Source organism: Chryseobacterium viscerum, from assembly GCF_002899945.2.
Classification (GTDB): domain Bacteria; phylum Bacteroidota; class Bacteroidia; order Flavobacteriales; family Weeksellaceae; genus Chryseobacterium; species Chryseobacterium viscerum.
The window spans coordinates 173,015-230,685 of the sequence record NZ_PPEG02000006.1; the positions used below are offsets into that span (position 1 = coordinate 173,015).

The following is a 57,671-nucleotide window of genomic DNA, read 5'->3' on the forward strand; positions in this document are numbered from 1 at the left end:
AAGCATAATCTGAACAATTCTGACATCTCATCTGTGCAAGTTTCAGTTTTCAAAAACTAAGCCATTTTTGTTGATTTAAGGAAATTTTAATTTTAAATCTGTTGCGTTTTTGAACATTTTAAAAGCAAAAAACCTCTATTGCAAAGCCCTTTTTTGTCTGAATTAAAATAACTTAACCTAACTTTTATCATGATTTCATATAATTAATATTAACTTATTGTTTGTCTCTCTTTTTTGAATTACTTTTGCCGAAAATTAACACAAAAACTAAATGAAAAATGAAAAAAAATTACAATATCTTACTGAAAATAAGACGCTTAAAAACCCTTTACTAGCCTCTATTTCCTTGATTTTTCTACAATAATTATTATTTCCCGTATCCTAAAAAAATGATTCAAAAAACAGTGAGATAAATCCACTTTGATTTATATTTCCTGTTAGTTTATGAAAAATTAACACATATTTATTAAAAATATTTGTAAATTTATAAGGTATTAACACCACAATTCATGAAACACTTTAAAATCACTTATCACTATGAAAAAATTATTACTACCAATCCTTTTTGGATTGACCGTTCTTTCCCTAACAGCGTGTAAGCATCCCGGAAAAGAAGCTGAAACGATTGCCACTGCTACACCCGAAAATACAGACAATATTTCCAAAGATGTGTATGTTGACAGCTATGGAGAAAAGATAGAAGTCACGATCAACAGCACTAAAAATACAGCAACAATACATTTAAACGGTAAAACTTTTGATCTTAAAAAAAGTGATGCTTTACCTGAGTATACTGCCTCCAATGAAGAGTACCAATACTCTGATATTAAAGGTAATATAACTTTTTTGAAAAAGAATGTAGATATGGTTCTTTTCCATCTTAAACAGGCAAAAAAAGAGTCCGGCCCAACTAAAATGGCATCGTATTAGCATAGGGATTAGCATTCATCTAAAGAAAACATTATGAAAAATTTATATTACTATTTATCAGCCCTTATTATCGCAGCATTTTTAGTTGTTTCTTGTAAAACACAAAATGCAGAAAAAACAACTAACGATATTACAGGAAAAACTTGGAAACTTACAGAGCTTAACGGGAAACCTATTGAACTAAAGAATCCTAAAAACAATCCTTATTTCAAGCTTGATATGAAAGAGATGAGATATCAGGGACATGCAGGATGCAACGGATTGGGAGGAACTTTTGAGATCAAGCCTGATATCATGAGAATTAAATTCAATCAGGGAATGTCTACAATGATGGCTTGTGAAGATTTGGATATTGAAAACCAGTTTACAAAAGCAATTCTTGCAGCAGATAACTATTCTGTGAATGGAAATACTCTTACTTTAAATAAGGCAAGAATGGCTCCTTTAGCCAAATTTGTTCTTCAATAATATTATTTCACTTCAATAAAAATACAAAGACGCCTCATTTACAAGGCGTCTTTTTTATGTCGTTTTATCAACTATTTTTTATTGTATTTTATATAACAGATTAAAAGGCTTGTATTCACCAAAACGGCAAATGAGTTTGATAAAATAATAGGCAGCTCATCTTTTTCAAAACCATACCATACCCATAATGAAAGCCCTGAAATAAGGACTAAAAGCATAAGTAAAGAAATATCTTCCACATTCTTTTCTCTGATTACTTTTACAAGCTGTGGGATCATAGAAACAGAAGTAAGAACTCCGGCAATTATACCTAATATATTTTCATTCATAGACGTACGCTTTGGATCTGTACACTAAGGTACACTATTTAAATCTGTTCAATGAGACTTCTTCATGCAGTGGAATATCTTCTTCAATAAAACGGAATAAATCTCTTGAAAAATAGCATCCATTGAGGATTCCACGAGCTCCTAGCCCATTAAAAACATACAGATTACTGAATGTTTCATGCCTGCCAATAATCGGTCTTCGGTCCTTTACCGTAGGGCGGAAGCCAAAATGTACTTCTTCCACTTCAAAATCGTAGGGATAAAATTCAGAAAGTCCCTTCACCAATTGTGCAACCGCTGATTCATCGATATGATGATGAAGCTGCTCTCTGTCGTAAGTTCCACCATAAAAATAAAGCCCGGTTCCGGTTGGAAATAAAAAGTGTTTCTTTTTGATGGTTATATTTTCAGGAATCGGTTGGGAAAGTTTCACTTTTATATGATGCCCTTTATTAGGAACCACTGCTATTTCTGAAAAGTATGGATTGTCTTTCACTCTCATTCCTTCACAAAAAATAATATTTTTGAATGTAAAATCTTTGTAGGTCGATTCGGAAGGGTTCAATCTTGTATAATCGAATTTTTCTTTTACCCAATGATCATTTTTTTCAAAATAATTGAATAAACCACTGAAAAACCCATTAACCTTAAGCCTGGCAGATTGATTCACCTTTCCGGTCTGAAAATCGTTTTTTACCACCTCTAAACGATCAAAATTTTCGTCAAGAAAAGCAGATAATTCTTCATTGCCTGATTTTTTCAACCATAAGTTCTGCTCATTCTCATCATGAAAGATTCTGTGAATGGAAGCATTGATCAGATAATTTTCTCCTGTATAGGATTCTATTTCTTTAAGGCTGTCCTTAAGAAAATCTATTTGTTCCTGTGCTTTCCAGAATGTTGTGAACTTCTTTAGAACAACAGGATTGATAATTCCTGCTGAAACCTGGGAAGCACTTTTTCTTTCTTCAGAAAAGACCACGAAAGACTTTTTATTTTTAATGAGCTGATGAGCCAGAAAAAGCCCTGCATACCCGTCTCCTACAATAATATAATCTACATTTTTCATATGAGAAATTTCATTTATTTAAAGGTCATATGCAATCGCCTATATCATTGATTATTGATTAGCAATAAACAAAGGGCGATTTCATAATAAAAAAAACCTGAGTAAAAATACTCAGGTTTTCTATAAATATCAAGTGAAATCTAGTAATTCCACATATCATTTTCCATGTCAAGAATCTGTGCCTTGATTCTGTCACTTTCTTCCAGTTGCTCATCAGCATTTTTAGGAATATAGTCCTTAATAGTACCATCTCCTAAACCAGCTGAAGACTTATAAATGATAGAAGAGAATCTTCTTGCATTGATAACATCATCGAAAGATAGATCAGCAGACGAATTTTTTCTGTTGAAGACAAAATTGTTTGCTAAAACATCACGAGCGCTTGGATAATAAATCCAGAACAGGTCAATAAGCTCATCATTACTTGCAATAGGCTTACCATCTGGACCAATAACTCCTTGTACTGCAGGATCTGGTCCCATTGCAGCAATACCAAGAGGTCTGTATTTCATTTGTCCGTCTCTCTTATCAATAAACCACATACCCATGATCTTAAGAACTTTTACTTTATCAGTAGTTGTCTTAAATACGTCAGTATATTGTTTTTTCTCTGCTTCTGTAAGCTGTCTTCCTGAGTTTAAGATATCAATAGCAGCATCATTGATGATTACTTTTTCTAATCTTTTCTGAATTCCTTCCGGAGAAAGTTTTACGGTAAAGTTTTCATCATCATATACCTGCTCGATCTTACCAGTTAAAGCTGCATCCAGCAATAATTGGTACAAAGATCTTGTAGGAGTAGCAAGAAGACCATCTGGATTGTCATAGTAGAATGGCTGGTTGATCTTATCATTCATATCGATGATCTCCCATACAAACATACTTTTAAGGATATCCTTGTCTTCTACAAAACCATACTCAAGAGGCTTTACTGTTTTATCTACAATAGTATCACCAACTTTTTGTTTATTTTCCGCTCTCATCTGTCTGAACTCTTCCGGAGAAGCTGCGTTCAGAATAGTCTGGGAAAAAGCAAATCCCGAAACTAATACTAAAAGGGTGCTAATATATTTTTTCATAATAAATTACAATTTTAGTCCTATGGAATGTTAATAATTATAGGAGTAATGTTTTTAATAACCTGTCCATCTAAACCTTGAGCAGTAACTTTAATATCAAAGATAGAAACTACATCTCCGGATCTAAGGTTCTTCACTAATCCAGCAGCGTCATTCAATGAATTTCCATGAACTAACAGCGCTGCTCTACCTGGTACTCTCACCATAAATTGCGTTACAGTAAATGAAACCGGGAAGTCGAAGTCAGGAATTGCTGCCTGTACCGTTTGGTTCTGGATAGAAGTTGCCGGCATAGATACTATACTACTTCCTCTGATCTGACCTTGTGGTGGTGGTACATTTTTAATTCTGTATTCAAATACCTGAGATACTGATTTTCCGTAAGGATCTGTTCCTGATAATGTTAACTTAACTGTATTACCCGAAGTTGGTTTTATACTCCATTTTCCTGGGCCTGTGCTTTTCACAGATGCACCCGGAGCAGATAATGAAAGCTTAGAATTGTCAGCCCCTAAGATTGATCCTGAAACAGGGTTCTCAAGTCCTCTATACATTACATTCATTTTATCTGCAGAAAGTAATAATCCTTTTTCAAGTTTTACTTCTCTAGGTCCTGCAATTACATTATACGTATGCGTCCAAGGGAAAGATTGTGGCTTACCTGTAGCATCTGTCAATGTAATAGTACCTCCTAATTTATGTTCACCAATTCCAGAACCTGAAATTTGTGTAATACCTTTACCGTTTTCTACTCTGCTTACTCCAGAGATACTGATCTTATTGCTATTAGAATAAGTACCCAGCATTACTTTTACTTCTGCCTGTTTTCCTGCCTGGATATCTACCGGACCAGAAACAATAGGCTCATAGCTTGAGAATTTAATATTCGCATCTACTTTTTCCTGAAGTAATAGTGCCAATGCATCAGACTGTACGTTTCTGGCATCATTTTGGATAATCTCCAAGTTAGATATTGCAGCAATTAACGGCTGATGATAAAATTTATTTTGGAACCAAGTCTTTTCGTTTGGAGAAGTTCCCTTAGGATATTCTGCAATAAGAGACTTGTTAGCTCTTTCAACTAAATCTTTAAGCTGAGCATTATTTCCAAAAGTAGCATTGATATAGTTTCTTACGTCATCAATTTTAGCTTTTAGATCTAATGCATTCTTTGATGGAGAATTTTCATCTCCTTCTTTAAAGAAATATTCAGTAGTTGCTTCGTTATTGTTAAGTGCAGCAAAGTTCTCACTTACATCAATATCTTTTCCTGTTTTAGGATCCTTATCATGAAACTCAGATTGTTTTTTCAACAGATCTTTGATATCCTGAGAAGATTTTACCAATACATCAATCTTAGATTTGAGTACTTTGTACTGAGCCCAAGGCTGTGCGTAAGTATCAGGAACCTGCTGAGCTTTAGCTTCCAGCGTTCTTTCAAATATCTTTTCGTTCTTTTTTTCTGTTAAAGTTCTGGTTTCATTCAATGCTCTGGTAGAGTCATAGTATGATCTGATGATTTCTGCATCAATATTTAGGGCCATCATCGCGATGAACACCAAATACATCAGGTTGATCATCTTCTGACGAGGGGTCTGTTTTCCTTGTGCCATTCTCTTTTCTTTGTTTTTTGATTAAGTAGTTAAATTTAGAAATGGTTTAGGAATTAAGACTTCATAGCAGTTAGCATACCACCATAAACTCTATTTAAATTATTAAGATTAGAAGTTAAACCTTGTAGTTCTTGATTGAATTTCTCAGACTGCTCTGCAGATTTCTGCATGTCAGCTACATATTTATTAGCAAACTCAGATTGTTTTTTACCGCTTTCCAATTGCATTGTATAAAGAGCATTCATACTTTCCATATGCTGAGCTGCTTTATTTAATTGGTCATTATATTTATGAGTAGAAGCAGAAACATCAACAGTTTGGTTGATCTGATCTACAGAGTTTGAAAATTTATCAATTCCTGTTCTTAATCTTTCAAATAATTGAACATCTAATCTAGCATCTTCAAGCATTTTGTCCAATTTAGTAGAAAGAGAGTTTTCTAATTCAGCAAATTGAGCTGCAGCATTATTATTTCTAGAAGAAACATTAGAGTGTAAAGGATTTGGGTTAGCATGTTTATCTAATAACTCAGGGTAAACATTTTCCCAAGCATAAGACTCTTCAGATTTTGGAGGGTCAAATGCAAAAATGATAAAGATAATAGCCTCAGTAATAAGCCCTACAGTAAGAGCGATATTACCATTAATTGGTCCCAAGGTAATGTGAGTAATTTTAAGCCAAGCTCCAAGAATTACAATTGCAGCACCGAATGAATAAAAGAAATTCATCCAAGCATCTTTAGTCTTAAACATATTGAGTTAGTTTTTTTAATGTTAAATAAAATTGTTATTGAAAAATTGTCTGATTAATTTCTGTTAACTCTTCTTGGCTTAACAGCTGCTTCAGGAATATCCTGTACAGTTCTGAATCCGATATAGCTTCTTGCGGAATCTTTTCTTTCCCAATCTCTAGCACCTGTCATTAGGGCATATCCTATATCTTTCCAAGATCCACCTCTTACCGATTTCTTCGTATCCTTTTTATCTTTAGTAGAAGGATTTAATGTAGAAGAGAATCCAGCTGAAGAGTTGTTAAATGAAGATAATGTCCACTCAGAAACGTTTCCAGCCATATCAAATAACCCAAACCCATTTTTCTTAAATTTCTTAACTGGAGCTGTATATGTATAAGTACCTTTTTTCTCGTCTTCCATGTAGTTACCTCTCTTCGGTTTGAAGTTAGCAAGGTAACAACCTCTGTCATCCATTAAATATGGACCACCCCAAGGGTAAGTAGCATTTTGCATTCCACCTCTTGCAGCATATTCCCATTCTGTTTCTGTTGGAAGACGGAACATTAATGGTTTTTGTTTTTTTCTTTTTAAACTTTCGTTATAATCAGATTTCAATTTAGATCTGAAGTTACAATAAGCTCTTGCCTGATCCCAAGTTACTCCAACTACAGGATAGTCTTTGTAAGCTTTGTGCCAGAAATACTGTTCAAACAAAGGCTCATTGTAAGCAAAGTGGAAATCTTTTACCCAAACGGTAGTATCAGGATAGATCGCGATACTTTCGCTTTTCAGATAATTAGCTCCTCTTTCGTTATCAGCAACTGCAGCATCCATATCTCCCCAACGGTAAGTATATTTAAGCTTGCTTACATCTAAAATTCTTTCGTTTCCAATTCTGGAAGAAGAAGGTAGATACAGAGATTCTAAAACTTCTGCGTATTCTACATCCGGGTATTTTGTTGTGCTCCAATGCAAAGGAATTTTCCAATCCAATCTTTTGCTGGCATCATAACTTCCGTCTTCTCGGCCCCCCTGGCCTTCCATATATTCTTGATAAGGTGTTAAGTTTTCTTCTTTTTTAGCAAGATATGCATAATCCCCTATGCTCGCTCCTTTACGTCCGCCTTCATCACCACCTTCTCCGGCAGCTTCAGCTAGTAAAGTTCTCGCAATAGAGTCTCTTACATAATTGATAAATACTCTGTACTCCGAGTTGGTAGTTTCTGCTTCATCCATGAAGAAAGAAGAAACAGTAACAGTCTTCAATGCTGACTTTTCAGGAGTATTTGTTGGATCCTGGTCTGCTAAACCAGCAACAAATGAACCTGCTGGAATTGCGACCATTCCGTATGGTCTTTCCGCAACAAATGATTTAGTTTTTTCTCTTGGTATCAATTCTCCTTTTGTTCCTGGCTTCCCTACAGAAGAGCTGCCACCACCTGAACAAGATACCGATGCTACCGACGCAGACAATAATAAAAGAAATATCCTTTTCATGTTAATTTTTATAATTAAGCCGTAAATATATAATTTTTTTAAGAAACTTTTAAGATTTTTTTTAAAATAACGGAGGAAATCTAAATTTATTTTATTTACAACAACTTTTTACTCTACGGTTACAGATTTTGCAAGGTTTCTCGGTTGGTCTACGTTGGCTCCTCTATATACTGCAATGTAATAAGCAAGCAGTTGCAGAGGTACGGAAGCAACAATAGGAGAGAAACATTCTGAAGTTTCAGGGATTTCAATAACATAATCTGCCATTTCACTCACCTGACGGTCTCCTTTATTCACTACAGCGATAATTTTTCCTTTTCTCGCTTTAATTTCCTGAACATTACTTACAATCTTATCATAGTGACCTTTTTTAGGCGCTATAATTACAATTGGCATGTTTTCATCGATCAGGGCAATTGGACCGTGCTTCATTTCTGCAGCCGGGTATCCTTCTGCATGGATGTAAGAAATTTCTTTTAGTTTTAATGCTCCCTCTAAGGCAGCAGGATAATTGTATCCTCTTCCTAAATAAAGGAAGTTGGTCGCTTTTATAAAATCTTTTGCAATATCCTGAGTCAGCTCATGGGTCGTATTCAACACTTCTTCAATTTTCTTAGGAAGAGCATCAAGCTCAGCAATTAAGCTCATAAATTCAGCATTTCCTAAGTTTCCGTTGTGTTTTCCTAATTTAAATGCAATTAAAGTAAGAATAGTAAGCTGTGCTGTAAATGCTTTTGTAGAAGCTACGCCAATTTCAGGGCCAGCGTGTGTATATGAACCTGCATCCGTAATTCTTGCAATGGAAGAATCTACAACATTACATATACCATATATAAATGCACCTTTTTCTTTTGCCAGCTTCAAAGCAGCCATTGTATCAGCTGTTTCTCCAGACTGAGAAATTGCAATCACCACATCTTTATCTGTAATGATAGGGTTTCTGTATCTGAATTCTGATGCATACTCTACTTCAACAGGAATTCTTGCGTATTCTTCAATAAGGTATTCTCCGATAAGACCGGCATGCCATGAAGTTCCACAAGCAATGATGATAATTCTGTTAGCGTTTTTGAATCTCTCAAGGTGATCCCAGATCCCAGCCATTTTGATTACTCCTTCATCAACAAGAAGTCTACCTCTCATTGTATCGTGTACAGATTTAGGCTGTTCAAAGATCTCTTTAAGCATAAAATGCTCATATCCACCTTTTTCAATTTGTTCAAGGCTCATTTTAAGCTCCTGAATTTCCGGCTCAATTTTAGAGTTATCATTGATGGTTCTGATATCTACTCCATTTTCAAGAGAGATCGTTGCCATATGTCCTTCTTCAAGATAAATAGCTTCTTTCGTAAATTCTACGAAAGGTGAAGCATCAGATGCAATAAAATATTCTTTATCTCCGATTCCTATGGCAAGAGGAGAACCTAATCTTCCTACTACCAATATCCCAGGATAATCTTCATGAAGTACAGTAATTGCGTATGCTCCATATACTTCATTCAACGCATATCTTACAGCGGTAGGGAAATCTATTTCTGGATTAAGATCCATAAAATATTGAATAAGGTTTACCAAAACTTCAGTGTCTGTTTCCGACTTGAAGGTAAATCCTTTTTCAGTAAGCATTGTTTTAATAGTATCATAGTTTTCGATAATACCATTATGTACAATTGCTATTTTTCCGTTGTTTGACAAATGCGGGTGGGAGTTTCTGTCACTTGGAACTCCATGGGTAGCCCAACGGGTATGCCCCATTCCAATTTTATACTTCCCTTTTAATTCTTTCGAAATATTCACCAAATCCTCAACCTTACCTTTTGTTTTTTCAACTTCCAGTTTATTATCTGGACCTTCTAAAACAATCCCGGCACTGTCATACCCTCTATATTCCAATCTTCTAAGACCATTGATTACAATTTCGTAAGCGTCTTGAAAACCTGTATATCCTACTATTCCGCACATATTATTTTGTCTAGTGTTTTTTTATTGTATTCTATTTTTTTGTAGCGTAAGTCACTTTCAGCTGGACTCTGTTCGCATTCGTTTTATCGGATGAACCTGTAAGAATCATTCTATTCATATCAAATGCTCTTGTCGTATTACGAACTCCTAAAAGGTTTCCTGTAGCATTTGCAGCAAATGTTCCGGCACTGATCCAAAGTGGTTTATTAGTTACCGGCTGTTCAACTCCATCAATTGTTTCTTTTTTCCCTTCAACAAGATCCTTGATTGTTTTTGTCACTACAAAATCGTAATAACCTTTACTCTCATTATAACTATATAAACCAAGCCCAGCTAACAAATCTGATGTAAAAGCTAGTTTTGAGAAATCAACAGTACCATCAGCCTTCATTGGATTCACTGCAAATCTGCGGTCTTCCGTTGAATTGGTATTTTTCCAGCTTGCCGGATCTAAATATACTCTGATCTTAGCACTTAGAATTCCTGCTTTGTCTTTGTTATAGATGTCTCTAAGAGCTGCAATGGTAGCATCAGGAATTTTCACTACTGCAGAAGGACCTCCCATTCCCTGAATGTAAAGTTTCGCGTCTCCAATATCAGTATTAATTGATGCCAATGCGTTTGCTGAAGGAGTTCCACCTCTATTGTATTCATACTGCCCGATATGAGCATTAATACCTCCTACATTGAAAGCAAGTGTTGTTTGCGGTCTTGTAGTTGTTCCGTTATCTACTTTATCATATTTATAATACATGATAAGCTGCAAGTCATTAGGAGAGAACTGGTAAAGGTATTTATCAGTTTCATCCACAGAAATTCTTATCCCTTTAAAATATCTGATAAAGTTAGAAGCATCCTGAAGTTCAGGTTTTCCTTTTTTATCAAGAATATGAGTTTGGAAAAAGTCTGTATTGCTCAGTTTCATTCTGTATCCAAGGTTCCCTGTAAATACAACAGAATTATCAGATTTTTTGGTAATAGATACAGAGCTTATGTTTCCGTTAAATACTCCTGAACCTAACAGTTCACCAGTACTTACACTCACATTGGAACGTTTAAAAATATCGTTGTTTGAATCTAGGAACGTAGTAACTTCATGTACATTGATTTTCATTGATTTTGAAGCCCCTCCTATTTTACCGTATTTACGAACAGGATATGTTTTCTTCTCGATCGAAACTGCTGTAGCCACTCCATCTACCGGGAAATCGCTTTTATCGAATGTATTAGTCTTTAATGAATCACTTTCAAAGAAATAAGTATTGGAAATCGTATTGGCTGGAGGTCTTACTACCAAAACAACAGAATCTACCTTTGGATTGGTACCATTAAAGTCAAAATTATCTACCGGCATTCTTAGCTGAGTAATGTAAGAAGCTTTCTGCATTCCAAAGTTACCTTCTGTAAAAGCACCAAGCACACCCACTGTAAGGGCACCACCACTTTCATTTAATCCGTTGATCAATCTGGCAGCATCACTTCTGATAGAATCATTATTATTGTAGTTGTATGCAACAACGTCATATGAAATTTCATTCCCTTGTGCTGCATCATTATTGAATAACTGTTCTCCAAGAGAATCCGGATCAGGTTCGCAGTTATAAAGGATTGTACTTCCGAAAATCGCCAGTAAAAGTACGGCGAATGTCTTTTTAAGATTATGAGTCATTAAAAATGTGTTTTTAATAAAGTTGATTTATAGAATCTATATCCAGATATTCCGACTTTTGGATAGTGGTTTCGTTGAAAGCCTTATCCAGGTCTTCATCCAGAAACTCGTCACCTTTCACAACGGCATCTACATAGTTCATACTTTCGATAACGAAGCTTTTAATCGTTGGGTTATCTAACGCTTTTAATCCTGAAATATTATCGAACTTTAGTTTTTCGTCGATCTTTTTATCCAGGTCAGCATCTTTCTCATTGTAAAGAGAAAGTACAATTTTTGCGTCTTTGAAATAAGTATCTGATTCGTAGTAAGTTTTAAGATAAATTGGAACAAAAGAGGACATCCATCCGTTCAAATGAATAACATCTGGTACCCAGTTTAGCTTCTTGATGGTTTCAATAACCCCTCTGGCAAAGAAAATAGCTCTTTCGTCATTATCATCGAAAGGGTTTCCTTCATCGTCGAAATAATATTGCTTTCTTTTGAAGTATTCTTCATTATCAATAAAGTAAACCTGAAGTCTTTCCCCCGGAAGAGACGCTACTTTAATGATCAGAGGCTGATCCAGATCGTTGATGATGATATTCATCCCTGAAAGACGGATTACCTCATGAAGCTGGAACTTTCTCTCACTTATTTGTCCAAATCTTGGCATAAAAACTCTTACATCATTGCCTTCATTGTGCATCTTAAGTGCCATTTTGTTTACCACTGCAGCCATATTAGTATCTTCCTGATATGGATACATCTCTGTAGTAATGTACAGTATTTTTTGATTCGGCATAAACTTTCTATCTAATTTTTGTAAAAATGCTTTAATGTGCAAAATTACAAAAAAACATCCAACATTATTTTAATTAACATTTTTTTACGAAAATTCCCTTTTCCAAATTATTAAAACTGCATATTATTATGCGATATTTTTACTATTTTTGAAATAGCATTAAAATAAACTATGGAAGTTATAAAAAACAGGAAAGTCCTTCAGGATTTCATTGAAAGACAGAAAGAAATGGGAAAAAGAATTGGCTTTGCTCCTACTATGGGCGCTTTACATAAAGGCCATCTTTCTCTGTATGAAGAGGCAAGAAAAGAAAATGACCTTGTTATTTCTTCAATTTTTGTAAATCCAACCCAGTTCAACAATCCTGAAGATCTTGAAAAGTACCCAAGAGATATCAACAGAGACATTCTGATTCTTCAGAATTCAGGTCTTGTAGATGCTGTTTATATCCCTGAAGTTACAGATATTTACCCTGAAAAAGCTGAAAGCCAGCGTTATGATTTTGATGGATTGGAAAATGAAATGGAAGGGAAATCAAGACCAGGACATTTTGATGGAGTAGGAACCGTCGTAGAGGAACTTTTCAGACAAATAAAGCCTGATAATGCTTACTTTGGAGAAAAAGATTTCCAGCAGCTTGCTATTATTAAAAAAATGGTAGAAAAAAAGCACATTCCTGTTAAAATAATGGGAGTTCCCATTTACAGAGCAGAAAACGGATTGGCATTAAGCTCAAGAAACCAAAGGCTTCATGAAGATCGAAAAGAAGCTTCTAAAGTGATTTATGAGACGTTAAAAAAAGTAAACGACTGGTTCAGAACCGTTACGATACCTGAAATCAAAGAAAGAGTTGCTGATATTTTTGACAACCAGCAAGGAATGAAACTAGAATATTTTCTGATTGCTGACGAAAACACATTACAGGAAACAGATTTCTTCTACAAGGACAGAAATTTCAGAGCTTTTATTGTAGTGGTTGTAGACGGAGTGAGACTTATTGATAATATGCATTTAGATTAAAATATAAAGGAAAAATCAAAAGATTATTCTTTTAATACAATAAAAAAAAAGCAGCTCTGATCACATATCTGATCAGAGTTTTTTATTTTTCATCCCTTAAAGTAAAGATTAAAACGGAGATATCGGCTTAATGCTGAGTATAATTTTATTTAAATACAAAAGAATGCATGTACAGTTTGATGAATGCAAAAAATCAAAGGCCTCCTGAGGGAAGCCTTTGAAACACCAAATCACAAAATATTAATATGAAAAAAATTTACTTTTCAGTAAACTTGTGACCCGGCTGGGATTCGAACCCAGGACCCATACATTAAAAGTGTATTGCTCTACCAGCTGAGCTACCGAGTCGGCCACAATTAAAATGAAATAAATTTCAATATTAATTATAAAATTTTCTTTGCAGTGCCTGCGACTGGACTCGAACCAGCACATCCTTAGGAAACCACCCCCTCAAGATGGCGTGTCTACCAATTTCACCACGCAGGCAATAAAATTACAAAATTTAGTAATTTTTATTGCTAGTGACCCGGCTGGGATTCGAACCCAGGACCCATACATTAAAAGTGTATTGCTCTACCAGCTGAGCTACCGAGTCGGTCACCTATTTAACAAGTTTTCATTAGAGTAATGTCCCTTGTTTTAAGTGGTGCAAAGATATGACTTTTTTCTTTATCTCAAAACTTTTTCGCAAATTTGTTTAAAAAAAATTCATGGTAATTTCATTGATCGGATACATGGGAAGTGGCAAATCTCACATTTCCAAAATATTAAGCGAAAAAATCAATTTTAAACTCATTGATCTGGATAAAGAGATTTCCAGAAGAAATAAATTAACCATTCCTGAAATATTTGAAAAGAAGGGGGAAATTTACTTTAGAAAGCTGGAAAGAGAGGCCCTGGAAGAGATATTGGCATCGGAAGAAAATTTAGTTTTAAGTCTAGGTGGGGGAACTCCTGTTTATTATAACAACATGGAGATCATCAATCATAATTCTAAAAGTATTTTTCTAAGAACTTCTGTAGGTACATTGGTTGAAAGACTTTCAAAACAGAAGGAAAAAAGGCCGCTAATTGCTAATATTTCTGATGAAGACCTTCCGGAATTCATCGCTAAGCACTTATTTGAAAGAAATCAATTTTACAGTAAGGCTCAGTTTAGCATAGGAACGGATTCCAGGGAACCGGAAGATATTGTTAACGAAATAGTAGAAAAGCTCTATCTCTAGAGCTTTTCTATTTTTATTTTAATCTTCCTTTTCATCCCCATTATTGGTTTCTCCAAAGAAATCATCCCAATCTGTAAAATCAGAAGCAATATCATTTCCTACATAGTCGTCCATTTCTCTTCGATCTTTCTTGGTAGGTCTTCCCTCACCTTTGTTTCTGTAATAGTCTTGGGACATTTTACGAATTTTCAGCAGTTCGTACTGTTCCTTATCGGTCACATCCTGGATATGAAGCGGTACTAATTTGGCTCCAATTCTACTTTTAGGTATCTGAATGACCTTTATTTTATAGTCAATTTGATTCTTACGGATTTTAATAGTATCTCCTTCTTTTACCTCCTTAGATGACTTTACGGCAGACGTTCCTATAGAAACTCTATTCTTTTTAATCTCCTCTGCTGCAATATTTCTCGTCTTATAAAAACGAATGCTCCATAAAAATTTATCTATTCTCATAATTTTTTATACTTTTGCCGTTATATTATTTGTAAAGTAATTAAAGTTTTTTGAAATGAAAAAAATATTTTTATATATCCTTGCAGGATCTTTGTGTTTTTCTGCTTGTAAAAAAGATGATGATGTATCAAGCTATGTAGAGCCGGAAGACATTACAACACAAAACACATATGATGATCAAGCCATTAAGAAGTTCATGAATGAGAACTATCTCGATGCACAGGGAAATATAAAAGCTTTTAGTTCTACGGATACTTCAGATGATAATGAAAAGAAATTATCTGACTTAGATTATAAAACACTTCCTTCAGGAACTATTTATATCATTAGAAACGGAGCTCAGCCTTCACCAGCTGATGAACAAGCTATTGGCAGCACAGATATTATTAAAGTAATGATGAAAGCTACCACGTATTTGGCGATCAATACAGACGGACAGTCTTTATTTACTGCTGCTACAGATTTCATGAATACAGTAAACGGAACCGGAATTCCTGCAATTGATCCTAAATATTATTATACATCTCCAAATGATCCATTAATCAAAAATGCAACTACTGATGCTGCAAAACAGCAAAGTTATTACATGATTGAAGGGTTCAGTGAAGCGATGCAGAAGTTTAAAGCATTTAATAACTATCCTAGTGAAACGCCTTATAACTTACAGGGAGTAATTATTGTTCCTTCAAGAGCTGCTTTTGCAAGAGATCCTTATTTCCCTTACAATTATCCAGGGTACAGCCAGGTGATCTCATTGAGAAATAAAACTTTTGTTTTCAACTTCCAGGTGTACAACGGAGCTACAAGACCATAAGGAATAAAGAAAAATTCAGATAAAATAATAAATAACCCCCGCAATACTTATTGCGGGGGTTATTTATATCTCTATTGTGGCTAAAACTAAGGCCTTGCCTTTTGCTTTACATTTCCTAAAATATCCGGGAAGTAAAGGTCTGCAAGGTGGTCAAATTCATCTCCTCTCATAAACATGGTAGCATCTACTTCTTCATAAGAGCTTCTTCCAGCAGCTGCAATCAGTTCATTACATGTGTGAAGTGTATTTTTATGGAAGTGATATACTCTTTCTGCTTTATCCGTGACATCAAGCCCTTTAATAAGCATTTTATCCTGTGTAGCAACTCCTGTAGGACAGTTGTTGGTATTACATCTCAACGCCTGAATACATCCCAAAGAGAACATAAATCCTCTGGCATTGTTACACATATCAGCTCCCATTGAAATGGCTCTCAGAATATCAAGGCTGGTAAGAACTTTCCCGCTGGCAATGACTCTTAATTTACTTCTTACGTTGTAATTATTAAGTGTTCTGTTAACGAATATCAAAGCGGGTTCCAATGGCATTCCTACTCCATCTGAAAATTCCGGTGGTGCTGCTCCTGTTCCCCCTTCTGCTCCGTCTATGGTAATAAAGTCTGGATAAATTTTCAGTACATTCATTTGTACACAGATATCTTCAAACTCTTTGGTATCTCCGATACAAAGCTTAAAGCCTACCGGTTTTCCTCCTGAAAGTTCTCTCAAATGCTGTACGAACCTCAACAGTCCTGCTGCATCAGAAAATGAAGTGTGTGATGGTGGTGAAATAACAGTCATACCCGGTGTTACGTGACGAATTGCTGCAATTTCCGGAGTATTTTTCACGCCCGGAAGTACTCCTCCATGTCCTGGCTTTGCTCCTTGTGATAATTTGATCTCAACCATTTTCACATTAGGAAGTGTAGCGTATTTTTTGAAAAGTTCAGGGTTGAATTTCCCTTCCTCATCACGGCATCCGAAATATCCTGTTCCTATCTGCCAGCATAAGTCACCTCCTTCCATATGATGGGGTGAAACTCCTCCTTCTCCTGTGTTGTGATAGAAATTTCCTTTTTTTGCACCTCTGTTCAGGGAAATCTGAGCTCTGTCACTCAATGCTCCGAAACTCATTGCTGAGATATTAAACAATGAGGCATGATAAGGCTGTGTACACTGCTCTCCTCCTACCCAGACTCTTGGAAGTTCTTCTGAAGGAGATTTTGCATAAATAGAATGCTTAATTCCTTCATATTTTCTGTGATTAACCTCCAGCTGTGTACCAAAAGCCACAGTATCACTTAAGTTTTTGGAACGTCTGTATACTGCAGAACGCTGATTTCTTGGAAATGGTTTCCCGTCTGTTTCCCTCTCAATAAAGTATTGCTGCATTTCAGGTGAAATGCTTTCGAAAAAATATCTGAGATACCCCAATACAGGAAAGTTCCTCAAAATAGCATGTTTCGATTGGTAAGCATTGTAAACACCCAATGCATAGATGGCGGATAACAGCGTTGGTATCCAATAATGCGTTCTGATCAGCAGTGCTATAATCCATGTAGCAACTACTAATACAATTCCCCAAGATAAAAACTTATCTCTCATGAATGTAGTATTTAAAGTTTAAAAATAAATTTAGTGGAAATTTTGCAAAGAGCCTATGCTTTTGCTAAAAAATTTTGGTAGGAAGATTGCACTGAAACCGTGCCATCTGACAGGATTTTTTCTAAATTTAGAAATTCGATTTGATTAACGAATGCTGGGTCAAAGTCTTTCTGGACTCTCACATAATTTTCTGTGAAGCCAAACATTTTCCCGTCTTTATTTTCATGCTCCCAAAGAACAGGAAGCGTTTTCCCAAGTTGTGTCTGATAAAATGCCATTTTCTTCTTTTCAGAAAGAATTCTCAGCATTTTATTACGTTTTTTTCTTTCAGGTATCGGAACTACTCCTTCCATAGCAGCAGCTTCCGTATTTTCTCTTTCAGAATACGTAAATACATGAAGATAGGTAATAGGAAGTCCATTAAGGAAATTATACGTTTCCATAAACTTCTCCTCCGTTTCTCCCGGGAATCCTACAATAACGTCTACACCAATAGCCGCATCAGGCATTACCTCGCGGATTTTATTGACTCTGTCATTATATAATTTGGTAAGATAACGACGTTTCATCTTTTTCAAGAGGTCATCGCATCCCGACTGTAACGGAATGTGAAAATGCGGAACAAAACTTTTGCTTTTGGAAACCAGTTCAATGCTTTCGTCTTTCAAAAGATTAGGCTCAATAGAGGAAATACGGATTCTTTCAATACCATCCACTCTATCCAATTCTGAAATAAGATCAAGAAACGTGTGCTCATGTCTTTTATTTCCGAATTCACCTTTACCGTAATCTCCGATATTTACCCCTGTAAGAACAATTTCTTTGATATCTTTTGCTGCAATTTCTGCTGCATTTCTAAGAACATTCTCAATAGTATCTGAACGTGAAATTCCTCTGGCTAATGGAATCGTACAGTAGGTACATTTATAGTCACATCCATCCTGTACTTTAAGGAAAGCCCTGGTTCTGTCACCAATAGAATAACTTCCGATAAAGAAGTCTGTCTCTTCAATTTCACATGAATGAACGACACCTTCACTCTCAGATTTCTCCAAATCGTCAAGGTAGCTCAGAATATTGAATTTTTCTTTCGCCCCTAAAACAAGGTCAACGCCTTCAATCTGTGAAATTTCTTCAGGTTTCAGCTGTGCATAGCATCCAACAATGACTACCAGCCCTTCCGGATTGGCTTTCATTGCTCTTCTTACGTGAAGTTTACATTCACGGTCTGCATTTTCTGTCACAGAACATGTATTGATAACATACACATTCGCTTTTTCATCAAAGCTTACCTTATCATAACCTGCATCTGTTAATTGACGGGCAATAGTAGATGTTTCTGCAAAGTTTAGTTTGCAGCCAAGGGTATGGAACGCGGCAGTTCTGTGAAAAGTAGACATTTGTTACTCCTGAATTTTATGGGTGCAAAGATAGTAATTTTAATAAGAACGCAAGATCGATTCAATCTATTGTTTATATTCGTCCCTTACTTCGGGGCTGTTTTGAAAGCAGACGGGTGATGAATTGGATTCCGGTTGACTATTGGAAATTTTGCTTTTCATTTCAGTATTAAACTCTTGAGAGCGGTTTTTTGCAATAGATAATGTACTCCAATCTTCGTTTTTCATCATCTTAGCAATATAAACAACCTGTCCAATATGATAGGGGTAATGAGCCAACTGTCGGAAAACAGCATCAGTAACAGAATGTGCCTCTCCTCTTATATAAATTGTTGAATAGATATTTTCATCATTTATTTGATTCAAAGCCTCAAAAAGACATTTCCAGCCTCTTTCCCAGTAATCAAGAACCTCATCCTTTGTCTTAAAAGTATTGACAAATTCTTCATCACGATTACGCCAGGATTTCTCACCGTCTTCTGTCAGGAAGTTTGTCCATCTTGAAAGCATGTTTCCTGCAAGATGTTTTACAATGATGGCAATAGAATTACTTTCTTCGTTGTACTGCCAAAACATCTGCTCATTTGTCAACTGGTCAAATGTTTTATCACCAAGCGATTTATAATATTCGAATCGTTTTACAAACAGGTCTTTCATACTTTCTATTTTGATCCCTAATTTAATAAGTTTTAAAAATAAAAACCACTTCATTGAAGTGGTTTTATCTATGTATTATATATTTTATTATTCTCTGTTTTTCACCAATACCCAACCTGTAAATTTGATTGCGGTATTCTTTTTATCATTTTCATTCCATGTGATAGAATACCAATAGGTTCCGGTAGGTACTACTCTTCCGCCCTGAGTACCATCCCATTTATAGCCATTTGATTTGTCTGCCTGGAAGATTTTATTTCCATATCGGTCAAAAACATTCATAATCAGGTTTTGTTTTCTTGCTAACGCAGAATAATCTATCACATCATTCATTCCATCTGCATTAGGGGTAATTACGTTGACCAGATTAGGGACAACAATTCCTATCTCTATTGGGTCACAATCGTAAGCATCTTTTACAAATACTTTATGATCTCCTCTTGGAAGATTGTTGAAAACATTGGAATCCTGCCAAATAATATTATCCATTGAATATTTATAAGCTGGGGTTCCTCCTATTACCGATATTGTAACCGCATTATTGGAAATATCAATACCGGAAACAACAGGCTGGTCAGAAGGCAGTACTTTTACAGTTTGTGTGGTAATACATTCACCGGTTTTAAGTTTTACCCAATACACTCCGATTCCTGCTTTAATAGTTCGGGTGGTTGCCCCGGTACTCCATTCATAGCTTTTAAAACCTGCTCCCGCATCCAGCGTGGTCTGATCTTCTGCACAAATGGTTACATCTTTCAGAGTATCAGAATATACCGGTGCAATAACAACTAAAGTAATTCTGGCTACCGTATAGCATCCCTGAGCATTAGAAACTCTTACGTATACAAATCCATTAGGAGCAATATAATTAGTAGGGGTCAGAATCTCATTGGTTTGACTGACAGCATCTGTCAACGAAGGATAGTATTTTTTTGTCGGATTTGTCTGACCCGTTACTGAAGCATTCACAAGATTGAAAGAAGCAGTAGATGGATTGGACTCTATGAAACATGATCTCAGGGTGACCTCATTCACGACCACTACCGGATAGAATTTCAAGGTAATCTGAGCAACGGCAGTACAGCCAAATTCTGATATGATTTTTACATAAATAATCCCTTCTGCAGAGACAAACGCCATAGGAGTGGTAATTTCATTGATCCCGGCGTTGAGATCTGCCATCGTATGATAATATTTTTTAGTAACATTTGGATTGTTAATAACATCTGCTGTCGTTAAGTCAAACAAAGCCGTTCCTGCATTATTATTGTTACACTGAGTCAATGTTACATTTGTACCTGTAATAGAACCGTCCTTGAATTTAAATTTTCCGACCTGTTTACACTTATTAAGTGGATTAGTTGCGTTCGTGGGATCGGTATAATTGATACTGTAATAGTAAACAGTAGTTGTATTTACCGTTATGGGAACTGTAATAGGATTATTTCCTGTTAAGGCATCGTTCTGAGTAAGATGATAGCTTACATTAAAGTTTTGATTTCCGTTAAGAATTCCAATGGACAGCGTAGAAAAATCAAATAAAGCTGTAGGAGAACATATTACAACTTCTCTTGGGTCTGCAGGGTTGGCAGCAGGAATCCCAGGAGGATTAAACGGCTGGGGTTGGATATTCGGATCTGTAAACGGAGAAGCCAGTGTTGCTGTTCCTCCCCATGTCAAAGAAAATGGAGCCGTGGTAGAACTGGTTGCACTCACCCAGTTATCAATGAATAAATAATAGGTTTGTCCCGGTAAAACATCCAGGTATTTACAGTAAGGTGTAAGAGAACCTCCGGCAGCACTCAGAAGGGTGCTTGTCATATTCAATCCTGTAGCAGGACCTGGGCCAATAACAGTTGCAGCATTACAACGTATTGGTGATCCCAAACTTCCGCAGGTTACATTAGGACCAAAAATAGCCCAATCGTAATCGGCATCAGGGTTATTCGGAACAAGATCAAAAGTAAGTGTACCTCCGGTAGCAATCGTAATTTTATACCAAATTGAGTTGTGCTCTCCAGTAAAATCTATACAGCTTCCTGAATTGACAAGCTCTTTTATGTTACCATACCCTGTAGGACTATAGGTGATATTTGAATTTCCGCAGACAGACAATGCAGTGGCACAATCCGCTTGAGCATAGAAAGTATGAGAGATGCACAGAAGTATGAAAAGTAAAAGTTTTCTCATATATTAATGTTTTTATGGTTACATTGGTGGGACATCATATTGATAGTCAATGTACATCAAATATACCTATATTTTAATTACAAACAATAAAATCCGAATAATTTTAAATTATTTCAAATTAAATCATTAAACAATTAAACATATAACAACAATAACATCATTTTATACTCGTAATATTCCCACAAAGATTTTCGAGATGGAATATTTTATGGAAAGGACTTTTCACTTCTTTCAAATGCTCTTTATCCTGAATAAAAGTATATCTGGAAGCAATAGAATTCATATCTGAAACAATCACCAGCCAGCATTCATCCACTGAGGTGTCGTAGTAGGGAAATTTTTCGTTCTTTTTTTCTATGAGTTCCAGAATCTTTTCTGAGCAGAGTTCATCAAAAAGATTCATATTGTATTCATGGGTGATAAAAACATTTCTCCGGTGAAAGGATTTCCTTATACTTTTTACACAGCCTACTCCTTTATTCCGCTTGATACTTTTATAGATACTGATGATATTATCCTGCTGTACTTCCAGGTTATCAAATTTAGTTTCCGGATAGAATTCTAAAAAATAAACACCACGATATTTCGTAGTGTCTTCTTGTTCTAATAATATTTCTGCTTGACGAAACATCTTATTCAAAGTACTTTCTACTTTTTTCATTTCCAGATGATTGATCACTTCAGTCAGCTCTATTCCAATTTTTTTGTCGTTTAATTTTGCGATAAAGTCTGGACTCTCGCAGGTAAGGTTTTCAAATTTAACTTCGGGGAAATGATGCATAAAAGAGTTCAGAAGAAGGATCTCTGACTTCTTTCTATATTTTTCACGATCATGAAGCAGAGATTCGTCTATAGTACGGTGATACTTCTCCATGGGCTTTTTTTTCAAATGCCGATTCAGATAGTATAAACTCAGATTCTTGATCAGATCTTCCTCAGAAAATGTCTTTTTCATGTGTGATTTTTTTATTTAATTAAGAACACATGCTGCCTTTGGCTTTCACCACTAAAAGTTTTTGATAATCAAAATTTTACACTCTTAAAGGTAAGTAAAAAAAGCATTCAATGCTTCATTTTAAAATTAATTTATCTATTAATTAATGTAAAGTTTATTTTCATAATTAATACCTTTGGCTTTTTAAACACAAACACACATTTATGGATTTTAGGAATTTCAGAATACCCTACAACATCAATCCTCAATATTCAAAAAAAACCGCTTATTTCTCGATGGAATTTGCTCTTGAGCAGGTTCTGAAAATATATTCGGGAGGACTTGGCTTTTTGGCAGGATCTCATATGAGAAGTGCCTATAATCTTAAGCAGGATCTTATCGGAATCGGTATCCTATGGAAATTTGGTTATTATGACCAGGCAAGAAATCATGACCAGACTTTACAGCCGGTATGGACAAGAAAAATGTACAGCTTTCTTGAAGACACCGGAATAAAATTTCAAATCGAAATTCACAGTGCTCCTGTCTGGGTAAAAGTATGGTACCTTGATCCTGAAATTTTCAATACGGCGCCTATGTTTTTTCTTTCAACAGACGTTCCGGAAAATGATCATGTTTCCAAAACAATCTGCCACAAATTATATGACGCGAATGAGTCTACAAAACTGGCACAATATATTTTATTAGGAAAAGGAGGTGCAAAATTACTGGATGAAATGAATACTGAAAGGGATGTTTATCATCTTAATGAAGCTCATGGACTTCCCGCAGCGTTCTATCTGTTAAAAAAATATAACGGAGACCTCAATAAGGTTAAAGAAAAATTGGTTTTTACCACTCATACTCCTGAAGAAGCAGGTAACGAAAAGCACAGTTTCAGATTATGTTATGATATGTCCTATTTCTCAGGCTACAGCATGGAAGAAGTAAAAAATATTGAAGGTACCAACGATGACCGCTTCAATCATTCTCTTTGTGCATTAAAAATGGCAAGAATCGCCAATGGGGTTTCCCAGCTTCATGGTGTCGTTTCCCGGGCAATGTGGAGTAAATATCCGGGAATCTGCGAAATCACATCCATCACTAATGCCCAGGAATTTAAATATTGGTCGGATAAACCTTTATACAACGCAAAAGATGAAAATGATGCAACGGTTTTTGATTACCGCAAAAAGCATTTAAAGAAAAAACTATTCAGCATTGTAGCGGACCAAACAGGAAATTTGTTTAATCCCAATATTTTCACCATTGTCTGGGCCAGAAGATTTGCAGGCTATAAAAGAGCCGATCTTCTTTTGCATGATAAAGAAAGATTCTACAGGCTTTTGAATAATCCAAAATATCCCGTACAAATCATTTGGGCTGGAAAACCTTATCCAATGGACTATTCGGCTATTTCTACCTTCAATACATTGGTGGAAGAAAGTAAAAACCACAAAAGTATAGCCGTCCTTACTGGCTATGAACTCTCTTTAAGTAAATCTTTAAAACAGGGGTCTGATCTATGGCTTAACAATCCCAGGGTTCCGAGAGAAGCGTCTGGTACTTCCGGTATGACTGCAGCCATGAACGGGTCTATCAATTTATCCACAGATGATGGATGGATTCCGGAATTTGCCAAACATGGGGAAAACTCTTTCGTAGTTCCAAAAGCTGATTATCATAATATGAGCATCTACGAACAGGACAATTATGATTTAAACAAATTATATGAAATTCTGGAAAACGAAATTCTTCCGATGTATTACGACAATCCAGATCAGTGGAGAAAGATCCAGCACAACGCAATGGACGATGTGAAAGATCATTTTAATAGTGACAGGATGGCGGATGAATATTATAGAATACTTTATAATGAAGCGAAATAGTAATTTTGCTTTCTATAAAAAATGCCTGGAAAAAATTTCCGGGCATTTTTTATAAGTTTATTTACTTTTTTTCTTTGCAGGTACTTTTAGCCCTTCTTCTCTCGCTTCAGAAATACCAATGGCGATGGCTTGTTTTCTATCGGTCACTTTCTGTCCGGAAGAAGATTTCAGTTTCCCTTCCTTGAATTCGTGCATTACTTTTCCTACTTTGTCCTGAGCTTTTTCTGAATATTTAGTCTTGCTCATGATGAGATTTTTTTAAGATTTTGGCAGGGATACCCCTAATTCATAAACGCAGGCGTGCTTCAAATATTTTGAACGCTCTCTCGATGTTACCGACTCAAAATGATCATTCTTGATTACAATGATCGGATCTTCTATATTTTCAATTTCAAAATTGGCAAAATACCGCTCATCCGGGCTGGTTTTATCATTTTTAGCCTTTATTTTCTGCAGTTCATCTGCATATTTTCTGAATCCGGGATCTGAGGAATGGATAAACTTGTATTCATCACCTGCATATACATAATAATGAATTTTTTTCTCAACTAAACCTCCTTCATTTGTAATTTCGGGATTATCATTTCCATCTCTAAATACTACTTCCACCAATGTACCTCCTTTCTTCTGAGCACATTCTTCGGCATCATTAAAACTTGAAAAACCTGTATACACAATCTGGTCTTTCAATACGTAACGGTTTAGTTTCTGGTTGTATGCATTTGTTTCCATAATTATTATTGAATTTGATTTATAATTATTACATATTCAATTTTTTTGCCAAATTGCCTTTTTTAAAAAAATTCATTACTGAATATTTTTTATTACTTTAGAGACGAAAAACTAAAAATATTTACCATGAAAAATCTCAAAAAAATCTCAAGATTACAATTAAAGGAAGTACACGGAGGTGTTTTACCCGGAATGAGAAGATGTGTAGACGAAGTTACATGTAAGCTAAGAACCTGGTGGATTGGAGGAGGATTAGATTCTCCCTGCACTGCTACGTACCCTTTCTGCGCGCCTGAAGGATATTACCCTCCAGAAACCGGAGATCCGGGAACGATGCATGAAGCTTAATGACCATACAGAATCAGGACTTGAAGTCCTGATTTTTATTTTATATGGTTATATAAGTAAGAATTATTAAATTTGGAAGCATTAAAATTAGAAATGAAAAAACTCCTCTTAACTCTTATTGTTGCAGCTGTATTCCAAAGTGTATCAGCACAGGAAATCACTTTAGATAAAATATATTCAGGATATTACCGTGGAAAAGGGATCGCAGGGATCACTTCCATGAAAAACGGTGAAAATTATCTTGTCATCGAATCATCGGGAATTGCAAAATATTCTTACAAAACTTCTCAGAAAGAGGGAAATCTTGTGGACGGAAGATTTGAAAGCTATATTTTTTCTGATGATGAATCTAAAATCCTTTTACAGACAGGCAGCCAGCCTATCTACAGACATTCTTTTCTTGGGAAGTTTGATGTAAAAGATTTAAAATCCGGAAAAGTAATCAGCCTGAACGATGGTAAAACAGTTCAGGAACCAACGTTTTCACCAGATGCAACGAAAGTGGCGTTCATTTCTGACAACAATTTATTCTATCAGGACCTTTCCTCAGGAAAAATCACCCAGATTACTACTGATGGTAAAAAGAATTCTATTCTGAATGGTTTGGCAGATTGGGTATATGAAGAGGAATTCGGACATGCAAGACAATATGAGTGGACCAAAAATTCTGATGCCATCGTATTTGTAAAATCTGATGAAAGCCAGGTTCCGGAAATCTATATTCCGATCTACGGAAAAAGCCTTTATCCAGCTGAAATGCGTTATAAATATCCAAAAGCGGGTGAGAAAAACGCTGTAGTTTCTGCACAGTTGTACCGTCTTGAGAATGGGAAAACAACACCGCTGAATTTAGGTTCTTTCAAAAATTATTACATCCCGAATGTATTCCAGACAGCAAAAGCTGATGAAATTGTTTTAATTACTTCTGAGAGAATTCAGAATGCTTCAGATATTTTAAAAGTAAATACAAAAACAGGAGCGGTTCAGAAATTATTCACCGAAACGGATGATAAGTGGATCGATACCGATAGCCCAACTCTTGAATTCCTTGAAGATGATTCTTTCCTTTGGGCTTCTGAAAGAGACGGAAACCGCCACCTTTACTGGTATGACAAAGATGGTAAGCTTAAAAAGCAAATCACAAAAGGCAACTGGGAGGTAACTGACTATTATGGATTCAACCCAAAATCTAAAGAAATTTACGTTCAGACTACTGAAAAAGGAAGTATCAATAAAGTCGTTTCCAAAGTAAATATTGAAAGCGGAAAAGCTCAGCTGATCTCCAATGCGGAAGGGAATAATTCTGCTAACTTCAGCAAAAACTATAATTATTTTATTGAAACCTCTTCTACTGCATCAAAGCCTTACACTTATGTTTTAAAAGACGGTAACGGAAAAGTGGTAAAAGAACTTCAAAACAACAACGATCAGTTACAGAAATTAAAAACGGATAATTTTGCTGAAAAAGAATTCATCACGATTCCCAATGCTGTAGGCGATCAAATGAATGCGTGGATCATGAAGCCTAAAAACTTTGATCCTAATAAAAAATACCCTCTGTTTATGTTCCAATATTCAGGACCGGGATCTCAGCAGGTTGCAAACTCATGGGATAACGGAAATGCAATGTGGTTCAATCATCTTGTACAAAAAGGATATATCGTAGCTTGTGTAGACGGACGTGGAACCGGGTATAAAGGAGCTAAATACAAGAAAGTAACCTATATGAACCTAGGAAAATATGAGATTGAAGATCAGATCACTGCAGCAAAATGGCTTGGAAACCAGACTTATATTGATAAAAGCAGAATCGGAATGTTCGGATGGAGCTTCGGTGGTTATATGACCAGTTTAGCAATGACTAAAGGTGCTGATGTTTTCAAAGTGGGAATTGCTGTAGCACCGGTAACCAACTGGAGATATTATGACTCTGTATATACGGAAAGATTTATGAGAACACCTCAGGAAAACCCTGATGGATATGATAAAAACTCTCCTACAGAATACGCCAATCTGTTGAAAGGAAAATTCTTATTGATCCACGGAACGGCTGATGACAACGTTCACTTCCAGAACTCTATGGAGTTTTCTGAAGCTTTGATTCAAAACAAAAAACAGTTTGATTTCATGGCTTATCCGGATAAAAACCACGGAATTTATGGTGGACAGACAAGACCGCAATTGTATCAGAAAATGACGGATTTCATCCTGAATAATTTATAATTATTTCCAAACCATTAAATTAAGTTGAGTAGTCATTCTAATGTTTTAAGGCTTTAAAAAAGTCTTCTTACTATTTTTAACAGCTTAATAGATCTTAATGATTTAAGAAAAATAAAAGTTTTAAACTAAAAACCTCTCCATTAGATGGAGAGGTTTTTTTATTTATTTCATTAATCGTTTAGGCAAGTATTATTTATTTTATCAATTAAAATTAAAAACTTATTTTTGGGAAATTTGAAAATTGAATATATGAAGACTAAACATCCTAAAGGGCTGCCCTTTCTCTTTTTTACAGAAATGTGGGAGCGTTTCGGGTACTACCTGATTCTTGGAATCTTTGTTCTGTATGTTATTGAGCCTACCGGAATGAAAGGAGGGCTTGGGCTGCCAGACAAAACTGCTGATGACATTTTCGGAACCTATATTGCATTAACTTACCTGACTCCATTCATTGGTGGATTCCTTGCAGACAGAGTTTTGGGATATATTAAATCTATTTATATTGGAGGCTTCTTAATGGCTGCCGGGTATATAGGAATGGGAGTTTTCAAGGATTTACCTTTATTTTATTCTTCTTTAGCTTTAATTATCATTGGAAACGGTTTCTTTAAGCCTACCATTTCCACACTTTTAGGAAATCTTTATTCTGAAGAACCTTATAAAGCCAATAAAGACTCCGGGTATAATATTTTCTATATGGGAATCAATATCGGAGCATTTATCTGTAACATTATTGCGGCTTTCATGCGTAACAAGTTCGGTTGGGGTGAGGCTTTCATCACTGCCGGAGTCGGAATGCTTATTGGTATGGTTATTTTTACGATCGGAAGAAAGCACTACATTCATGCTGCACAGATGAAACCTGTACAGGAAGGAGATACAAAGCTTTCAGAAATTATGCTAAAAGTATTTATTCCGGCTATAGTTGCCGGTGCAATAGGCTGGTTTATTCCTAACAATATCTTCGGAAGTGACAGTACGGATGCCTTTATTTTCGCATGCGTGCCTGTAATTTACTTTTATGCCTCTCTTTACTTTAAAGCTAAACCTGACGAAAAAGCACCTATCGGAGCATTACTTTCTGTATTCCTGATCAGTATGTTCTTCTGGGCTGTTTTCAAGCAGAACGGGACAGCTTTAACGAGATGGGCGAATTATTATACGGACAGAAGTGTTCCTGCCTCTCTTGAAAAACCATTGGAAGGAATCTATATGGTGGAAGGGAAAAGTTATGAGAACAAAGAAACTCCTGTTTATGACAATCAGTTCCGTTCTCAAAAGGATGACAAAGGAGAAACGAAAAAGGAAACAGGAAAAGATGTTTACTTTAAAAACATTTCGCCTGAACAACGTGCCGCTCTTGAGAAAAATCCAGAGAGCAAAGTATACCTATACAATACGGAATTATTTCAGTCTATCAATCCGTTCTGGGTTATTGCCCTGACCCCAGTTATCGTTGGATTCTGGGCATTATTGAGAAGAAAAGGAAAAGAGCCACTGACTCCTACAAAAATTGTCTTAGGACTTTTCATCTCAGGACTTTCCTGTCTGGTGATGGTTTTAGCTGTCATGGCTGGAGATAATGGAGCTGTAAAAGTTTCCCCTCTATGGCTGGTAGCCAGTTACGGTGTCATTACCATCGGTGAATTATGTCTGTCTCCAATGGGACTTTCCTTTGTATCAAAACTGTCTCCTGCGAGGATTACAGCATTGATGATGGGAGGGTTTTTCCTGGCCAACTCTGTTGGTAATAAGCTTTCAGGAATCTTAGCAAGTACGTGGTACAACTACGAAAACAAGACCAATTATTTCCTTGTGAATTTTGCTTTGTTAATATTTGCTACACTTTTAGGTCTTTCTATGTTAAAAAGACTGAACAAAATCATGAAGGAAAAAGGGCATTAATCCTTGATATTATAACGATTAGCAAGCTGCGGAAGTCCTCCGCAGCTTTTTTATTTAAAAATAAAATTAAAACCTTGCCAAAAACCTAAAATAAACTATATTTGTCAGTCTTAACAAAAATTAACAATAGAAATGGATAATATTGAAGCATTGAGTCCGAAACCGGATGAATTTGTAGAGAGCAAGAATTCCAGGCATCCTAAAGGATTATGGGTTCTTTTCGGAACAGAAATGTGGGAGCGTTTCAACTTTTATGGAATGAGAGCTCTTTTGACGCTCTTCATGGTAAATTCCTTATTAATAAAAGAAGCTGATGCAGCGATCATCTATGGTGGATTTCTAGCTTTATGTTATTTAACACCTCTTTTAGGAGGATTTATTGCTGATAAATATATCGGAAACAGATTTGCCATTATCATTGGTGGATCTTTAATGGCTATTGGTCAGTTTCTATTATTCATCAGTGCTTCTACCTTCTCCACAGATTTGGGGAGTTCCAAAATGATTATGTGGCTGGCGTTATTCGTTATTATTTTTGGTAACGGATTCTTCAAACCGAATATTTCTTCAATGGTAGGAAGTCTTTATCCAAAACAGGAAAAGTCTAAACTGGATTCTGCTTTCACCATTTTCTATATGGGGATCAACATCGGAGCATTCCTAGGTCAGTTTATCTGCCCATATGTAGGAGATGTAAAAGATGCTACAACAGGAGTAAGAGATATTTTTGCTTTCAAATGGGGATTCTTAGCCGCTTCTATTGCAATGGTAATCGGAACAATAACATTCTTTATCCTTAAAAACAAATATGTAGTAACTCCGGAAGGAAGACCTATCGGAGGATTGCCTAAAAACAATACAAGTGAAGACTTTGAAGAAGGAGAAACGCAAACGGCTAAATTCTCAGGACAGTCTTTAGGGATCACTGGAGGGATATTTATCATTTTATTCTTTGCTTTCAGATATCTTCTTGTAGGAGAATTTGGATTTAAAGCAGTAGAAATGGGCCAGCTAATCAAAGGAATTATTTATCCTTTCATCTATGCAGCGGGTATTTCTTTAGCATTCCTGATTATGTCTTCTGCTGAAAACAAGATTGAGAAACAAAGAATCTGGGTAATCTATATCGTATCGTTCTTTATTATTTTCTTCTGGGCTGCATTCGAGCAGGCAGGTTCTTCTTTAACATTTATAGCTGATAACCAGACAGACAGAAATATTTTTGGATGGAATATGCCTCCTTCAATGGTTCAGATCTTTAACGGAATTTTCGTAGTTCTATTAGCGGTTCCTTTCAGTTTATGTTGGGATAAGCTAAGAGCAAAAGGAAAAGAACCAGTATCTCCATTCAAACAAGCGATGGGATTAGCATTAATTGCTCTTTCTTACTTCATCATTGCGCACAATGTAAAAGATCTTGGAAACTCGGGCCTATTAGCGATCAAATGGTTAATGCTTTTATACTTCATCCAGACTTGTGGTGAGCTTTGTCTTTCTCCAATTGGATTATCATTAGTAGGTAAGCTGGCTCCAAAAAGATTTGCTTCATTATTGTATGGTGTTTTCTTTATCTCTAATGCTGCCGGATATGCTTTGGCAGGTTCATTAGGAGCACTTATCCCTGCAACAGGTGATAAATTCAAAAAAGCTCAAGAAATAGGAGTTAACCTTCAGGATGTTTTAGATAAAAAAGTAACTCTAACCGCTGATCAGGTAGCTGCTTTTGATAAAGCTCAACTTCCTTTACACAACCCTACTTTTGTAGGATTTGAGATTCATAACTTATTCGAATTCTTCATGGTATTCGTAGTACTTTGTGGTATTGCTTCTGTGATTTTAGGTTTAATTTCACCTATCTTAAAGAAAATGATGCACGGTGTAAACTAACTGCATTAACAAAATATGAATAAAACCTCTGCTAAGTCGGAGGTTTTTTTTATTTTCGTATGATGGAAATTTCCGAAGATTCTTTATTTCAATCCGTAAAGGAAATTATTAGACAGTCGCGCGAAAAAGTTTTTCGAATAGCGAATTCTACGCTACTGCTTACTTACTGGCAGATTGGAAAACTTATTGTGAAAGATGAACAAGAGGGAAAAGGAGTTGGTTATATGAACCTATCCAGTATGCGAAAGTTTTACACAGCATTCCCAATTGTTGACATATTATCTCAACAATTGAGCTGGCCCTATTATGGATTCCTTTTACCCAATATCGTAAAAAAACAATTTATTTGCCAGCAAATATCTGCTGTACCTCCCCAAAGAAGAAAAATTAAAACAAATTATTGATCAGGACAGAATCCGTTTTGAACTGGATCAGAAAAATAAACCCCCTAATTAAAACAATCATATATCATTATGAGCTTAACTCTAGAAGAAATACAAAACTTTAAAGGAAAGTATCCTAAACAGCTTTGGACCTTATTTACCGTTGAAATGTGGGAACGTTTCTGTTTCTACGGAATGCGTGGTGTTCTTACAATTTTTATGGTAGACCAGTTGGGTCTACTGGAAGACAAAGCGAACCTACAGTATGGAGCTATCCAGGCTTTCATTTATGCTTTTACCTTTATAGGAGGTATTTTTGCCGATAAAATCTTAGGGTTTAAAAAATCTTTGGTCTTTGGAGGGATTATCATGGCAATTGGAAATCTTATTATTGCCCTTTCTCCTCATGACTTCTTTTATTTTGGTATTACCTGCTCTATTATCGGGACAGGATTCTTCAAACCCAACATTTCTTCAATGGTAGGAGAACTTTATAAAGAAGACGACCCAAGAAGAGATGCCGGATACGGACTTTTCTATGCTGGAATTAATATTGGAGGACTTTTAGGAGGAGCTCTTTGTGTGTATCTTGGAAAATATTATTCATGGTCATGGTGTTTTCTCGCAGCAGCAGTAGTGATGGTTTTAGGGTTGATTACCTTTTTTGTTACTAAAAAATCATTGGGACCTATTGGCGATTCACCGTTAAAGGTTCTTCCGCAATCTAAAAGGACTTTACGTGAAGTTTTGGTATATATTGGAGCTTTGATAAGTATGCCTCTTATTTTTATAATGGTCAAAAATACTGAGTTTACTGATTACTTTATGTATTTAATTGGTATTGCAGCCGTAGGATATTTTGTCATAGAAACAATAAAGCAGACCTCTTCTTATCAAAAGAAACTTATTGCGGCCTTTGTATTTATTTTCATGTACTTCCTATTTAATTCTATTTATGAACAAAGTGGTGGTTCATTATCTCTATTTGCAAAAGATAATCTTGTGCACAATATGTTAGGAATAAGTATGGACCCTAATGTTATTAATAACAGCGCCAACTCTTTCTTTATTATTATTTTCAGTCCTCTTATTGGTCTCGCCTGGGTAGGTTTAAACAAAAAGAAGCTTGAGCCTAATACCATTAACAAATTTGGAATTGGATTTCTATTTCTTGCAGCTGGATTCTTTTTATTTTACAGCTTAAGATATTTTGCAGGTGAAGATGGCAAATCATCTCTTAATCTGTTTACGTTCACCTGGCTCGTGATAACTTTCGGGGAACTGTGTCTGGGACCTATCGGGATGTCTATCATTACGAAACTATCTCCTAAAAAAATGTTTGGTATGATGATGGGACTTTGGTTTTTAGCAAGTGCATTCGGACAGTTTGCTGCAGGTAAAATTGGAGCTAGCTTATCTGAATCCAATACAGGAAATACCAACATGAGTAAACTTCTTGCCTATACCGATGGATATAAAACATTGGGTATCTATGCACTAATAGCCGGTGTGGTATTAATTTTGCTATCTTCATTCGTGAAAAAATTAATGCAGGAGGTAAAATAAAAATAAGTAATTATGCTTATTTTTACATAAATATCACAATATGAAGAAAATTTTAAGCATAGTTCTCTTATTACTATTGAATTTCAGTTTTGCCCAGATAAAGTGGATGACCATTGAAGAAGCTTTAAAAGCTCAAAAAGAAAATCCAAAAAAAATATTGATTGACTTTTATGCAGACTGGTGTGCCCCCTGCAAAATCATGGACAAAAAAACTTATGGACATCCTGTAATTGCTCAGATTTTAAATGAGAATTACTATCCTGTAAAATTCAATGCAGAAGAAAAAAAGAATGTTGAAATTTTCGGAAGAACATTTTCCAATCCTGATACTGAACATAAAAAAGGAAAAAATTCCCTGCATGAATTTACTCAATATATGAATGTAGGAGCAGTCCCAAGTACAGTATTTCTGGATGAGCATGGTGATCCTATCACTATTCTTCAGGGAGAATTGTCAGCCAAAGAACTTGAACCCTATCTGGAACTGATTTCTAAGGATTTATTTAAAAAAATCCGTACCAGAGAACAGTGGGAAGATTACCAGAAAAAATTCAAATCTAAGATCAAAGATTAATCCGAACCCCGGTTCAGATTTTTAAAGTATATCATGAAGGCTTCCATTTTTTTGGAAGTCTTTTTTATTGCTGCTCACTTTAAATACAGTGTTTTCCCTTTACAAATTCAATAGAAATCCTCTAATGAATTTTTTGACAAATTCCAATCTTTGTTCAAGAGTTAAGAAGCACTCTAGTATAATATTTAACTAAAAAACAAAGACATCATGAAAAATTCAAACATCCTGAAATTAGTTCTATTGATTTTAATGTATCAATATTCAACCGCTCAAAAAATAGAAAAAGCAACTGTTATCAGCCCTCCTAAAACAGTGATGCTATCCAAAAACAAACGGACCGACATGGCCATTGCAAAATATACGGGAGGCAATATGATATTTTCAATTCCTAAAGAAACATTTCAAAAAGCAGTACAGGAAGCTATAAAAGAGATGAATCCCAATATTACGGTGGATGATATTAAAATTGCAAAATCCAATATTGAAACCTATTATTTAGGAATCGTAACTCATAACAATTCCAAGGAAACAGCCACAATATTCCTGCCATTGGGTAATATAGGTAATTCACCTGATTATTTTTTTGTTCCCGGACCTGGGCATGTAGTTACCTGTATTAATATTACAGGATGTCCCTATAATTGTAGAATTGTAAAATATGGTTATCAAAACCAGTATACAGGCTGTAATTGTGGCGGCTTTGATCCCGGTGAACTTCCTGCAAATGGAAATACATCTACTTTAAGCTGTAATTTCAAGATCAACAAGGTCATTTTAGAAAAAGAACTGTGTATGGCTATTAAAATAAAAATAAACGCTTTTCAAGAATAATGATTCTCCCAAAACAGCGTTCTTTTCAACAAAAAAACCTCTTAAAAAAAATTTAAGAGGTTTTTATTTGTTCTAAGTTTTAACGATATTCGCACTGTAAAATTATTATCTGGAACTTAATACCTCAATAGAATACGTCAAAGGCATCGGTCCTGAAAGAGCCAAACTCATCAAAAGTGTGTTAGGCTTATCTACTGTAGAAGATATGCTCAACTTCTATCCTATCCGCTATCTGGATAAAAGCAAGATTTATAAGATATCTCAGCTTCAGGAAGAAAGCAGCCAGGAAATACAACTGAAGGGAAGAATTACTCAGGTACAGGAAATCCAGACTGGTAAGACTAAAAGATTGTCTGCAAAATTCAATGACGACACCGGCAGTATGGATCTGGTATGGTTTCAGTATTCAAAATGGCTGAAAGAACAGCTTCCTATCAACAAAGAGGTTTATATTTTTGGAAAGATCAATGTTTTCAACCGTCAGTTTTCTATGCCGCACCCGGAAATAGAAGCAGAAGAAAGTAAAGAAGGTGATACACGGCTTAAACCCATATATCCAAGTTCTGAAAAACTGACCAAAAGAGGTTTGAATCAACGGTTTTTTCAAAATGCCTTACGAAATATCTGCAAAGAGATCCCGAATCTTATTGAAGAAAATTTCCCGGAATACCTGATGAAAACCTTTACATTCATGTCAAGACAGCACACTTTTCTGAATATTCATTTTCCGAAGGATATGGAACATTTTGACAAGGCTGATTTCAGATTAAAATTTGAAGAATCATTCTTTTTTCAGTTGGGATATGGCTTAAAAAAACTTCATCATAAGACTCAGTCTTTTGGTAACCCATTTCCTATTATAGGGGATCATTTCAATGATTTTTATGAGAATTATCTTCCTTTTGAGCTTACCAATGCTCAGAAAAGAGTTTTAAAGGAAATCCGTATGGATATGAAAAGGCCGATTCAGATGAACAGGCTTTTGCAGGGAGATGTAGGTTCCGGAAAAACGATGGTAGCGCTGCTCACTATGCTTATCGCCATGGACAACGGCTTTCAGAGCTGTCTGATGGCTCCCACAGAAATTCTTGCCCAACAGCATTATAACGGAATCAAAGAACTGCTAGAAAAGACAGGGATCAATATCCGCATTCTGACGGGTTCATCTAAAGCAGCAGAGAGAAGAATTATACATGAAGAGCTTGAAAACGGTACCCTTTCTATTTTAGTAGGAACCCATGCTGTTTTAGAAGATAAGGTTAAATTTAAAAACCTTGGACTCGCCATCATTGATGAGCAGCATAGATTTGGAGTTGCTCAACGGGCTAAGCTTTGGGCAAAAAATAAAATTCCTCCTCATATTTTGGTAATGACTGCTACTCCTATCCCAAGGACCCTGGCAATGAGTTTTTATTCTGATCTGGATGTTTCCGTCATTGATGAAATGCCGGTGGGAAGAAAACCAATCATAACCGCTCACAGACGTGAAAAGGACAGAGTATATGTTTACAACTTCTGTAAAGATGAAATAAAAAAAGGACGACAGGTCTATTTTGTATACCCACTCATTGAAGAATCTGAAACGTTGGATTATAAAAATCTGATGGAGGGGCTGGAACACGTCATGGAATATTTTTCAGAATACAACGTAACCATGCTTCACGGAAAAATGAAGCCGGATGAAAAAGATGCTGCAATGGCTTATTTTGCTTCCGGAAAAGCCGAAATTATGGTCGCAACTACAGTGATTGAAGTTGGGGTAAATGTTCCCAATGCTTCTGTAATGGTGATTGAAAGTTCTGAAAGATTCGGGCTTTCGCAGCTTCATCAGCTGAGAGGGCGTGTGGGAAGAGGTGCTGAGCAGAGCTACTGCATTCTGATGACTTCGGATAAATTGTCTAAGGAAAGCAGAACCCGTATCAAAACAATGACTGAAACAAATGATGGTTTTAAGATTTCTGAAGTAGATATGCAGCTTCGCGGTCCCGGAGATATTCTGGGTACACAGCAAAGTGGTGTGGTAGATTTTAAGAGACTTGATCTCATTAATGATTCGGCGATCATTAAAACAACAAAAAATACGGTAGAAAAAATCCTGGAAGCTGATCCTATGCTTTCCAGACCAGACAATCTGATTATCAAAAACTATTATATCAGATACTACAAAGGAAAAAATAAGTGGAGTAAAATATCATAAAAAAACCGCAGAAAAAATTTCCTGCGGCCCCCTTATAAAACTGTTATTTAGAAGAAATTACTTTTGGTCTGTCTATAAAAAATTTATTTTAATAGTCTTGGCTTAATATTTTGTGATGTGGTGTGAAAATATTTATATAAAATATATTATTTGAATAAGGTAAGGCCGCAACTATTAAAATAAATTTATAAAAAAACAAAATGAATTATTTTTTTCCAACTTGCTTATTATAAAAACTAACTGTGTTTAAGTGGAGATGAGGGAATGAAACGAATAAAAAATATCTCCAACTACTTTAAGTTTTCATGATTGTACCGTTTTGTTTAAAGATCTTCTGTGCTTTAAAATTGGAAAATTAGTATAATTCATTTTGTTAACTAACATCGTGATTTATATAATTTTGTTTTTTAGAAACAATTATTTCTCATTCATGAGTATCTTTTTTCTATATAATGAAATTTGTGTCTGAGTTTACTTTTACAAATGTCAGAATATTAATTCGGATGCCTTTTATATTATTTTAATTATTAGTTATAAAATTTTCACTTATTTGTGAATAGTATGCATCAAATATGATTTACATTCTTTTAATATTGAATTAATAAATCCTTTATACATCATACTTTCAAAATAAAATTATCTTTATTCAATCCTGAAGTATGATACTGCCAATTGATGGTAATAATATCTGTAAGAGCTTTTTTAAACCTTTCAAAACACTCTGGTTTTTTCATATAAATATTGGCTCCTTTTACAAAAATATCTTCAATTTCATCTTCTGAAATCGGTTCAGAAAAAATGGCCGTTACCATATTGTTGAATTTCACATTTGAATCAATTTCCTCAAGACATTCCATACATTCTTTTCCGGGAATTGTATATTCTATGAAAACAAGCTCGGGAATTACAGCATCTTCATTATTCAGATATTTCATAAGATCTTTTCCGTTGCTGAAGCATTGAACTTTTATAGAGATTTTCAACTCTTTCAAAATATTTTTAAAAAAAATCAAAGTGCTTTCATCGTTATCTGCTACTATTACGTTCAGAAATTCTTTATTCATACTGCATTTTAGGGTTTATTGCCGTGCTTTGGGCTCTTCTTCGTCTTCCAATAATCTTTTGAAACTGAGAGGGAGTGATTCCTGTTGTATTTTTAAATTGGGTACTCAAATGTGCCACACTCGAATAGTTGAGTTTATGGGCAATTTCTGTAAGGCTTTGCTTATTTCTTATGATGAGAGCTTTCGCATGCTCTATCTTTTGCAGAATAATAAAATTCTCTATAGAGGTATAAGCAACTTCCGAAAATAGATTGGAAAGATAGCCATAGCTGTGATTCAGTTTCTCAGAAATGTATATTGATGCTTTTACCGGTATGATCTCATTAGAAAAGACAAGTTCCACAATAGCATCTTTTATTTTTTGTACCAGAGCGGTTTTTTGACTTTCTATGATCTCAATACCGTATTCTTCAAGATTTTGCTTAAAAAGATTGTGTTGTTCTTGTGTAAGGGGCTCATAGAATTCTACCTCACCGAAGTTCAGCAACCTGTACTTCAGTCCGTGTTCTTTAAGTTTCTCGTCCAATACCTTTTTGCAAAGGGCATTGAAATCAAATTTAACATACATTTTCATCCTAGTATATATAAGCCTTTTAATTTTAGTAAATATAATAATTTATTTCAATTAAATGTGAAATAGGTGTAGATTTTTTTATTTTGACGTATATACGCAAAAACTCCTGTATTATTGAATACAGGAATTTAAACACTAAGGATGAAAAAAATATACTGATAAAAAGCTGAGTCAGCTCAAAACCAAGCATATGAATGTATTGTTATAAGTGATTTGGTTCTGAAGCAAAGATGATTCAAAAAAAGAAGTCACTTGTTATAGAATTACAGGATAAAGTTACAAAATTTTAAGTCAATTATAAGTGAATTAGAAATTCCATCAGGTAATCATCCATCACATATCCGTTCCCAATATCAAAAACACCTTCATCATAAACCCTGTATCCTTGGGACTCGTAGAAGTTTCTGGCAGAATTGAATTTATTGACATTCAAAACAATTCTATGGTTTCCGTTTTCAGAAACTTTTTCATTTAGAAACTGAAGTGCTTTTTTACCAAATCCTTTGCCTTTACTTTCCGGGACAAGATAAATACGGTGAAGCTTGGTGGTATTCTCTTCATAATTATGCTCGTAACCGATAAATCCCTCATACTTATCACTGTTTTCATCCTGAATCATATAATAATGGTAATGAGGATTTTGAAAATGAGTTAGAATTTCGGTTTCAGAATACATTTCAAAAAGCATATACTCCATCTGCTCTTTGGAAAGAATATCTGCATAAGCATTTTCCCATGATCTGCGTGCCAGATCCTGGATTAGCTGAATATCGACTGCTGTTGCCTGTCTTAATTTCATGATTTATTATATTATGATGATTAAAAAAAGTGAAAAGCCTAAACTTTTCACCTTTTATATTTTCAATAATGCATTGTTGAATTTTAAAGCAATATCAAAATTCATTTTTCTCAATCCATTATGAGATGGTTGCCATTTCAGCTTTAATTTTTGCGTAAAGACCTTCTGAAGCAGCTACTAAAGGAAGTCTCAAATAGTTTTTGATGATTCCTTTTTCAGTCAAAATTACCTTAATACCGCAAGGATTCCCTTCTGCAAAAATTAAACGGGTAATATCAACCAGTTTATTGTGAATTTCATAAGCCTCTTTCACTTTACCATCGAAAGCTAATTGTACCATGGTAGAGAATTCTTTAGGATATGCCTGCCCAATTACAGAGATTACCCCATTTCCTCCGGCCAGCGTTACTGGTAATGTATACTCATCATCTCCGGAAACCAAAGAAAACCCTTCAGGCTTCTTTCTCAGAATATCAAAATACTGTAAAATATTGGGTGCAGCTTCCTTAATCATAAATAAATTAGGAAATTCCTTTGCAAGACGAAGAGTCGTATCTGCGTCTACATTCTGCCCGGTTCTGGAAGGAACATTATAAATAATAATATTCTTCCCTGTGGAAGCTAAAGCTTTATAGTGCTGGTAAAGACCTTCCTGATTGGGTTTATTGTAGTATGGAGATACTGAAAGTACGGCTTCAAATGCAGAAAGATCTGCTTCTTCGATCTGTTTCTTGACGTCAAGAGTATCGTTTCCGCCAATTCCCAAAACCAAAGGAAGACGTTTATTATTCACCTTAATGATATGCTCAATTACCTGTTTCTTTTCCTCTGCAGAAAGCGTTGCGGCTTCTGCCGTTGTTCCCAATACAACCAAATAATTGGTTCCGTTTTCGATATTGTATTCAACCAGTTTTGTTAAACTATCGAAATCAACGGATAAATCTTCATTAAAGGGCGTTACCAACGCAACACCTACTCCTTTTAAAATGCTCATCTGTTAGAATTATTTTTGTCAAATTTAATAATTTACAGTAAGAATTTGTAATAAATAATAATGTTTTATTATACATATAGTTATATTTGCATATACTAAAAGAGATTATGAAAAATAAATTCTTGTTACTGGGAATTACTCTGGTGTCCCTTACAGCATGCAAAACGGCTTCTGTGCCGCAGCTTGTGAATGTAAAGACTCAGAAAAATATTTCTATTAATAATGAGCTAAAAAATGATGAGGAGTTTGTAAAATTTATTGAACCTTATAAGCAGAAACTGGATAAAGAAATGAACCAGAAGATCTCTCATACCAATGTAGATCTTACCAAGCAGGGTGATAACAGCAATCTGGGCAATCTTTTAGCAGACTATACATTTGAAGGAGGTAATGAATGGATAAAAACTCATCTTACACAAAACGTAGATGCTGCATTGATCAATATAGGAGGAATCCGTACTACCATTGGGAAGGGAGATATTTTACTTAAAAATGTATTTGAAGTAATGCCATTCGAAAATGAGGTGGTTATTGTGAAAATGAAAGGAGCAGATTTACAGGGCCTTTTTGAGTATTATGCGAAAACGCAGGTCAATAATCCTGTTTCTAATTTATACATTGAAACAAAGAATGGACAGATCATTAAATCCTTAATCAACGGCAAAACAGTAGATCCGGCTAAAGACTACTATATTGCCACTTCAGACTATCTTGCATTAGGAGGAGACAATATGAAGTTCTTTGCAAAAGGAGAATCTATTGCAACAGGAATTAAAATGAGAGATTTATTTATCGATTATTTTAAGAAAACTCCTGAAGTGGTAGCTAACACGGATGTTCGTTTAAATTTTATCGGGAAGAAATAATGGATAGAAAAAGTTTTTTAAAAGCAATAGGAGGCGGATCTTTGGCAATGGCTTTAGCTCCCAATATGATGATGGCGGAAGAGTTAAAAATTCTTGACTTAAAATCTGCAAATAAACTGACTATCCTTCATACCAATGACCAGCACAGCAGAATAGAGCCTTTTGATGAAAGCTATACAAGAAATCCTAATCAGGGAGGTTTTGCAAGAAGAGCCAGCTTAGTTCAGCAAATCAGAAATCAGGAAAGCAATGTACTGCTTCTTGATTCCGGAGATATTTTTCAGGGAACTCCTTATTTTAATTTCTTTGGAGGAGAACTGGAGTTCAAACTAATGTCCATGATGAAATATGATGCCTCTACCATGGGAAATCATGATTTTGACAATGGCCTTGATGGATTTTTAAAGGTACTTCCTCATGCGAAGTTTCCTTTTATCTGTTCCAATTATGATTTTAAAAATACAATTCTCGACGGGAAAACCTCTCCTTACCAGATATTCAACAAGAATGGAATCAAAGTAGGGATTTTTGGAGTGGGTATTCAGCTGGATGGCCTGGTAGGTAAAAAACAGTATGGAGAAACCGTTTATTCCAATCCTATTGATGTTGCACAGCATTATTCAAATTTCCTGAAAAATGATCAGAAATGTGATCTGGTGATTTGTCTTTCCCACATCGGTTACGATTATAAAGATGAACCGAATAAAATAAGTGATAAAATTTTAGCGGCCAGTACAGAAAATATTGACATTATCCTGGGAGGCCATACTCATACATTCTTACCGGAGCCTCAATCCTATACCAACAGAAAGGGCAAAAATGTCCTAGTGAATCAAGTGGGATGGGCAGGTCTTCTTTTAGGTAGAATAGATTTTTATTTTGATACAAACAAAAACATACAGCATATTTCCTGGAATAATCAGGTAATAGACAGCAGCATAACCGCATAATATGAAAAAACTCTCAATAATTTCTCTTGGTATTTTAGCATCCCTGCAGTTTACAAAAGCGCAGGTCATTTCATCGAAAAAATGGGCAGATCTATTTTCCTATAACAATGTCTTAGCAATGAAAGAAGACAATGGGAAAATCATTGCCGCTACAGAAAACGGAATATTCTATTATACAATATCAACAGGGGAAATTACGAAGTTGTCCAAAGCCAATGGACTGCACAATATTGGAATAACAGCTTTCGATTATAATCCGCAGACTAAGATAGGACTTGTGGGTTATGAAAACGGTTCTATGGATGTCATTACTCCGCAGGAAATCAAATATATTGTTGATATTCCTATTGCTACAGGCTATAATGGAAATAAAAAAATCAACCATATTTCCATAACCGGAAATCAGGCTGTCATATCTGCAGGCTATGGACTTTCCATATTTAATCTGAACAATAAAGAATTTGGAGATTCTGCATTTTTCCTGAATGGTGGGGTTTATGAAGCAAGTAATGAAGCTACCATATTCGGAAACAAAGTATATTCTGTAACCAATACAGGGTTGAAAAGCCATCAAATGAATACTACTTTTCCGGTGTATTCAACATGGACAACTGAAGTTCCGGGAGCTTTCAAACACATAGATTCAGAATCTGAATTAGTTTATTCTAATGCTACAGCAGCATATATTTATAACAATGGTACTCCTACACAGCTTCCCACAAGCTTTGGAAACATCCGCGATGTAGTTATTACCTCGAATAGTATTGTTGTTACCGATAACAGAGTTTACACTTATGGTATAAACGGAGTAGCACAAAATGCGGTAAGCCTTGGTGAAGAGTGTAATACAGCACTAACAGCTGGTGGAAAAATCTTTGGTGGAACTGTATTATCCGGGATAAAGGATGAGGGCAATACCACTTTTAAACCATCAGGACCCTACCTCAATTTTGCCTATACTATTAATCTTTTTGATAATAATCAGATGCTTGTTTCTACCGGGGCACGACTAGATAACTATAATTTCCCTACTAATAATCCTAAAAAACCTGGCTTTTACTATTTCAATGGTACAGAATGGGTCTATCCTTCTTTCTTTGTTAATAATCCAAAACAAATCAATGTATTAGATGCTATTATAAGTCCTTACAACAATAATGAGGTGCTATTCACCAATTATACCATGTTTGATAATGGAGTATATAGAATGAAATACAATGCCACAAGCAAAGATTTTGAGCTGGTAAAATATTATAATCTTGGTGCACAGCCTTACTACAGACGTCCTGTAGGTTTTGCTACAGATACCCAGAACAACCTTTTTGTTTCTTTTGGATTTAATGATGGAAACCCTTCTATGGGAATCTATGATAAAGCAGCTGATGATTTTATCATCAAGAAAATTGTTCTTGCCAGTGATGGTATACAAAAAACTGTTTTCCACGAAAATATGTTATGGACTCCACTCCCGAGGTCTAATAACTTCTGGGTGTATGACTATAAAAATGCAACCAACCTTTCTGATGATACAGATTATATTTTGGGTACTTCTAATGGGTTTAGTAGTTCAGGAGGAATATTATCAGTAGCATTTGACAAGTCCGGAGACGCATGGATTGGTACAGATGGAGGCTTAAGAATAATGCCGAATGCAGCATCTGAAATAAAAAGTTCACAGCCTAAAGTAGAACCTATAGTCATAGAGCAAAATGGTCTTGGGGAAGAGCTTTTCAGAGATTCAGCTATTCTACAGATTGCTGTAGATGCTGGAGATTACAAGTGGGTATCTATTGATGGTGGTGGTGTATATTACCTATCTTCTGATGGTCAGAGAACAATAAAACATTTCACTAAAGAAAATTCTCCACTTCCTACAAACAGTGTTACCGATATAAAAGTTGACAAAAAAACAGGTAAGGTATATTTTGTAACATATAATGGTATTGTAACCTACCAGGGAGATGTTGCAGATGTAACTTCTAATTTTGGAGATGTTATGGTTTATCCTAACCCTGTTGTATATTCTAATTTTAAAGGAAAAGTTACGATAAAAGGCCTTGCAGAAAAAACCAATATAAGAATCGTAGATGCAGCAGGAAATGTAGTACACTCTGCAGTAGCCAGAGGAGGTTATTATGAATGGGATCTGAACAATCAGAAGGGAACAAGAGTAGCTTCAGGAATTTACTTTGTATTGATGACCAATGAAGACGGATCAGACAAAGCTACAGCCAAAATAGGAGTGGTTAATTAATGAATTCACAAAACGGTTTTTTACTTTCATTTATAAAATATGGAGAAAATGATGCTGTACTGCATTGTTTTACAGAGGAAGAGGGTTTTCAAAGCTATTTTCTAAAAGGAATTTATTCTAAAAAGAACAAAAAGAAAGCCCTGCTGCAACCGCTGAGCCAGCTTAGTTTTTCTATAAATCCGGCTAGGGGAAATGGCATACCATCTGTTTCAAAGTTTGAACTGGTAAAAAACAATGACATTTATACGGATATAAAGGTCAATACTGTTATTTTCTTTATCTCAGATTTTTTGAGCCATATCCTTAAACATGAAAATAAAAATATTCCCATCTATTTCAGTATTGATCATTTGATCAATGAATTAACCAACAAAAATTATCAGGCACATCTGCTCTTTTTATTGGCTTTTTTAAAAATCCAGGGAGTTGCACCATTGCTGAGTGATGGACATTTTTTAGATCCGGAAACCGGAACTTTCTCCTTAGTCATCAGCCATCAGCTGTTCAGTGAAGAAATTTCCACGCTATGGAAAGAAGCCCTTTGCGCAGAAGACTTTTATGCCACAAAAATACACCCTACATTGAGAAAGGATTTTCTTGACAGCCTTTTAGTGTATTATCATTATCATATCACAGACTTCAAAACTCCGCCCTCATTGGAGATAATACAACAGATATTTGAGTAGTTCAGAAAGCCGGTTTACCAATCAACAAAACTTTTTTTATGACTCTTTTGTTTTTTCAACATCATCCGGCATTTCAGTTTCAGATTCTGCAATTTCTTTTTTAGAGAATCTCGGCTGCAGGATCTTGGCAATGAGCCCCGTCCATCCTGTCTGATGGGAAGCTCCTACTCCACAGCCGTTATCCCCGTGAAAATATTCATAGAACAAGATATAGTCTTTAAAGTCAGGATCTGTTTGAAATCTTTCATACTGCCCATGAACGGGGCGTTTTCCATTTTCATCCTTTAAAAAAATCTTTGCAAGCCTTCCGTTCAAAGAATCGGCAATCTGATCCAGATTTGAATAGTTTCCACTTCCTGTAGGGTATTCCACCAAAAAATCAGGACTGTAGTAGAAGAAAAACCGCTGAAGACTGTCGATAATCAAAAAATTAATAGGAAACCATATCGGACCTCGCCAGTTACTATTACCTCCAAACAGTCCGCTGTCACTCTCTGCCGGGGTATATTTCACTCTGTAATCCGTTTCGTTCAATGTTAAAGTATAGGGTTTGTTCTCATATTCTTTGGATAAGGCTCTTACTCCATAATCACTTAAAAATTCGCCCGGGTTCAACATTCTGCTCAGCAATCTTTTCAAACGATGTCCCCGAAGCAAAGATAAAAGGTGTTTGGAATCCTGCCCCTTAACTTCCCATCTTGAAACCAAAGAAGCCAGCTCAGGTTTATTATCCAATACCCACTTCATTCTTTTTTTAAAATTGGGGAGATTTTCAATCATTTCATCATCAATAACCTCAACGGCAAACATCGGGATAAGCCCTACAATAGTCCTTAATTTCAAATACATATGAGTTCCGTCGCTGGAAGCTATCGCATCATAAAAAAACTCGTCTTCTTCATCCCAAAGACTAAAGTTTTCATCTCCCATATTATCCAATGAATGGGCAATCGACAGAAAATGTTCAAAAAACTTCGTGGCCATTTCTTCGTACACATTATTGTAAAGTGCCAGCTCCAATGCAATCCGCATCATATTCAGGGCAAACATAGCCATCCAGCTTGTCCCATCCGACTGTTCCAGCTGTTCTCCGTTTGGTAAAACAGAATTCCGGTCAAAAACACCAATATTATCAAGACCTAAAAAGCCTCCTTCAAAAATATTGTTACCATTGAGGTCCTTTTTATTAACCCACCATGTGAAGTTCATCAGTAGCTTCTGAAAAGCACTTTCCAGAAATTCCAGGTCTGGTTTGTCTTTTAAATATTCATCAATTTTAAAGACTCTGAAAACAGCCCATGCGTGTACAGGTGGATTGACATCACTAAAATCCCATTCGTAAGCAGGAAGCTGCCCGTTGGGATGCATATACCATTCAAAAAGGAAAAGTTTCAGTTGATGTTTTGCAAAATCCGGATCAATCAATGAAAAACTGATGGTATGAAATGCCAGATCCCAGGTTGCATACCAAGGATATTCCCACTTATCAGGCATGGAAATAATATGTTCATTATTAAGGTGCTTCCAGCCGTAGTTTCTTATTTTTTCCCTGGATTTGGGAGGTACTATTTCGGCAGGATCGCCTTTCAGCCATTTTTCAACATTGTAATGATAAAACATTTTATTCCAAAGCATTCCTGCAAAAGCTTGTCTCTGGACCAGTCTTTCATCTTCTGAAGAAATTCCTTTCTGGATTTCAGTATAAAATTCGTCTGCTTCTTTCTTCCTTTGTTCAAAAAGAATATCAAAATCACCAAAGGGTTCTCTTAAGTCTTTATCTGACAATCTGAATTCAAATGTTTTGGATTCCTTTCCTTTAAAATCTTCATCAATAAAAAAAGAAGCCTTGGTTCCAATATTCTGGGGATTTACAGACTGAGAATTTCCAGTCATTACAAAATTATTGATCCCGTCTTTGCAGTATTTTGATTCATTGGAAGAATGATAGAGCCTTTCATTATTGGTTTCATTATTACAAAACAGAGTCTTTAAAGATTGTTTTGCATATACATTTTTAATGTCTATATCCTGATGATTCACTTTAATGTGGTCTGCATCTTCTGCATACAATTGAGGCTTATAGTCATCATATCCCCAATTCCAGGTATTTCTGAACCAGATCATCGGCAATATGACAAGGGACGCTTCTTTTTCAGATTTGTTGGTAATTGTTACCTTAACTAAAATATCATTTTGGCTTTCTTTTGCGTATTCAATAAAGATGTCAAAGTATTCATTGGTATCAAAAATCCCGGTATCAATCAATTCATATTCCGGTTCCTCTTTGTCTCTTTCTGCATTTGTTTTTAAAAGATCTTCGTAAGGGAAAGCATTTTGAGGATATTTGTACAGCATTTTCATGTAAGAATGCGTGGGGGTAGAATCCAGGTAATAAAAATATTCCTTTACATCTTCACCGTGATTTCCCTGGCCGTTAGTCAGTCCAAAGAAACGTTCTTTTACCATTTTATCCTTCTTATTCCAGAATCCCACAGAGAATACAAGCTTCTGAAGGTCATCACAGATTCCGCATATGCCTTCTTCACCCCAACGGTATGTTTTGGCTTCTGCTGTATCATGATTGGTATAATTCCAGGCATCTCCGTTTTCACTGTAGTCTTCACGAACAAGCCCCCACTCACGGTTGCTTACGTAAGGGCCCCACTTTTTCCATGAAATATCTGAAATTCTCTGTTTTTCTGACATATACGATAATTATAAGTAATGAGTAATAAGCAATGGATGATATTCTGTCTCGTTGTAAAAGTGTTCACATACCGATGACAATAGTCCAAAAACTTTGAACTTTGAACATTAAATCTTAGACCTTGAACTTTACCCTCCCGTAGAAAAGCTCTCAAACGTAGTCATCCCACCATCAACGAAAATGCTGGTTCCTGTAATATAGTCAGCAAGATCACTGGCCAGAAATACAGCCAAATTCCCGATATCCTGCGGTTGTCCGATTCTGTTATAAGGAATTAAGGTAAGAAGTGAATTGAGGGCTGCCTGGGTATTCCACGCATTTTGGTTAATAGGAGTCTGAATAGCCCCCGGACAAATAGAGTTGACACGGATTTTATCTGCACCATATTCCTGAGCAAGAGTCTGCATCAGCATTCTGACCGCTCCTTTACTCGCCGCATAATTGGCATGCCCAGCCCATGGAATAATTTCATGTACCGAACTGATGTGGATAATTTTTCCACAAGCAATAGAACGTGAAGGATCTATTCCCCGGCGTAGAAATTCTTTAATGGCTTCTCTGGCGCAAAGAAACTGCCCCGTCAGATTGACACCGATAACGGCATTCCATTGGTCTAAAGTCATTTTGGTAAATTTTGCATCTTTCTGAATCCCTGCATTATTCACAAGGATATCTACAGTCTGATACTCTGAAACAACATCCTGAAACATTTTGACTACCTGATCTTCCTTGGAAACATCACATTGATAGGTCATTCCTTTTCCTCCGGCATCCGTGATTTCTTTCAAAACAGCTTTGGCTTCTTCTGTAGACCTTTCCGATGAATGATTGACGATGACTGTTGCCCCTGCTTCAGCTAATGATTTTGCAATTCCCGAACCTATTCCGCTGGAAGCTCCTGTGACCACAGCCACCTGATTTTGAAGTGATATTTCCATGTTTTATAATTTGATGTTACTCAAAGTTATGGAAAGATATCAGCAGATGAAAAATTATAATTTTAAAATTTTATTAAAGTTTTTTGTACATCAGATATTGAGGGCCGCTTCTTCCCATTCTTGTTTTACCGTCATAGATATATCCGGACTTAAGATAAATATGGTAAGCAGAATCATTTTTCTGGTTTACGGCAAGTACAATTTCGTTGCAGGAATTGAAATGATCCTTCACAAAATCACTCACTTTCATCATAGCAGATTTTCCTATTCCTTTCCCCTGCATCTGAGGATTCACAGATAAGGAACGTACTAAGACAGAGTTTTCATTATCTGTCAGTTCAAATTTATCTTTTCCAAAATCCAGTACAAAAAAACCAACAGGAAGATCATTTTCAAATATAGTCACCGGAAATGCATCTTCGTCATCCCGTTCACTGATGCTTTGTAAAGCTTGCTGAGCTGTTGCAGTAAACTTCATCTGATTTTCATCCAAAACATAGCTGACCCCGGAAAGGTCTTCTTTTTTAAAGAATTCTAAATGTATCATAATTCTAGTGATGGTAAATATCTTCATACATTACCCCTGCACGGATTTCCACGGGAAGTTTATTTTCCTCCGGAACAATGGGACAATTGTAATCGTAAGCGTTATAAGCACAAAAAGGATGATAGGATTGATTAAAATCCAGCACAATAGTGTTTCCTTTCGGTATTTTAAGATCCATATATTTTCCTCCTCCATACGTTTCTTTTTCATTGGTAGCATCGCGGAACGGCAGGAAAAGATAGTCTTTGTATTTTTCCTGCTTGATCAAAGCCAGACTTTGATATAAAGTGACAGTGTAAGCTTTCCCGTCTAATGTAAATGTTGCTTTTCCGTATTCCTGATAAGATTTTGTTTTCCCTGAAGAAGTGGGAAGCTCAAAAGGCTTGGTATCTTCTGATTTAACAAAATTCGCAGTTACTCTGTATTTCGTATCAAAAGGAAAAAAAGGATGTCCTTTAAAGTTTTTAAAATTATCTCTCCTTAATGGAGTTTCTTTTGGATTGCGATATTCCGCATTAAGTTCCTTCTGAAATTTCTGTACTTCTTTCTCTTCCTTTGAAACCTTTTTTTGAGAAAAAGCCCATAACGGAAGAAGTAAAAAGAGTACTATATATTTTTTCATACGTATAAAATTATAAGTAAAACTATGAATTTTCGTAACAACAAAAGTTAAAATTGTAATAAAAAAAGATAATCTGTAATAAATAAAACAAGCGTCTCTGGCTGTAGCATACTTTTTGAGAAACAAAGTTCATGGACAGGAAAAAATTCATTAAGACAAGTGCATTGATGATATCAGGTTTTTATTTTCTTCAATCCGAATTATTTCATGCTGCAGAAAGAAGAAATAGTAGGGTACAAGAAAATACTGATGTTCCGATTGTAATCATTGGCAGCGGATATGGAGGAGCTGTATCTGCCTTACGTCTTTGTGAAGCCGGAAAAAAGGTCGTGATGCTTGAAATGGGTCTTAACTGGGAAAAAGCAGGAATCCCGTTTTCTAATCTTCTGAAACCCGGAAAAAGTTCTGCATGGCTGAAAAAGAAAAGTATTGCTCCTTTCATGAATATTTTTTCTTTAACTCCTTTTACCGGAACATTGGATCGTCTGAGTTTTGATCACATTAATATCTGGGTAGGAAGAGGGGTCGGCGGTGGTTCGCTGGTGAACGGAGGAATGGCTGTAACCCCGAAAGAGAGCTATTTCAAAGAAGTTTTCCCTGACCTTGATGCTGAAAAATTTTACAGTCATTACTTTCCTCTGGTAAGGGAAGAACTGAAAGTAAATGTCATTGATGAACAGTTTTTAAAAGACTGTCCTTATTATAAGTTCACACGGGTAGGTGAAGAAGAGGCTCATAAGGCCGGTTTTAAAACCATCAGAGTTCCGAATGTATATGATTTTAAATATATGGAAAAAGAGTTCCGGAATGAAGTTCCACGCTCAGCGCTCAATACTGAAGTTATCTATGGGAACAATTACGGGAAAAACAGTTTAGATAAAACCTATCTGAGAAAAGCACTGGAAACCGGAAATTTGGAAATTCTTGATCTTCACCGTGTACAAATGATCCAGCTTAATGATGATAAAAGCTATACATTAAATGTCCAGCAGATCGATACTTCAGGCGCTTTGGCTGCCGATAAAGTTTTCCACTGTAAAAAGCTGATTCTTTCTGCAGGAACTATGGGAACTTTACAGCTTTTGCTTCAGTCTAATGCTGAGAATGGCTTCCCTGTTCATGAAAAGATCGGGAAAAACTGGGGAAACAACGGAAATTTTATGACCGGCAGAAACTGGGTGCAACCTTTATCTGGCGGTACGGGGGCTAAGCAATCTACTATTCCGGTAGGCGGAATTGACAACTGGGATGATCCGGAACATCCGTTTTTCACGGAAATTGCCCCTTTACCGATGGGAATGGATGTCGCTACCGCTTTATACCTACTGATCAACAGAGTGGATAAAAAAGGGGAAGTTGCCTACAATAAATCCAGCCAATCCCTGACCTTGAATTGGGATGAAAGCAATACGGCCAAAATGAAAGAAAACGCTCAATATTTCATACGGAAAATGAATAAAGCCAATGGCGGCACCAGAAGTCATTTGCTTTTCAATAATGGTTTTGGGGCAGATATCTGTTATCATCCGCTTGGAGGATGTGTCCTGGGTGAAGCTACCAATGAGTATGGAAAGCTAAAAGATCATGAGAATCTGTATGTATTGGATGGATCCTTAATTCCAGGAACAATTGGTGTCAATCCGTTTGTTACGATTACTGCCATCGCAGAATATTGTATGGAGAACCTCATCGGCCAGAATGAATTTGTCTAAAATTAAGATATAGATTGTATTTCGGTAAGGTAATTTCTGATATCAGCTTCCAGCTTTGCCGGATAGGTACAATTAAGTTTCTCTGCCAAAGAACTTCCTAATTCATGTACCAGATCGGCATAACTAAACAAAGCTTTCCAGTTCTCATCAATATCACTTCCGGAGAAAGTGGCTTCAATTCTATTCCATAAATCTGAGGGCAGATATTTTTTGAAAAGTCTTCCGTGTTTGTTCGTTGTTATATGATTCCAGTTATGATGGCTGGCGATATACCATTCTATCAAAGGAACAAGATAGTCTGTTCGTAAAACATTTTCAGACATAAATTTGGCATAAAAAATATCTCCACGCTTAAGACATTTTGCCACATAGGTGGTATCCCACCAGAAATCATTCATCAGCTGTTGAAACTTTTTGTCCGTTGGTTTCTGAATCATGATGGACTGGTACGTTGGGGGCTTCAGATTTTTAGTCAGATTATCTTTATCTATTAAAACTTTATAGCCTACATCCCAATCTTCAGGAAGGGTTTTTTCATTCACTTCTCCAATAAAGTCTGATACCTGATACAGCTTAAAATCAACTTTCACATGGTCTTTATACAAAACCATTTTCATAGCATGCTTTCCCTCAAAAACATGGTCATCTTCCTCAATCATAGAAATGGGATCACCAAAAAGCTGAATCCATTCATTCCCGGATTCATAAGATGTTCTGTTTTCAAATACAAGCTCTATATCAAGATCACTTAAATCGTCTACAGGAGCATAAGGGTTTACCAATGAACTTGTAAGGAGCGCAGCACGGATATCAGGATTGTTTTCAGCCCAATGAATAATCTGTTCCAGCTTTTCTTCCCTTACTTTCATATTAATAAGATTCTGATATTTTCACACGATAAACGTCTGAAGAATTTCTTTTGATGGATTCTACAAAAAAGCCTCCTTCCTCAGGAATAACCTCTTTTAAGTCAAAACTTTTACAGTCTCTCGGAAGCCCTGAAAATATTAGGGTAAACCAAAAGTCTTTCATAAAAGGAACTGGTGTCCAATACGGAGAGATGGATATATTTTCCGCATGAATCATCTTACTTCTATGCTCAGACTGCTTGTCAAAAAGATAGGTTGAATGCCAGATCCTGATCAGATTTCCTAAAAACGGAGATGCCGGGAAACAGCAATGTACAATAACCTGCCTCTCCTCTTCTATTTTCGTCTGAAGAGATTCCAGGATTTCCTTTGCAATAACAGGCTTTACAATTATTTCTTCCACCTTTTTATCAATAATAAATAATGAACAATGAGTAAACTATCGTACTCATTGTTCATTACTGATGTTAATATTCTAATTCTAATTTTTCTTTTGTATAATTTCTCACTTCATCGGTCAATTCAGGGTTTCCTGCTAATCTTTGTCCATATGAAGGAATCATTTCAAGCAGTTTTCCTTTCCATTCCCCATTAAGTTTTTCCGGGAAGCATTTTTCCAGAACATTCAGCATTGCATATACTGCTGTGGATGCCCCTGGTGAAGCTCCTAATAGAGAAGCAATAGTCCCGGTCTTGTTTACCACGACTTCAGTTCCGAATTCCAGCTTTCCTCCTTCTTTTTCATCTTTTTTAATGATCTGAACTCTCTGTCCTGCCACTTTCAATTCCCAATCTTCTTCCTTCGCATCTTTGATGAATTCTCTCAAATGCTGCATTCTCTGAGATTTTGTCATGGCCACCTGCTGAATCAGATATTTCGTCAGAGGGATATTATGCCACCATGCACCAAAAAGTGATTTTAAGTTTTTCGTGTTGACACTTTCAGGAAGATCAAGGTAACTTCCTTCTCTTAGGAATTTGGTGGAGAATCCTGCAAAAGGTCCAAAAAGAAGGGCTTTTTCGCCATCAATGATCCTAAGATCAAGGTGTGGAACAGACATCGGAGGTGCATCTACCGTAGCCTGTGTATATACTTTAGCCTGGTGTTTTTCTACCAGCTCCTGATTATGGCTTACCAGCCACTGTCCTGAAACCGGGAAACCTCCATAGCCTTCACTTTCTTTAATATCTGAACTGTCTAACAGCGGAAGTGCATATCCTCCTGCACCGATAAATACAAAATCAGCCACCACTTCCTGTTTGTGGCTGTGGATTCTGTCTTTGATCTTCATTTCCCATTGGCCATTTTCTCTAGGATTCACATCCTTTACTTCATGGTATAAGAAAACCTCTACATTGGAATCTTCCAGAAGGTGTCTTCCCATTTTTCTTGTCAGTGTTCCAAAGTTTACGTCTGTCCCCATATCCATCTTCGTTGCCGCCATTACTTCAGATTGATTTCTTTTACTCATCACCAGAGGAATCCATTCTCTCAGTTTCTCGTGGTCTGTTGAAAATTCCATTCCTGAAAAAAGAACAGAATCTGCCATTTTATCGTGGCGTTTTCTAAGATATTCAGCATCTTTTTCTCCAAATACCAGGCTCATATGCGGGCAGGAATTGATAAATTCTTTAGGTTCCTGGATATATCCTTTGGTAAGTAGATAAGCCCAGAACTGTTTTGAGATTTCAAATTGTTCCGCAATGCTTTCTGCCTTGGAGATATCAATAGACCCGTCTGGTTTTTCGGGGGTATAATTTAGCTCACAAAAAGCAGAGTGCCCTGTTCCGGCGTTGTTCCATGCTGCTGTACTTTCTTTGGCAAATCTTCCTAACCTTTCGAAGATGGCAATTTCAAGATTTGGATCAAATTCATGAAGCAGTGTTGCTAAAGTGGCGCTCATGATTCCGCCGCCTATCAGTACAACGTCATATTTAGGTTTCGGTGTTCTGCTTGTAAGCGATTGTGACATAACTTTTAAATTTTACTTCAAATTTCGGGAAAAGTTTTAAAAACCGGAACGCGTTTAACGATTTTAACATGTTATTTTTTGTTCTGAAAATACTTCTTAAGTACACAACCCAAAACCATGGAAAATTTCAATAAAGAATCATTGAAATGATTAATAACAGTAAGATTCTCATTAAAAAAATATTAAAATTTCATTTTTTTTAATTCACTAATTAGTAAATAATTAATTCACTTTTCACTGTTAAAATTTCATAAAATTTTAAGTTTATTTAAGTTCACAGCAATAAATACCGCAACCATAAACTTTTACGGTATTATAATTTATCAATAATAAGTGATTAACAATTACACATGATATAAATAAAGTCACCTTTTATTGACAAATACTTAATTTAATCGATGTAAATCTATATGCAAGCCATAAAACAATCATATTTTTTATGTACCTTTCAATTAAATTAATACATATTCTGATAAGTATTTAATTTAAATTTATTTCATAAACATACTAAAGATGAAAATTATTCTCTTCTTGGGTACATTGTTTGCAACCGCGACATTTGCCCAAAGCGGAAGTGTAGGAATCAACACGTCCACCCCAGATCCCAGTGCTATTCTGCACATTGAAAACTTTAGCGGAACTCCAGCCATTGCAACTGCAACTATTTCAGGAGGAGCAGTTACCGGTATTACCATCAACAACGGAGGTAGTGGCTATACCTCAGCGCCTACGGTCAACTTTTATGGAGGAGGACCTGTTGTAAACGGAGGCTCCAAAGCACGTGCTACGGCTACTCTTTCAGGAGGAGTCATTACGGGCATTACGATCAACAACGGAGGAAGTGGTTATACAGTAGCGCCTACAGTAGTCGTTTCAGGCGGCAATAAAGGAATGCTCTTTCCCAATCTGAATCTTGCCAATCTAAGCAGCACAACCACTCCAGTTGCCTCTCCTGCCAATGGACTTATTGGATTTAATGGCGGAACTAACAGCAATAACAAGGCCCTGCATGTTTTCAATGGTACGACCAACTCCTGGCAGAGTACAATTGATGCTCAAAATACACCGAAGATAGCTTACCTTGATTTTACAGGTTCTTTATCTGCGTTGGATAATGCAGTGGCAGGTGCCAGCACCCAGCTTTTGGTAAATAATCCAGCTGTTTCCGGGGTATCAAACATCAGTGGATTTAAAGTACTTCCGAACACTTCAGGAGGATACTCTTTGATCCTTCCACAGGGAAATTATTTGGTAGAGGTGAATCTGAATCTAAACTCACCTCAGGAAGTCCCTGCAGGGGTAAACAGCACTGCTCCACTTTCAGGAAGTACTTATTATCTGATGGGATATTTTATTGATTTCATCAACGATAGCTATAATAATACAACGAATGTCTTTACAGGAGGAAGTGCCACCAGAAAAGAGGTTCCTATTGTTTCAAAAGTAAGTACCAACCACCTGGCTACATGGTCTTTTTATTATACTGTTCCTAGTAATGCCAATGCGAATATCATAGGAGGACTAAGGTTAAATCTGGGAAGAATGCAAAACAGCACATTCTACGATCTTGTGAATGTAATCCCAGCCGGATCTTATATTAAAATATCTCAGCTTTAAAACAATGAATATGAAAAAAAGTTATATCCTGCTATTATTGATCATAGCACAGACCATATATGCACAGGTTGCTATCGGAAAATCCACAGTTACTAATTCTGCTGTCCTGGATGTATCCTCATCAACCAATAAGGGAGTTCTTCTTCCAAGAGTGGATATTGTAGATGTACTGAGCAACACATCACCGATAAACAGCCCAACAGAAGGACTTGTTGTATATAATAAAGGAAATTCTATCAGTCCTGGTGTTTACATCTGGAAAAATAATATGTGGACCCTATTGTCAGACACTTATAATCTGGTAAGCTATATGATGCTTCAGCGTACCACTGATTATCCTGTATTAGGCGGCTTAGCCAATGGTACTTACAAAAATTTCAATGATGCGGCATTTACTGTTGTGTCCAATGATATTGGAGCTTTATATAATACTTCTACAGGTGTGATTACTCTTCCCGGAAACAGCGGTTATCTGATGAATGTATGTCTGAATATCAGAACAGCTCTTGAAAGTGCAACAGGCGGAATCGGAGGAACTCAGGTTCATCTGCATCAGTATCTGGTAAAACTTATAGATCCTGTGAGTGGAAGTCAGTATGGTAAAACAATCAGCATCAATGCACAATCTATTGCCAACAATAAAACGCACACACTGAATATGAGTTTTTCGTTTGTAACGACTTCGGCATCCCCTATCCTTCTAGTACCTGCCATTGCTCATGATGATGGGGGAACTTATCAGAATGGAGCCGGAGGAACAGCTCCAAATAATGGAGAGATCATTATTACCAATGCGAAATTTGACATTCAAAGATCAGCACTTAACCAATAATTAAAACACAATGAAAACATATATATATACTGTCTGTATACTATTATTCAGCGCTTATACGAATGCACAAGTTGGTATCAACACAACCACTCCCAATACAAGCAGTGTTCTGGACATCAATTCTTCGAACAAAGGGGTTCTTTTTCCACAATATGACCTTATTGTTCTTAACAGTACTTCCACTCCTGTAGCTAATCCGGCAGACGGACTTATGATCTATAATAGTGGAGGCGCTTCCACGTACCCGAAAGGATATTACGTATGGGTAAGGAATCAATGGCAGCGTACCCTTATTGCAGGAAGTGAGCCTCAGAATATGTCTCTGCTTATAGGTCCTGGAGTACTGATTCCCGGAGGGAGTACCAATAATACACTCACCAATTTTGCTGTAACATCTAATAAAATTACTGGTGCATCACTTGCCGCGGATAATTCTACGATTACATTACCAGCAGGGAACTATATTGTTCGTTATTCTGTAGACTCAGGAAGCGGAACCTTCGTTAGCGGAACAAACACCCAGTATCTTGGACAAAATTTTACCTGTACAAGGTCTTATCTGATTAATGCCAGCACCAGCGCAACGATTACTGAAACCAACAGAATCTGTCTTTTATCAAGTTCTTTTACCTTCTTTCAGGGAACTTACTTTTTAACACTGGCTGCTCCAACAACCATTCGTCAGAAATTTGAATTTG

Annotated in this window: 50 protein-coding genes and 3 tRNA genes (1 of these 53 cut by a window edge); 22 read left to right on the forward strand and 31 right to left on the reverse strand. The window is 36.0% G+C overall.

Features of this window, described 5'->3' with window-relative positions:
• Positions 1-537: 537 nt before the first annotated feature.
• Positions 538-930: a multicopper oxidase domain-containing protein gene (locus C1634_RS15250; protein ID WP_103232169.1), complete on the forward strand. Its 393-nt coding sequence runs from the start codon at positions 538-540 to the stop codon at positions 928-930.
• A 33-nt stretch (positions 931-963) separates the two neighbouring features.
• Positions 964-1,398 (forward strand): META domain-containing protein, encoded by a 435-nt coding sequence (locus C1634_RS15255; protein WP_103232170.1) that lies wholly within the window; start codon positions 964-966, stop codon positions 1,396-1,398.
• A 71-nt stretch (positions 1,399-1,469) separates the two neighbouring features.
• Here C1634_RS15255 and C1634_RS15260 read toward each other — a convergent pair whose 3' ends face one another.
• From C1634_RS15260 to C1634_RS15300, 9 genes are all read right to left on the reverse strand, one after another.
• A complete protein-coding gene (locus C1634_RS15260) occupies positions 1,470-1,727 on the reverse strand; it encodes a SemiSWEET transporter (RefSeq protein WP_103232171.1) in 258 nt (85 codons plus the stop codon).
• A 34-nt stretch (positions 1,728-1,761) separates the two neighbouring features.
• Positions 1,762-2,796, reverse strand: coding sequence for an NAD(P)/FAD-dependent oxidoreductase (locus C1634_RS15265; protein ID WP_103232172.1), 1,035 nt, complete (start codon positions 2,794-2,796; stop codon positions 1,762-1,764).
• 140 nt (positions 2,797-2,936) lie between these two features.
• Entirely contained in the window at positions 2,937-3,875 is a 939-nt protein-coding gene (gene porN / locus C1634_RS15270; RefSeq protein WP_103232173.1) for a type IX secretion system ring subunit PorN/GldN, read from the reverse strand.
• A gap of 20 nt (positions 3,876-3,895) precedes the next feature.
• Positions 3,896-5,488: a type IX secretion system motor protein PorM/GldM gene (gene porM / locus C1634_RS15275; protein WP_109738714.1), complete on the reverse strand. Its 1,593-nt coding sequence runs from the start codon at positions 5,486-5,488 to the stop codon at positions 3,896-3,898.
• 53 nt (positions 5,489-5,541) lie between these two features.
• Entirely contained in the window at positions 5,542-6,240 is a 699-nt protein-coding gene (gene porL, locus C1634_RS15280) for a type IX secretion system motor protein PorL/GldL (protein WP_103232175.1), read from the reverse strand.
• 53 nt (positions 6,241-6,293) lie between these two features.
• On the reverse strand, positions 6,294-7,718 hold the full coding sequence (gene porK / locus C1634_RS15285; protein ID WP_103232176.1) for a T9SS ring complex lipoprotein PorK/GldK: 1,425 nt from the start codon (positions 7,716-7,718) through the stop codon (positions 6,294-6,296).
• A 108-nt stretch (positions 7,719-7,826) separates the two neighbouring features.
• A complete protein-coding gene (gene glmS / locus C1634_RS15290) occupies positions 7,827-9,680 on the reverse strand; it encodes a glutamine--fructose-6-phosphate transaminase (isomerizing) (protein WP_103232177.1) in 1,854 nt (617 codons plus the stop codon).
• 31 nt (positions 9,681-9,711) lie between these two features.
• Positions 9,712-11,349, reverse strand: coding sequence for a DUF4270 family protein (locus C1634_RS15295; protein WP_109738715.1), 1,638 nt, complete (start codon positions 11,347-11,349; stop codon positions 9,712-9,714).
• A gap of 13 nt (positions 11,350-11,362) precedes the next feature.
• Positions 11,363-12,133: a glycogen/starch synthase gene (locus tag C1634_RS15300; RefSeq protein ID WP_103232179.1), complete on the reverse strand. Its 771-nt coding sequence runs from the start codon at positions 12,131-12,133 to the stop codon at positions 11,363-11,365.
• A 171-nt stretch (positions 12,134-12,304) separates the two neighbouring features.
• Here C1634_RS15300 and panC point away from each other — a divergent pair, with 171 nt between their 5' ends.
• Positions 12,305-13,153: a pantoate--beta-alanine ligase gene (panC, locus tag C1634_RS15305; RefSeq protein ID WP_103232180.1), complete on the forward strand. Its 849-nt coding sequence runs from the start codon at positions 12,305-12,307 to the stop codon at positions 13,151-13,153.
• Between the two features lie 275 nt (positions 13,154-13,428).
• Here panC and C1634_RS15310 read toward each other — a convergent pair.
• From C1634_RS15310 to C1634_RS15320, 3 genes are all read right to left on the reverse strand, one after another.
• Positions 13,429-13,501: transfer RNA gene (locus C1634_RS15310), tRNA-Lys, on the reverse strand.
• 55 nt (positions 13,502-13,556) lie between these two features.
• Positions 13,557-13,639: transfer RNA gene (locus C1634_RS15315), tRNA-Leu, on the reverse strand.
• 36 nt (positions 13,640-13,675) lie between these two features.
• Positions 13,676-13,748, reverse strand: a tRNA-Lys gene (locus C1634_RS15320).
• 115 nt (positions 13,749-13,863) lie between these two features.
• Between C1634_RS15320 and C1634_RS15325 the strand changes: the two genes are divergently transcribed.
• The gene (locus C1634_RS15325; protein ID WP_103232181.1) at positions 13,864-14,379 is read left to right on the forward strand and encodes a shikimate kinase; all 516 of its coding nucleotides are present in this window, start codon (positions 13,864-13,866) and stop codon (positions 14,377-14,379) included.
• Positions 14,380-14,397: 18 nt separating this feature from the next.
• Here C1634_RS15325 and C1634_RS15330 read toward each other — a convergent pair whose 3' ends face one another.
• On the reverse strand, positions 14,398-14,835 hold the full coding sequence (locus C1634_RS15330) for an RNA-binding S4 domain-containing protein (RefSeq protein ID WP_103232182.1): 438 nt from the start codon (positions 14,833-14,835) through the stop codon (positions 14,398-14,400).
• A 55-nt stretch (positions 14,836-14,890) separates the two neighbouring features.
• On the opposite strand from C1634_RS15330, the gene C1634_RS15335 reads away from it, so the two are divergent.
• Complete coding sequence (locus C1634_RS15335; protein ID WP_103232183.1) at positions 14,891-15,649, forward strand: hypothetical protein; 759 nt, start codon at positions 14,891-14,893, stop codon at positions 15,647-15,649.
• Positions 15,650-15,735: 86 nt separating this feature from the next.
• Here the strand turns inward: C1634_RS15335 and C1634_RS15340 are convergent, their stop codons facing one another.
• From C1634_RS15340 to C1634_RS15360, 5 genes are all read right to left on the reverse strand, one after another.
• Positions 15,736-17,253, reverse strand: coding sequence for an FMN-binding glutamate synthase family protein (locus C1634_RS15340; protein ID WP_103232184.1), 1,518 nt, complete (start codon positions 17,251-17,253; stop codon positions 15,736-15,738).
• Between the two features lie 53 nt (positions 17,254-17,306).
• Positions 17,307-18,653, reverse strand: a complete 1,347-nt coding sequence (gene mtaB, locus C1634_RS15345) for a tRNA (N(6)-L-threonylcarbamoyladenosine(37)-C(2))-methylthiotransferase MtaB (RefSeq protein ID WP_109738716.1) — start codon at positions 18,651-18,653, stop codon at positions 17,307-17,309.
• Positions 18,654-18,719: 66 nt separating this feature from the next.
• Positions 18,720-19,310 carry a DUF1572 family protein gene (locus tag C1634_RS15350; protein WP_103232615.1) on the reverse strand — a complete coding sequence of 197 codons (591 nt, stop codon included), beginning with the start codon at positions 19,308-19,310 and terminating at the stop codon, positions 18,720-18,722.
• Positions 19,311-19,397: 87 nt separating this feature from the next.
• On the reverse strand, positions 19,398-21,500 hold the full coding sequence (locus C1634_RS15355) for a T9SS type B sorting domain-containing protein (RefSeq protein WP_103232616.1): 2,103 nt from the start codon (positions 21,498-21,500) through the stop codon (positions 19,398-19,400).
• A gap of 157 nt (positions 21,501-21,657) precedes the next feature.
• Positions 21,658-22,455: a hypothetical protein gene (locus C1634_RS15360; RefSeq protein WP_103232617.1), complete on the reverse strand. Its 798-nt coding sequence runs from the start codon at positions 22,453-22,455 to the stop codon at positions 21,658-21,660.
• Positions 22,456-22,658: 203 nt separating this feature from the next.
• On the opposite strand from C1634_RS15360, the gene glgP reads away from it, so the two are divergent.
• Positions 22,659-24,323, forward strand: coding sequence for an alpha-glucan family phosphorylase (glgP, locus tag C1634_RS15365; protein ID WP_109738717.1), 1,665 nt, complete (start codon positions 22,659-22,661; stop codon positions 24,321-24,323).
• Between the two features lie 57 nt (positions 24,324-24,380).
• Here the strand turns inward: glgP and C1634_RS15370 are convergent, their stop codons facing one another.
• Positions 24,381-24,569 carry a DUF6496 domain-containing protein gene (locus C1634_RS15370; RefSeq protein ID WP_103232618.1) on the reverse strand — a complete coding sequence of 63 codons (189 nt, stop codon included), beginning with the start codon at positions 24,567-24,569 and terminating at the stop codon, positions 24,381-24,383.
• Between the two features lie 12 nt (positions 24,570-24,581).
• The gene (locus tag C1634_RS15375) at positions 24,582-25,055 is read right to left on the reverse strand and encodes a hypothetical protein (RefSeq protein ID WP_103232619.1); all 474 of its coding nucleotides are present in this window, start codon (positions 25,053-25,055) and stop codon (positions 24,582-24,584) included.
• 126 nt (positions 25,056-25,181) lie between these two features.
• Between C1634_RS15375 and C1634_RS15380 the strand changes: the two genes are divergently transcribed.
• The 8 genes from C1634_RS15380 to recG all read left to right on the forward strand — a co-directional run bounded on the left by C1634_RS15380 (position 25,182) and on the right by recG (position 36,969).
• Positions 25,182-25,403: a bacteriocin-like protein gene (locus C1634_RS15380; protein WP_103232620.1), complete on the forward strand. Its 222-nt coding sequence runs from the start codon at positions 25,182-25,184 to the stop codon at positions 25,401-25,403.
• A 93-nt stretch (positions 25,404-25,496) separates the two neighbouring features.
• Positions 25,497-27,626 (forward strand): S9 family peptidase, encoded by a 2,130-nt coding sequence (locus tag C1634_RS15385; protein WP_103232626.1) that lies wholly within the window; start codon positions 25,497-25,499, stop codon positions 27,624-27,626.
• 249 nt (positions 27,627-27,875) lie between these two features.
• A complete protein-coding gene (locus tag C1634_RS15390; protein WP_103232627.1) occupies positions 27,876-29,531 on the forward strand; it encodes a peptide MFS transporter in 1,656 nt (551 codons plus the stop codon).
• A gap of 132 nt (positions 29,532-29,663) precedes the next feature.
• Complete coding sequence (locus C1634_RS15395; protein WP_103232621.1) at positions 29,664-31,418, forward strand: peptide MFS transporter; 1,755 nt, start codon at positions 29,664-29,666, stop codon at positions 31,416-31,418.
• A gap of 473 nt (positions 31,419-31,891) precedes the next feature.
• Positions 31,892-33,367, forward strand: coding sequence for a peptide MFS transporter (locus C1634_RS15405; protein ID WP_109738719.1), 1,476 nt, complete (start codon positions 31,892-31,894; stop codon positions 33,365-33,367).
• A 40-nt stretch (positions 33,368-33,407) separates the two neighbouring features.
• Complete coding sequence (locus C1634_RS15410; protein WP_103232623.1) at positions 33,408-33,941, forward strand: thioredoxin family protein; 534 nt, start codon at positions 33,408-33,410, stop codon at positions 33,939-33,941.
• Between the two features lie 207 nt (positions 33,942-34,148).
• Positions 34,149-34,772, forward strand: coding sequence for a hypothetical protein (locus C1634_RS15415; protein ID WP_109738720.1), 624 nt, complete (start codon positions 34,149-34,151; stop codon positions 34,770-34,772).
• 109 nt (positions 34,773-34,881) lie between these two features.
• The gene (gene recG / locus C1634_RS15420; RefSeq protein ID WP_103232625.1) at positions 34,882-36,969 is read left to right on the forward strand and encodes an ATP-dependent DNA helicase RecG; all 2,088 of its coding nucleotides are present in this window, start codon (positions 34,882-34,884) and stop codon (positions 36,967-36,969) included.
• 617 nt (positions 36,970-37,586) lie between these two features.
• Here recG and C1634_RS15425 read toward each other — a convergent pair.
• The 4 genes from C1634_RS15425 to dapA form a co-directional block, all read right to left on the reverse strand.
• A complete protein-coding gene (locus C1634_RS15425; protein ID WP_109738721.1) occupies positions 37,587-38,033 on the reverse strand; it encodes a response regulator in 447 nt (148 codons plus the stop codon).
• Positions 38,026-38,607, reverse strand: coding sequence for a helix-turn-helix domain-containing protein (locus C1634_RS15430; RefSeq protein ID WP_103235692.1), 582 nt, complete (start codon positions 38,605-38,607; stop codon positions 38,026-38,028). The genes C1634_RS15425 and C1634_RS15430 overlap by 8 nt, the downstream gene beginning before the upstream one ends.
• A gap of 295 nt (positions 38,608-38,902) precedes the next feature.
• On the reverse strand, positions 38,903-39,406 hold the full coding sequence (locus C1634_RS15435) for a GNAT family N-acetyltransferase (protein ID WP_109738722.1): 504 nt from the start codon (positions 39,404-39,406) through the stop codon (positions 38,903-38,905).
• 118 nt (positions 39,407-39,524) lie between these two features.
• A complete protein-coding gene (dapA, locus tag C1634_RS15440) occupies positions 39,525-40,400 on the reverse strand; it encodes a 4-hydroxy-tetrahydrodipicolinate synthase (RefSeq protein ID WP_103233216.1) in 876 nt (291 codons plus the stop codon).
• Between the two features lie 107 nt (positions 40,401-40,507).
• Here dapA and C1634_RS15445 point away from each other — a divergent pair, with 107 nt between their 5' ends.
• Genes C1634_RS15445 through recO form a run of 4 tightly spaced genes read left to right on the forward strand, consistent with a single transcriptional unit; the run spans position 40,508 to position 45,156 of the window.
• Positions 40,508-41,266 carry a 5'-nucleotidase C-terminal domain-containing protein gene (locus tag C1634_RS15445; RefSeq protein ID WP_103233217.1) on the forward strand — a complete coding sequence of 253 codons (759 nt, stop codon included), beginning with the start codon at positions 40,508-40,510 and terminating at the stop codon, positions 41,264-41,266.
• Positions 41,266-42,216, forward strand: a complete 951-nt coding sequence (locus C1634_RS15450) for a bifunctional metallophosphatase/5'-nucleotidase (protein ID WP_109738723.1) — start codon at positions 41,266-41,268, stop codon at positions 42,214-42,216. Before C1634_RS15445 ends, C1634_RS15450 begins: the two co-directional genes overlap by 1 nt.
• 1 nt (position 42,217) lies before the next feature.
• Positions 42,218-44,470 carry a type IX secretion system anionic LPS delivery protein PorZ gene (gene porZ / locus C1634_RS15455; protein WP_103233219.1) on the forward strand — a complete coding sequence of 751 codons (2,253 nt, stop codon included), beginning with the start codon at positions 42,218-42,220 and terminating at the stop codon, positions 44,468-44,470.
• On the forward strand, positions 44,470-45,156 hold the full coding sequence (recO, locus tag C1634_RS15460) for a DNA repair protein RecO (protein WP_103233220.1): 687 nt from the start codon (positions 44,470-44,472) through the stop codon (positions 45,154-45,156). Before porZ ends, recO begins: the two co-directional genes overlap by 1 nt.
• A 36-nt stretch (positions 45,157-45,192) precedes the next feature.
• Here the strand turns inward: recO and C1634_RS15465 are convergent, their stop codons facing one another.
• The 4 genes from C1634_RS15465 to C1634_RS15480 all read right to left on the reverse strand — a co-directional run bounded on the left by C1634_RS15465 (position 45,193) and on the right by C1634_RS15480 (position 49,970).
• A complete protein-coding gene (locus C1634_RS15465; protein WP_103233221.1) occupies positions 45,193-47,862 on the reverse strand; it encodes an MGH1-like glycoside hydrolase domain-containing protein in 2,670 nt (889 codons plus the stop codon).
• Between the two features lie 129 nt (positions 47,863-47,991).
• Positions 47,992-48,801, reverse strand: a complete 810-nt coding sequence (locus C1634_RS15470) for a glucose 1-dehydrogenase (RefSeq protein WP_103233222.1) — start codon at positions 48,799-48,801, stop codon at positions 47,992-47,994.
• 73 nt (positions 48,802-48,874) lie between these two features.
• Positions 48,875-49,348 (reverse strand): GNAT family N-acetyltransferase, encoded by a 474-nt coding sequence (locus C1634_RS15475; protein WP_228410089.1) that lies wholly within the window; start codon positions 49,346-49,348, stop codon positions 48,875-48,877.
• Positions 49,349-49,352: 4 nt separating this feature from the next.
• Complete coding sequence (locus tag C1634_RS15480; RefSeq protein ID WP_103233224.1) at positions 49,353-49,970, reverse strand: DUF1684 domain-containing protein; 618 nt, start codon at positions 49,968-49,970, stop codon at positions 49,353-49,355.
• A gap of 131 nt (positions 49,971-50,101) precedes the next feature.
• On the opposite strand from C1634_RS15480, the gene C1634_RS15485 reads away from it, so the two are divergent.
• Positions 50,102-51,682, forward strand: a complete 1,581-nt coding sequence (locus tag C1634_RS15485) for a GMC family oxidoreductase N-terminal domain-containing protein (RefSeq protein ID WP_103233225.1) — start codon at positions 50,102-50,104, stop codon at positions 51,680-51,682.
• A 2-nt stretch (positions 51,683-51,684) separates the two neighbouring features.
• Here the strand turns inward: C1634_RS15485 and C1634_RS15490 are convergent, their stop codons facing one another.
• The 3 genes from C1634_RS15490 to mqo form a co-directional block, all read right to left on the reverse strand.
• The gene (locus C1634_RS15490; protein WP_103233226.1) at positions 51,685-52,551 is read right to left on the reverse strand and encodes an AadS family aminoglycoside 6-adenylyltransferase; all 867 of its coding nucleotides are present in this window, start codon (positions 52,549-52,551) and stop codon (positions 51,685-51,687) included.
• Between the two features lies 1 nt (position 52,552).
• On the reverse strand, positions 52,553-52,954 hold the full coding sequence (locus C1634_RS15495; protein WP_103233227.1) for a hypothetical protein: 402 nt from the start codon (positions 52,952-52,954) through the stop codon (positions 52,553-52,555).
• Positions 52,955-53,018: 64 nt separating this feature from the next.
• A complete protein-coding gene (gene mqo / locus C1634_RS15500) occupies positions 53,019-54,524 on the reverse strand; it encodes a malate dehydrogenase (quinone) (protein WP_109738724.1) in 1,506 nt (501 codons plus the stop codon).
• Positions 54,525-55,037: 513 nt separating this feature from the next.
• Here mqo and C1634_RS15505 point away from each other — a divergent pair.
• The 3 genes in view from C1634_RS15505 to C1634_RS15515 are tightly spaced (at most 10 nt apart) and all read left to right on the forward strand, a layout consistent with a single transcriptional unit that may run on beyond the window.
• Entirely contained in the window at positions 55,038-56,141 is a 1,104-nt protein-coding gene (locus tag C1634_RS15505) for a hypothetical protein (RefSeq protein ID WP_103233625.1), read from the forward strand.
• Between the two features lie 10 nt (positions 56,142-56,151).
• Positions 56,152-56,973: a hypothetical protein gene (locus tag C1634_RS15510; RefSeq protein WP_123921472.1), complete on the forward strand. Its 822-nt coding sequence runs from the start codon at positions 56,152-56,154 to the stop codon at positions 56,971-56,973.
• A gap of 10 nt (positions 56,974-56,983) precedes the next feature.
• Positions 56,984-57,671 carry the 5' portion of a hypothetical protein gene (locus tag C1634_RS15515; protein ID WP_103233623.1) on the forward strand. The gene runs 83 nt beyond the window's last position, so only the first 688 of its 771 coding nucleotides appear in the window; the start codon lies at positions 56,984-56,986; its stop codon lies off the right edge, out of view.

Bases quoted from the DNA above. Each gene is read 5' to 3' on its own strand.
- C1634_RS15250 (WP_103232169.1), top strand. From the start codon at position 538: ATGAAAAAATTATTACTACCAATCCTTTTTGGATTGACCGTTCTTTCC.
- C1634_RS15255 (WP_103232170.1), top strand. From the start codon at position 964: ATGAAAAATTTATATTACTATTTATCAGCCCTTATTATCGCAGCATTT.
- C1634_RS15260 (WP_103232171.1), bottom strand. From the start codon at position 1,727: ATGAATGAAAATATATTAGGTATAATTGCCGGAGTTCTTACTTCTGTT.
- C1634_RS15265 (WP_103232172.1), bottom strand. From the start codon at position 2,796: ATGAAAAATGTAGATTATATTATTGTAGGAGACGGGTATGCAGGGCTT.
- porN (WP_103232173.1), bottom strand. From the start codon at position 3,875: ATGAAAAAATATATTAGCACCCTTTTAGTATTAGTTTCGGGATTTGCT.
- porM (WP_109738714.1), bottom strand. From the start codon at position 5,488: ATGGCACAAGGAAAACAGACCCCTCGTCAGAAGATGATCAACCTGATG.
- porL (WP_103232175.1), bottom strand. From the start codon at position 6,240: ATGTTTAAGACTAAAGATGCTTGGATGAATTTCTTTTATTCATTCGGT.
- porK (WP_103232176.1), bottom strand. From the start codon at position 7,718: ATGAAAAGGATATTTCTTTTATTATTGTCTGCGTCGGTAGCATCGGTA.
- glmS (WP_103232177.1), bottom strand. From the start codon at position 9,680: ATGTGCGGAATAGTAGGATATACAGGTTTTCAAGACGCTTACGAAATT.
- C1634_RS15295 (WP_109738715.1), bottom strand. From the start codon at position 11,349: ATGACTCATAATCTTAAAAAGACATTCGCCGTACTTTTACTGGCGATT.
- C1634_RS15300 (WP_103232179.1), bottom strand. From the start codon at position 12,133: ATGCCGAATCAAAAAATACTGTACATTACTACAGAGATGTATCCATAT.
- panC (WP_103232180.1), top strand. From the start codon at position 12,305: ATGGAAGTTATAAAAAACAGGAAAGTCCTTCAGGATTTCATTGAAAGA.
- C1634_RS15325 (WP_103232181.1), top strand. From the start codon at position 13,864: ATGGTAATTTCATTGATCGGATACATGGGAAGTGGCAAATCTCACATT.
- C1634_RS15330 (WP_103232182.1), bottom strand. From the start codon at position 14,835: ATGAGAATAGATAAATTTTTATGGAGCATTCGTTTTTATAAGACGAGA.
- C1634_RS15335 (WP_103232183.1), top strand. From the start codon at position 14,891: ATGAAAAAAATATTTTTATATATCCTTGCAGGATCTTTGTGTTTTTCT.
- C1634_RS15340 (WP_103232184.1), bottom strand. From the start codon at position 17,253: ATGAGAGATAAGTTTTTATCTTGGGGAATTGTATTAGTAGTTGCTACA.
- mtaB (WP_109738716.1), bottom strand. From the start codon at position 18,653: ATGTCTACTTTTCACAGAACTGCCGCGTTCCATACCCTTGGCTGCAAA.
- C1634_RS15350 (WP_103232615.1), bottom strand. From the start codon at position 19,310: ATGAAAGACCTGTTTGTAAAACGATTCGAATATTATAAATCGCTTGGT.
- C1634_RS15355 (WP_103232616.1), bottom strand. From the start codon at position 21,500: ATGAGAAAACTTTTACTTTTCATACTTCTGTGCATCTCTCATACTTTC.
- C1634_RS15360 (WP_103232617.1), bottom strand. From the start codon at position 22,455: ATGAAAAAGACATTTTCTGAGGAAGATCTGATCAAGAATCTGAGTTTA.
- glgP (WP_109738717.1), top strand. From the start codon at position 22,659: ATGGATTTTAGGAATTTCAGAATACCCTACAACATCAATCCTCAATAT.
- C1634_RS15370 (WP_103232618.1), bottom strand. From the start codon at position 24,569: ATGAGCAAGACTAAATATTCAGAAAAAGCTCAGGACAAAGTAGGAAAA.
- C1634_RS15375 (WP_103232619.1), bottom strand. From the start codon at position 25,055: ATGGAAACAAATGCATACAACCAGAAACTAAACCGTTACGTATTGAAA.
- C1634_RS15380 (WP_103232620.1), top strand. From the start codon at position 25,182: ATGAAAAATCTCAAAAAAATCTCAAGATTACAATTAAAGGAAGTACAC.
- C1634_RS15385 (WP_103232626.1), top strand. From the start codon at position 25,497: ATGAAAAAACTCCTCTTAACTCTTATTGTTGCAGCTGTATTCCAAAGT.
- C1634_RS15390 (WP_103232627.1), top strand. From the start codon at position 27,876: ATGAAGACTAAACATCCTAAAGGGCTGCCCTTTCTCTTTTTTACAGAA.
- C1634_RS15395 (WP_103232621.1), top strand. From the start codon at position 29,664: ATGGATAATATTGAAGCATTGAGTCCGAAACCGGATGAATTTGTAGAG.
- C1634_RS15405 (WP_109738719.1), top strand. From the start codon at position 31,892: ATGAGCTTAACTCTAGAAGAAATACAAAACTTTAAAGGAAAGTATCCT.
- C1634_RS15410 (WP_103232623.1), top strand. From the start codon at position 33,408: ATGAAGAAAATTTTAAGCATAGTTCTCTTATTACTATTGAATTTCAGT.
- C1634_RS15415 (WP_109738720.1), top strand. From the start codon at position 34,149: ATGAAAAATTCAAACATCCTGAAATTAGTTCTATTGATTTTAATGTAT.
- C1634_RS15425 (WP_109738721.1), bottom strand. From the start codon at position 38,033: ATGAATAAAGAATTTCTGAACGTAATAGTAGCAGATAACGATGAAAGC.
- C1634_RS15430 (WP_103235692.1), bottom strand. From the start codon at position 38,607: ATGAAAATGTATGTTAAATTTGATTTCAATGCCCTTTGCAAAAAGGTA.
- C1634_RS15435 (WP_109738722.1), bottom strand. From the start codon at position 39,406: ATGAAATTAAGACAGGCAACAGCAGTCGATATTCAGCTAATCCAGGAT.
- dapA (WP_103233216.1), bottom strand. From the start codon at position 40,400: ATGAGCATTTTAAAAGGAGTAGGTGTTGCGTTGGTAACGCCCTTTAAT.
- C1634_RS15445 (WP_103233217.1), top strand. From the start codon at position 40,508: ATGAAAAATAAATTCTTGTTACTGGGAATTACTCTGGTGTCCCTTACA.
- C1634_RS15450 (WP_109738723.1), top strand. From the start codon at position 41,266: ATGGATAGAAAAAGTTTTTTAAAAGCAATAGGAGGCGGATCTTTGGCA.
- porZ (WP_103233219.1), top strand. From the start codon at position 42,218: ATGAAAAAACTCTCAATAATTTCTCTTGGTATTTTAGCATCCCTGCAG.
- recO (WP_103233220.1), top strand. From the start codon at position 44,470: ATGAATTCACAAAACGGTTTTTTACTTTCATTTATAAAATATGGAGAA.
- C1634_RS15465 (WP_103233221.1), bottom strand. From the start codon at position 47,862: ATGTCAGAAAAACAGAGAATTTCAGATATTTCATGGAAAAAGTGGGGC.
- C1634_RS15470 (WP_103233222.1), bottom strand. From the start codon at position 48,801: ATGGAAATATCACTTCAAAATCAGGTGGCTGTGGTCACAGGAGCTTCC.
- C1634_RS15475 (WP_228410089.1), bottom strand. From the start codon at position 49,348: ATGATACATTTAGAATTCTTTAAAAAAGAAGACCTTTCCGGGGTCAGC.
- C1634_RS15480 (WP_103233224.1), bottom strand. From the start codon at position 49,970: ATGAAAAAATATATAGTACTCTTTTTACTTCTTCCGTTATGGGCTTTT.
- C1634_RS15485 (WP_103233225.1), top strand. From the start codon at position 50,102: ATGGACAGGAAAAAATTCATTAAGACAAGTGCATTGATGATATCAGGT.
- C1634_RS15490 (WP_103233226.1), bottom strand. From the start codon at position 52,551: ATGAAAGTAAGGGAAGAAAAGCTGGAACAGATTATTCATTGGGCTGAA.
- mqo (WP_109738724.1), bottom strand. From the start codon at position 54,524: ATGTCACAATCGCTTACAAGCAGAACACCGAAACCTAAATATGACGTT.
- C1634_RS15505 (WP_103233625.1), top strand. From the start codon at position 55,038: ATGAAAATTATTCTCTTCTTGGGTACATTGTTTGCAACCGCGACATTT.
- C1634_RS15510 (WP_123921472.1), top strand. From the start codon at position 56,152: ATGAAAAAAAGTTATATCCTGCTATTATTGATCATAGCACAGACCATA.